This window comes from Gallaecimonas xiamenensis 3-C-1 (assembly GCF_000299915.1).
Lineage (GTDB): Bacteria > Pseudomonadota > Gammaproteobacteria > Enterobacterales > Gallaecimonadaceae > Gallaecimonas > Gallaecimonas xiamenensis.
Window position 1 is genome coordinate 1 of record NZ_AMRI01000026.1, and the last position, 55,037, is coordinate 55,037.

The following is a 55,037-nucleotide window of genomic DNA, read 5'->3' on the forward strand; positions in this document are numbered from 1 at the left end:
CCCAGGATTTTCCTGGGCTTATGCATGACTTTTATGGCTACGGCAGCGCTCCCCAGGCCCCCAAGGGCCCCTTTTCTTTGGCCGTTGAAGCCCAGCGCATAGAAATGAATGAACGAATGACGCTTGTGGGACATTCTTATGGTGCTGCCAATGCTTTGCACCTGGCAGTAACCCGCCCGGACAAGGTCAAGGCCCTCTGTCTTTATGAGCCAGTGGCCTTTTGGTTGCTGCCCAAGGACAGCCCGGAGCGCCGGGAAGCCGAATCCCTGGCCGCCAGTATGGCAACCCTGACCCCGGAGCAGGGTGCCCAGGCCTTCGTGGATTACTGGAGCGGCGAGGGCAGCTTTGCCGCCTTGCCGGAACGTTCCCAGCAAAAGCTGGCCAGCCAAGCCCCCAAGGTGATGAAGGATTTTGAAGCCTTGATAGGCTCTGACATTGACCCTACCGGGCTGACCATGCCGCTGCTGTTGATGGTGGGGCGCCACAGCCCGGCATCCAGCAAGGCTGTGGCCTGGGAACTGGCCCGGCGCCTGCCCCATTGCCTGAAGGTGGAAGTGGACGCCGGCCATATGGGCCCCATCCAGGCCCCGGACAAGGTGTTCCCGGTGATGGCCGAGTTTTTAAAAAGCTACGGCTGATAGCCGTCGGTCAAGGTGCCAAGGAAGGCTTCGATATCGCTGATGTCCTGCTCGCTTAAGGCCGGCAGGTCCCCGGGCTTGCCGCCAAAGGGCGGGTCCATATTGATGTTCTTCCAGTACTTTTTCGGAAGGTCATTGAATTTTTGTACCTGGCCGTCAGCGCCAACCGGGTACCAGCGCTCCGGGTGGGTGTCGCGGGTGGCGTAGAATGCGATGGCGTCATGGAGGCTGGTAATGGCGCCGTTGTGGAAAAAGTGTTTGCGTAGCGCCACGTTGCGAAGGCTCGGCGTTCTAAAGAGGCCGCAGTACTGGGGCTTGTCGGTCAGGTCTTTGCGGTAGGGGCCGCACAGGCCCAGATCATAAAAGGCCGGGTCCCGGTTTTCGGCTATGGCGTCGTTACGGGGCAGGCCCAGGCCTATCATGCCGTAGTCACTGAACTTGGGCGGCGAGCCGGAGGCGTCGCGGCTGGAAAAATGGCAGCTGACGCAGTTGCCCTTGGCCGGGTCGTTAAAGAGGGCAAAGCCCCGCTGTTCCTGGTCGGTGAACTGGGCCTGGCCCTTTTCTATGGCGTCAAACTTGCTGGTGTAGGGGTAGAACAGCGGGCTGTGCAGGTAAGCGGCCAGGCTGTCGGTAACGCGGCGCACTATGTCCTGGTCACTGGCCAGTTGGGCTGGGCTGAACAGGGTTTGCATACGCGGCCAGTAAGGGGCGGCCTGGATGGCGGCGGCCAGGCTTTGGTTGCTGCCAGCGGCCATTTCATTGGCGGCAAAAAGGGGGATCAGTGCTTGATCCTTGGCCCTGTCCACCCGGCCGTCCCAGGTGAGGCCGCCGGTGGCGCCGTTGTCGATACTGTCGTTGCCGTCGTTCTCGAAAAAGTGCTCGGTAAAGGCAGGGATATTCTGGCTGTAGCCGAGGCTCGGCACCGCCCTGTTGCCCAGCTGCTGCAGGCGCGGCCCCCCTGGCATCAGCGCCACAGGTGAGCTAAAAGCCAGGGCCGGCTGGTGGCAGCTGCTGCAACTGATGGCCTTGGACCCAGACAGGCCGGGGTCGAAAAAGAGCTTTTCCCCCAACTGTTGCATGGCCAGCACCTGGGCTTTGCGGGCGGCAATGGCCTGGCGCTGCTGCTCTTGCAGGCTGGGCTCAGCCGCTGCTACACCACAAACCCAAACCAGCAATAACCCCAATCTCATGGCCAGAACCCTTTATACATCAGGCCGCTATTGTTGGCGCCTTGTCGCATTCGGGCAACCTTAGCTATCGCAGGGCAGGGCCTTTTCGTCCTTTTTGCGGCACAATAGGACTTTGGCATGGATAGGAAGACAAGCATGAAACCCCTGATGCATGGGCTGGTGCTGGGTACCCTGGTACTGGCCGGCTGCTCCGGCGGCGAGCCCAAACGCGAAGCCACCGCCGAAGAGCTGAGCAAAATCGACAACGTGGTGGTGATCTTCGGTGAGAACCGCAGCTTCGACAACCTCTACGGGCTGTTCCCCGGCGCCAACGGCATCCCGGACGCCATCAAGCAGGAAGGCTATAAGCAGCTGGACCGCACCGGCAAAAGGTCCATGAAGACCCTGCCTCCGGCTTGGGGTGGCATGAGCGGCCCTGGGGTCACTCCTGTGGTCACCGAAGAGATGACCGAAGGCCTGCCCAATGGCCCCTTCCAGATCAACGACCCCTATGGTTTCGACCTGGGCCTGGACGTGCGCACCCGCGATCTGGTGCACCGCTTCTACCAGAACCAGGCGCAAATCGACCATGGCCGTAACCAGCGCTTTGTGGCCTGGTCTGACGCCGGCGCCCTGGTGATGGGTTATTACGACGGCCGCTCCCTGCCCCTTTGGCAGGTGGCTAAGGACTACACCTTGGCCGACAACTTCTTTATGGGTGGCTTTGGCGGGTCCTTCTTCAACCATATTCGCCTGATCTGTGCCTGCTCCCCCTACTATCCCAATGCCGACCAAAGCCCGGCCAAGGACAAGATAGCGGTGGTGGAAGAGGACGGGGTCACCCTGAAGCTGGCCGCCAACAGCCCCGAAAGTGCCCTGCAAGGTCCGCCCAAGTTCGCCAACGACGGCGCCCTGACCCCGGATTTCTTCGCGGTCAACACCATGCAGCCTCCCTATCAGCCGAGCGGCGTGGCCCCGGCCGAAGGGGGCGACCCGCACTTTGCCGACCCCAGCGATCCCCACACCCTGCCGCCCCAGACCCAAAAGCACATCGGCGACATGCTGGACGCCAAGCAGGTGAGCTGGGCCTGGTATTCCGGCGCCTGGGACCAGGCCAATAGTGACCGCAGCGCCATCTACCATTTCCCCGAGCCCAATTTCCAGGCCCACCACCAGCCCTTTAACTATTTCAGGAACATGGCGCCGGGCACCGAGGCCCGTAAAAAGCACCTTAAAGACGAGAAGGACTTCCTGGCCGCTATCGAGGCGGGCAAGTTGCCGGCGGTAAGCTTCTACAAGCCCCAGGGCAACCTCAACCAGCATTCTGGCTATGCCAGCGTCATGGAAGGGGACCAGCACATCGCCGACATCATCGACAAGCTCAAGCAAAGCCCCCAGTGGGAGCACATGCTGATCGTGGTGACCTACGACGAGAATGGCGGTTACTGGGACCACGTGGGGCCGCCTAAGGCCGACCGCTGGGGCCCCGGTAGCCGTATTCCGGCCATTATCGTCTCCCCCTATGCCAAGCGCGGTTTTGTCGACCACAGCTTCTACGACACCACCTCCATCCTGCGCTTTATCACCAAGCGCTGGGAGCTGCCGGTACTGGAAGGCCTGCTGGTTCGTGACCAGGCCCTTAAGGCCAACAACGGCCCCAAGCTGGGTGACCTGACCCACGCCCTTAACCTGGCCGACGCCAAGTAAGCAAAAACCCCGCCTCGGCGGGGTTTTTTGTCAGTGCCGGCTTTCCAGCACTGTTATCACGTCTTTAAGGCCAAGGCCCCGCACCCGCAAGGTCAGCAGCAGGTGGTAAAGCAGGTCGGCGCTTTCGTTTAAAAGCGCTTCGTCGCTCTCCGCCACCGCCGCCAGGGCCACCTCCACCCCTTCTTCCCCTACCTTCTGGGCCACCTTGTTGATGCCCCTGGCCGCCAGTTTGGCGGTGTAGGAAGACTCAGGCGCGTCTTGAAGGCGCTGGCCCTGGATGGCTTCCAGCTCTGCCAAGAAGGCAAGGCTGGGTTTGGCGTCCCCAAAGCAGCTGTCGGTGCCCAGATGGCAGGTGGGGCCCACCGGCTGGGCCAACACCAGTATGCTGTCGTTGTCGCAATCGGTATGGACCGAGGCCACCTTCAGCACGTTGTTGGAGCTTTCGCCCTTGACCCAAAGCCGGTCCTTGGAGCGGCTGTAGAAGGTCACCAGGCCCCCTTCCAGGGTTTGCTTGAGGGCCGCAAGGTTCATGTAGCCCTGCATGCGAATTTGCCCTGTGGCCAGGTCCTGCACCAGGGCCGGCAAGAGGCCGTCGCCCTTGGCAAAATCCAAGGCGTTGGCGTTATCCAAGGTCACTTTCACGGTCTTACCTCCTGGCCCTGGGCAATCAGCCAGGCTTTTAGATCGGGAATGGCAATAATGCCCTTGTGGAACACCGAGGCGGCTAAGGCCCCGTCGGCGCCCGCCTCGAAAGCGTCTTTAAAGTGCTGCATCTTGCCGGCGCCGCCAGAGGCGATAAGGGGCAGGCGGGTGGCGGCGCGCACGGCGGCCAGTTGCACCAGGTCATAGCCTTGGCGCATGCCGTCTTGGTTCATCATGTTCAGCACAATTTCCCCGGCGCCGCGCTCTTCCACTTCCCGCACCCAGTCCAGGGTGGCGCGGCCCGAGGTGCGGGCCTTGTCTTCCCGGCCGGTGTACTGCCAAACCTGCAACTCGCCGCCCTCTGTGACATAGGAGTCGATACCCACTACCACGCACTGGCGGCCGAACTCCCTGCTGAGCTGGTTGATAAAATCGGGGTTTTCCAGGGCCGGGCTATTGACCGAAATTTTGTCGGCGCCAAAGGCCAGCAGGGTGCGGGCGTCTTCGACACTGCGAATACCGCCGGCCACGCAAAAGGGGATGTCCAGCACCTCGGCTACCGCCGCCACCCAGGACTTGTCTACCACTCTGCTATCAGAGCTGGCGGTGATGTCGTAGAACACCAGCTCGTCGGCGCCGGTGTCGCTGTAGCGCTGGGCCAGTTCGACTATGTCTCCCACCACTTCGTGGTTCTTGAACTGCACCCCTTTGACGACCACGCCGTCCCGTACGTCCAGGCAGGGAATTATGCGTTTTGCCAGCATGCGCTTGCCTCCTCCAGGGTGAATTTGCCGTCCAACAGGCTCTTGCCGAGGATAACCCCCTGCACGCCGGCGGCCTTGAGGCGGGGCAGCTCTGCAAGGCTGGCCACCCCCCCTGAGGCTTGCAGGGCAATGCCTGGGTAGCGGCCGGCCAGCGCAGCGTAAAGGTCGGCATTGGCGCCGGTCAGGGTACCGTCCCGGTCGATATCGGTAATTAGAAAATGCTTGGCGCCGTTTTCCATGAAAAAGGCCAACAGGCTGTCGAGGTTCTGTTCGGCCTTTTCCAGCCAGCCGTGGCTGGCGGGGTACCAGTCGTTGCCGTCAAAGCGTACGTCCAGGGCCAGCACCAGTTTTTCAGGACCCAGGGCGTCCAGCCAACCGGCCACCAGGCTGGGGTTTTTGATGGCAAGGCTGCCCACCACCACCCGGTCGGCGCCAAGGGCGAGGAGCTGCTGCACATCTTCAAAGCAGCGCACCCCGCCCCCTACTTGCAGCGGCAAGGGGGACTGGCGAATCACGTCCCTAAGCGCGCTCCATTGGCGCTCGGCGGCGTTCCGGGCACCGGATAAGTCCACCAGGTGAAAATACTGGGCGCCAGCGTGGGCGTAGGCGGCAAAGCGCTCGGCCGGATCGGCGCCGTAGCGGGTTACCTGGCCGTAGTCGCCTTTGAAGAGGCGCACCACCTGGCCGTCGAGAATATCCAGGGCCGGGATCAGCATGGCTCTTTCTCCAAAAAGTTTTTCAGCATCAAAGCGCCGCTCTTGCCGGAGCGCTCCGGGTGGAACTGGGCACCGATAACATTGTCTTGGGCGATGACCGCCGAGAAGGCCTCGCCGTGTTGGCTCTGGGCCAGGGTGTAGGGCCCCAACGGAGCGATGAAGCTGTGCACAAAGTAGAACCAGTCGTTCTCGTCTATGCCGTCAAAGATGGGGTTGGCCTTGATGTGGGTAAGCTGGTTCCAGCCCATGTGGGGCAGGCGCGGCGCTGCAAGTTCCCGCACCTGGGCGTCAATCAGCCCCAGGCAATTGACATCGGACTCGCTGCTAAAGCGGGTCAAAAGCTGCATGCCAAGGCAGATGCCCATCACCGGCTGGGTGAGCTCTTGCAAGGTAGCGGTGAGATCGCGGGCCTGGATTTGACTCATGGCGGCGCCGGCGGTGCCGACCCCCGGCAAAAACACCCGGCGGGCGCTCTTGATGGTGGCCAAGTCTTTGGTGACCACCGGCTCCTTGCCCAGGCGTTTGACGGCGTTAAACAAGGAGCGCAGGTTGGCGCAGCCGGTGTCGAGGATGACGATCACAAGGCCCCCTTGGAGCTGGGCAGCTCGCTACCGGCGGTTTTGCTGACCGCCTGGCGCAGGGCCCGGGCGAAGGCTTTAAAGAGCCCTTCCACCTGGTGGTGGGCGTTGCCGTCGGTTGAACTCAAGTGCAGGGTGATGCCGGCGGCGTCGGTAAGGCTTCTGAAAAAGTGCGGCACCATCTCGGTGGCCAGCTCGCCGACGTTGTCGCGGCTAAAGTCGACGTCCACCTTGCAATAGGGGCGGCCGGACAAGTCCAGCACCGCTTCGCAGCGGCATTCGTCCATGGGCAGCACAAAGCCGTAGCGGCCAATGCCCTGCTTGTTGCCCAGGGCTTTTTTCAGCGCTTCGCCAAGGGCCAGGGCGCAGTCTTCGACACTGTGGTGGTCGTCGATGTGCAAATCACCTTCGCAATTGAGGGCCAGGGTAAAGCCTCCGTGCACGGCGATTTGCTCGAGCATGTGGTCAAAAAAGCCGATGCCGGTGTGGATATCGGCCTTGGGGCCAGCGTCCAAATCGACGGTGACATGGATATTGGTCTCGCGGGTGGTGCGGGTCACTTGTGCCTTTCGCGGCTGTTCGGTCAGTGCTTTGGCAATTTGTGCCCAGCCCAGGGTCTTGGGGTTGTACTGAAAGGCTTTGACGCCCATGGCTTCGGCCAAGGTCACGTCAGTGGCGCGGTCACCGATGACGGCGCTTTTAGTAAAGTCCACCCGGCCTTCGGTGAGATAGTGGCGCACCAACCCCAGCTTGGGCTTGCGGCAGCCGCAGTTGTCGGTGTCAAAGTGCGGGCAAATCAGTACTTCGCTGAATTTCACTCCCTGGCTTTCCAGGATTTGCATCATCAGGTCGTGGGGCCCCTGGAAGCTATCTGCCGGGTAGCTGCTGGTGCCGAGGCCATCCTGGTTGGACACCATCACCAGCTCAAAACCGGCACTTTGCAGTTTGAGGAGCGCCGGAATGACGCCGGGCTCGAAGGCCAGCTTTTCAAAGCTGTCGATTTGAAAGTCTTCTGGCTCGGTGATGATGGTGCCGTCGCGGTCGATAAAAAGAATGGGCTTAGCCATGAATGGCCTCCTGAACCTTGGCCATTTCGTCGGCCGAACCGATGGAGATACGGGTTTTGCCGCTGAGCCTGCGGGCCAGCACGCCCCCGGCCAGCAGCTTGTCGAACAGGGACTCGTCGTCCACCAGGATAAAGTTGGCCGAAGAGGGCAGCACCTGGTAGCCCTTGGCCTCAAGATCTTTGACCAGGGCCAAGCGCAGGGCGTTCACCTCCCGCACCCGGTCGCGCATCACCGCTAAGCCTTCTTCGGTCATGGCCTGGCGGGCGATGGCGGCCACCGGGGTGGGGATGGGGTAGGGAGCCAGTACCTTGGCCAGCAGGGCTATCACCTCGTCGTTGGCCAGCACCATCCCCAGGCGCAGGCCAGCCATGCCGAAAGCCTTGGAGAAGGTGCGCAGCACCACCAGGTGCGGGAAATCCTCAATCCAACTGGCGACGCTGTCGGCCTCGCTGAACTCGATATAGGCCTCGTCCACCACCACCAGGGCCTTGCCGCTGGCGCGGATCAGCAGGTTTTCCAGATCCTCGGCTGACATCATTTCGCCGGTGGGGTTGTTGGGGCGGCAGACGAACACCAGCTTGGTTTCGCTCAGGTCCGCCTCTTGCAACGACACCGTGGTCTTGACGGCAATGCCGCAGGTTTCGGCGGTGATGGCGTACATGCCGTAGGTGGGGGGCTGGATAAGGATGGCGTCAAGACCCGGCTCGCAGAAGGTGCGGATCAGCACTTCAATGCCTTCGTCGGCGCCACGGGTGGCCAGCAGCTGCCCCGGGCCCAGGCCGCAATAGCTGGCGTAATCGGCCACCAATTCGGTGGGCTGGGCGCCGGGGTAGCGGTTGATGGCGCCGTCGAAGCCGACGTTGACCAGGCCGCCGGCCTCGTTGGCGTTGACGAAGGTCTGGGCCTGGCCGCCGATGCGCCGGGCCGACTGATAGGGCACCAGGGCCCGGATATTGGGGCGGGCCAATTCGAATACGCTCATGCCTTGTCCTCCAGGCGGACTGTCACCGCCAGTCTGTGGGCGTCCAGGCCCTCGGCGTCAGCCAGGGCAATCAGGGTAGGGGCCAGGTCAGCCAGGCCCTGGCGGCTCAGGGTCTGCACCGTAAAGCGGCGCATAAAGTCCAAAAGTCCCAGGCTCGAATAGCTTTTGGCCAGGCCATAGGTGGGCAGCACATGGTTGGTGCCCGAGGCGTAGTCGCCGGCGGACTCGGGGCTGTAGGCGCCGACGAAGATGGACCCGGCGTTTTTCAGCCGTCCCAGCAGCGGCTGGGCGTTATCGAGCTGCAAAATCAAGTGCTCGGGGGCGTAGCCGTTGGCGATGGCCACCAGCTCGGCCTCGGTTTTCACCACCAGGGTGCGGCTGTTGGCTAGGGCCTTGAGGGTAATGGCCTGGCGCGACAGGGTAGCGCTGAGTTCGGCCAGGGCCTGGTTGACGGCCTCGGCCAGGGTCTGGCTGGTGGTGACCAGCAGTACTTGCGAGTCGGGGCCGTGCTCGGCCTGGCTCAACAAGTCGGCCGCCACAAAGCGTGGGTTGGCATTGGCGTCGGCCAGTACCATCACCTCCGAGGGGCCGGCGGGCATGTCGATGGCGATGCCGTCCAGGGCCACCTGGCGCTTGGCTTCGGTGACATAGGCGTTGCCTGGGCCGAAGATCTTCACCACCGGCTTGTCGCCATAGGCCATGGCGCCAATGGCCTGGGCGCCGCCCAGGGCCAGTACCTGGGGAATGCCGGCCAGGGCGGCGGCGGCCAGGATCACGTCCGGCACCGGGCCCGGGGTGGCCAGGATGATGTCTTCTACCCCGGCGATACGGGCCGGTATGGCCTGCATCAATACCGAAGAGGGCAAGGGGGCTGAGCCGCCGGGCACATAGATGCCGATGCGCTCCAAGGCCTGCCAGCGCTGCTCGCAAAGGATGCCGGGCTGGGTTTCAACTGTCACCGCCGGGGGGCGCTGGGCCTCGTGAAAGCGGCTGATATTGGCCGCCGCTTGCTCCATGGCGGCGCGTAGCTGGGGCTGGATGCGGGTCAGGGCGTCCTTGGTGGCCACCCAGCGGGACCCCTCATAGCTGTCCAGCTCCCGGGCATAGCGGCCGAGGGCCTGATCCCCTTCGCTGCGCACCGCCGCCAGAATTTTGCTGACGGTGTCGCGAATACCGGCCCCTTCTTTCTGGGCCGGGCGGGTCAGTAACTGCTGTTGTTCCTGGGGGCCCAAGGCCGCCCAATCGGTAATGGCGAGCATGGCTTACTCCAGCATCTTTTCGATGGGCAGCACCAGGATGCTGGAGGCGCCCAGGGCCTTGAGGGCTTCCATGGTTTCCCAGAACAGGGTTTCGCTGGCCACGGCGTGCAGGGCCACCTTGCCTTCCTGGCCGGCCAGGGGCAGCAGGGTGGGGTTTTCGGCGCCGGGCAGCAGGGTGACTATCTCTTCGAGCTTGTCCTTGGGGGCGTGCAGCATGATGTATTTGCTTTCGCGGGCGCTCAGCACTCCTTTGAGGCGGGTCATCAGGGTGTCGATCAGTTGCTGCTTGGCCGGCTCGAAGGGGCGCTCGCGGGCGATCAGGGTGGCCTGGGAGCGGTAAATGACTTCCACTTCCTTAAGGCCGTTGGCCTCCAGGGTGGCGCCGGTGGACACCAGGTCGCAGATGGCGTCGGCCAGCCCGGCCCTGGGGGCCACTTCCACCGAGCCGTTCAACTGGCAGTTGCGAAAGCTGGTGTTAAAGCCGGCCAGGTAGCGGCCCAGCAGGCGCGGGTAAGAGGTGGCGATGATCTTGCCGTTCAGTTCGGTGGCGCTTGCAAAGCTTTCGTCTTCTGGCACCGCCAGGGACAGGCGGCATTTGCCGAAACCCAGGGCCTGGAGTTCACGGTAGCTGGCGGGCAGGCTGTCGGCCTGGCGTTCCAGTTCGCACTCTTCCAATACGTTCTGGCCAACGATGCCCAGGTCGACAATGCCGTCCATCACCAGGGCCGGGATGTCGTCGTCCCGGACCCGCAGTATGTCGATGGGCAGGTTTTCAGCGTGGGCGATAAGGCGGTTGTCCCGCAGCACGAAGCGGATGCCCAGTTGGCTGAGCAGCTTTTCGCTGTCGCGGCTCAAGCGCCCGGATTTTTGGATGGCGATGCGTAAGCGGTTGCTGTCGTTGGTCATGATCGTTAATCCCAGTAAGTAAAAACCCCGGCTAGGTGTCCTGCCGGGGTTTTTATGTCGGGAAACGGTTGGACCGTTTTGGACATCCGCCGGAAGGACCATAGCCTTCCAGTCGAATATCCTCCTGAAGGCTACTCGGTGGCGTGATGATGATGGTGCAGCACGTTGTTCAGGAGGAAAGTGTTCATTTGCGTAAATATGCGCTCGTGTAGTTAGTACATTCACCCTAACCGAGGGGGGCGCCATTGACAAGCCCTAAAGGCCATGAAATTTTGGTCGATAACTGAGCAGAGGTGATAAATGCATGATCAACCTGGATCCTTTTTTACCCTTTCTGCCCAAACCGAATCCGGAGCCCACGCCGCCGGAGCGTAAGGTCCAGGAAGTACAGAAGACGCAGCCCACGGCCAAAACCGGCGCCCACCCCGACGCCATTGCCGAAACCGAAGACCGGCAACAAAAGCGCCGGGAAAGGCCGGACCGGCGCAAGAAAAAGCGCAAGGGCCAGACCATGCATTATTACGACCGGCGTGGCCATAACCTGGACCAGGAAGACCAGGGTTCCCCGGACGTCGATCTTTTTGCCTAAGCCCCCCCGTGCTAAGCTCGGCAGCCTGTTTTGCTGGCGGCCGCCCCATGACCCTCGACGAACTTTTTGCCCCCCAAGGCCCCCTGGCCAAGGCCATTGACGGCTTCAAGCCCCGTGCCCCGCAATTGGCCATGGCCCACCTGGTGGAAGAGGCCATCGCCGGCCACAGCACTGCGGTGGTGGAAGCGGGCACAGGGACCGGCAAGACCTTTGCCTATCTGGTGCCGGCCCTCAAAGCGGGTAAGAAGGTTGTCATCTCCACCGGTACCAAGGCCTTGCAGGAGCAGCTTTTTCTTAAGGACTTGCCCCGGGTGCGGGATGCCCTGGGTACGGCCCCGGCATTGTCGCTGCTAAAAGGCCGGGCCAACTACCTGTGCCTGGCCAGGCTCAAGGCCCGGGAAGCGGACACCAACCTGCTGGACCCGGCCCTGCTGTCGGAATTTACCCAGGTTAGCCGCTGGGCGCCCCGCACCGACAGCGGCGATATCGCCGAGCTGCCGCTGCCCGAAGATGCGGCCATTTTCCCTCATGTCACCTCCACTGCCGACAACTGCCTTGGCCGCGAGTGCCCCTATTTCGAGGACTGCTACCTGGTCAAGGCCCGTAAAAAGGCCATGGATGCGGACCTGGTGGTGATCAACCACCACCTCTTTTTTGCCGACATGGCCATCCGCGACACCGGCTTTGGCGAACTGATCCCCAAGGCCGATGCGGTGATCTTCGACGAGGCCCACCAGTTGCCGGACATCGCCTGCCAGTACTTTGGGGAATCGGTGTCCACCCGGCAAATCCAGGATCTGTGCAAGGACGTGGAAGTGTGCGTACGCACCGAGCTCAAAGATCAGCGCCAGTTGGCCCTGGCCGCCGAGCGCCTGGCCACCACCACCATGGACATGCGCCTGGGCCTGGGGGACGAGCCGCAAAAGGGCAACCTGCGCCAGATTGAGCGGGGCCTGGCACCGGCCCTTGGCAAGGTCAACGCCGATCTGGATTTCGTGGTTGAGGTGCTCAAGGCCAACCTGGGGCGCAGCGAGAGTGCCGACAGCCTCTACGAGCGACTGGCGGTGATCAAGAGCCGCCTGGCCCGGGTGCTGGACACCGGCAAGCTGGGCTTTAGCTACTGGTATGAAACCACCCGCCGCCATCTGTCTTTGAACCTGACCCCGCTGTCGGTGGCGGACAAGTTTGCCGCCCTGGTGGAAGCCCAGCCGGCGGCCTGGGTCTTTACCTCCGCCACGTTGGCGGTGGATGAAGGCTTTGACCATTTTTGCAGCCTGCTGGGGCTGACTCCGGCCAAGACCCTGATCCTCGACAGCCCCTTCGATTATCCCCAGCAAGGGCTGTGGGTGGTGCCGCGCAACATGCCCGAGCCCAATATGCAGCGCTCCGCCGAGCAGCTGCTGGCGCCGCTGCTGCCCCTTATCCAGAAGGTGGGGGGCCGCACCTTTGTGCTCTTTACCTCCCACCGCATGCTCAACCAGGCGGCCCGCTGGCTGGAAGACAAGCTGGACTTCCCCCTGTTCGTGCAGGGCACGGCCCCCAAGCGCACCCTCTTGGAGCAGTTTGTGGAAGCGGGCAATGGCGTGCTGCTGGGCACCGGCAGTTTCTGGGAAGGGGTGGACGTGCGAGGGGAGGCCCTGTCCTGTGTTATCATCGACAAATTGCCTTTTGGGCACCCGGACGACCCTTTGCTGCAAGCCCGCAGCGAGGATTGCCGCCTCAAAGGCGAAGACCCTTTTGCCACCCTGCAACTGCCCCAGGCCGTTATCGCCCTTAAACAGGGTGCCGGCCGGCTGATCCGTGACGGCAGCGATCGCGGGGTGCTGGTAATTTGTGACAACCGCCTGGTCAACCGGCCTTACGGCCAGACCTTCGTCAAGAGTCTGCCGCCTTTTAAGCGCACCCGCGACCTTGACCAGGCCTTGGCGTTTTTCTCGGAGTCCTCATGACCGTCTTGCTTGCCCTGGATACGGCAACCGAAGCCTGCAGCGCCGCCCTGATAAAGGGCGAACAGGTGCTGGGGCGTTTTGAAATCTGCCCCCAGCAGCACACCCAAAAGATCCTGCCCATGGTCGACAGCCTGCTGGCCGAAGCCGGCATCAAGCTCGATGCCGTGGACGCCCTGGTGTTTGGCCGCGGCCCCGGCAGCTTTACCGGGGTACGCATCGGCATCGGCATCACCCAGGGCCTGGCCTTTTCCGCCGACAAGCCGGTGATAGGCGTCTCCAATCTGGCAGCCATGGCCCAGCAGGCCTTTGAGCAGGAAGGGGCAGAGCGGGTCCTTGCCGCCATCGACGCCCGCATGGGAGAAGTCTATGTGGGGGCGTTCGAAGCCCAAGACGGTCTGATGCAGTTGGTGGGGGAAGAAGCGGTATTGTCCCCCGAGGCGGTGACCAGCCCCTGGCCGGCCCTGGCGGTGGGTACCGGCTTTGGTGCCTACCCCGACCTGGCACCGCGCCTGGGGCTGACCCTGGGCCAGGTAAGCCTGCCCGATGCCCGCTTTATGCTGCCCCTGGCGGCCAAGGCCTACGCCCAAGGGCAATTGGGGGATGCACTTAAGGTTGAGCCGGTCTACCTTCGTGATAAAGTGACTTGGAAGAAACTGCCCGGCCGGGAATAAGCCATGCGTATTGCCTCAACGCCCTACCAGCCCAGCTCGTCACCGCCCGCTACCTTACCGGCGGCCAAGGCCCCTGCGGCCTCTGCCCAGGCTCAAGGGGGTGATGGTCTTATCCGCTTTAGCAGCCAGGGGCTGGCGGTGGCGGACGAGCTAAGGGTGCATTATGACGCGCCCAGCAAGCGCCATCGCCGGGCCATAGACGAATACCAGTCCCTGGACCGTATGGCCCTCAAGGCCCAGGCCTCCGAACTCCTGGGTGTGGATCTCTACGTGTGATCCGGCTGCTGCTGGCCCTGACGGCAGCAGCGTTGCTGCAATTTATCCCCTTCCTCAATTTACCTCTGTTGTGGTTCAGCGCCTTTTTCCATGAGCTGGGCCATGCCCTGGCCACCCTGGCCAGCGGCGGCCAGGTGCAGGCCTTATTCCTCTATGCCGACGGCGCCGGCCAATGCCTGAGCCGAGGTGGCTGGCCGGTCCTGATTGGCCTTAGCGGCTATCCGGCGGCCAGCCTGGCCGGCTTGTTGCTGTGGCAAGGGGTACAGCGCCGCCAACGGCTGCCCTGGTTGTGGCGGGGCCTGGCTTTGTTGGTGCTGGGGGTGGCGCTGCTGTGGGTGCGGGACCTGTTGACCCTTGCCTTGCTGGCGGCCCTGGTACTGGGCCTTTGGGGCCTCAGTCGCCTTGGCAACCGGGGCCAATGGCTCTGGGCGCTGTTTTCGGCGAGCCTGCTGGTCAATGCCTTGCTATCGCCCCTGAACCTATTTTTAACCGCCGGTGGAGATGCGGCCCTTCTCTACCAATTAACCGCAATACCTGCCACTATCTTTGTGATTTTTTGGGTTTTCGTCGGTCTATCTACTGTAGGGTGGATAGTGCATCAAGGAGGTAAACCATGTGGCGAAAAGTCAGTTTAGCCCTGGTCATTGTGCTGGGCGGTTGTGCCAGCATGCCTGATGAACTGGCTGTGCCTGAGGGCACCCAGTTGGCGGCATACAACCTGGCCAGAGAAGGGCAGGAAGTGGGCAAAACAGCCCGCTGGGGAGGCCTGGTCACAGAGGTGACCAACCTTAAGGACAAAACCCGGGTCGAGGTGGTGTTCACGGCCCTGACAAACAGCGGTAAACCCAGCCTCGAAAACCCCAGTCCAGGCCGTTTTTACGCCTACCTGGACGGTTTTGTTGATCCCGTCTCCATACCCCAGGGCTACCGCATTGCCCTGGTGGGCAAGGTACAGCCCAGCGAGAAAGGGCAGGTGGGGGAATACCAATACAACTACCCGGTGATGGCGGTGCAGAACTTCAAGCTCTGGGCACCCCAGCAGGACACCGACCGTTACTACGCCGACCCCTGGTGGCCCTACTGGCGCTACCCCTACGGCTATTGGGGCGACCCCTTCTTCTACAACAGCTACTACTACCCCCGCTACCGGGTTCGTAGTACCGGCCCCAAGGTGCCCAAACCTGATTACCAGGGGCCAGTGCGAGCTCCAGAGACCCAAAAGAGGAAACAGAACTGATGAGTCCAAAAGCATGGATGCTCGGTGCCATACTGGCCCTGAGCGGGCCAGTCTTGGCCGATCCCCTGACTGATGCCGTCAACAGTGACAGCCGCCCGGCGGAGCAGAAGGCCAGGGACAGCTATCGCCATCCCCAGCAGACCCTGCACTTTTTTGGCATCAGCCCGAGCATGACGGTGGTGGAACTCTGGCCCGGTGCCAGTGGCTGGTACAGCGCCATACTGGCACCCTACCTCAAGGATAAGGGCCACTTTATTGCCGCCAACTTCTCCACCCAGCCGGGCCCTGGGGGCGAGGAGAGCTACTATGTCCGCGCCGGTAAGGCCTTCCAGGCCCTGGCAGCGCAGAACCAGACCAGTTGGGGCCAGGTATCGATGGCGGTGCTGTCTCCCCCTGAGCAGCTGCAACTGGCACCGGCCGGCTCAGTTGATGCGGTACTGACGTTCAGGAACCTGCACAACTGGCACAAGGCCGGCCAGCTGGACCAGGTGTTTGGGGCCGCCTTCAGCGCCCTTAAACCGGGTGGCATTTTTGGGGTGGTGGAACACAGGGCCAAGGCTGGCACCAGCGAAGCGGACATGGCCAGCTCCGGTTACATGGACCAGGCCTACGTGGTGGCCAAAGCCGAGGCGGCCGGCTTTAAACTGGCGGCCAGCAGCGAAGTGAACGCCAACATTAGAGACACCAAGGACCATCCCCGTGGGGTCTGGACCTTGCCCCCAACCCTGGCCCTTAAAGAACAGGACAAGGCCAAATACCAGGCCATAGGGGAAAGCGACCGCATGACCCTCAAGTTCGTCAAACCCTGATGCGCGAACGCCGTTTTGTGCTGCCGGGCCTGTCCCTGGCAGCCCTTTGCCAGGGACAGGGCCAGCCGGTGTTAGCCCTTCATGGCTGGATGGACAACGCTGGCAGTTTCGAACCCCTGGCCCGCCATTGGCAACGCGGCGAGCTGATTGCCTTGGAACTCCCTGGCCATGGCCACTCGGATCACCGCCAGGGGGCCTACTACTTCGTCGACTACCTCTATGAGATCTACCAGGTGGTGGAGCAGCTGGGGGGCCAGGTACACCTGCTTGGCCATTCCATGGGCGCCATGCTCAGTACCGCTTTTGCCGGGCTCTTTCCCGACAAGGTATTGAGCTTGCAGTTGATAGACGGCCTGGTGCCCCTGAGTGACGACCCGGCCAAGGCCGCCCAGACCCTGCGCGGCGCCATTCTTTCCCGCCTCAAGCAAAGTGACAGACCAAGCCGGGTTTACGACAGCCTCGAAGCCATGGCCAGGGTGCGGGCTGACAACGGCGATTTCAGTTGGCAGCAGGGGCTGCCGCTTGTGAGCAGGGCAGCCATAGCGCGCCCAGATGGCTTTCATTGGCGCACCGACCCCAAACTGCGTACCACCTCGCCCCTGCGCCTGACCGCCCCTCAGGTGGACAGTATCCTGGCGGGACTCAGCTGTCCGGTGCGGGCTTACCTGGGGCGCAGCGGCATGTACGCAGCCGACGCCCAGCGGCGCCAGCGGGAACTGGCCATGCTGGGGATAGCCGAACCCCACTGGCTGGACGGGGGGCACCACTGCCATTTGCAATCGAGCGAGGCGCTGGCCTCCCTGGTTGAAGAAATGTTAACGTTGACGTGAACTGAGCAAGATCGCGTTATCTAACTTGAGGAAAACCCCCGCTCTGTGGGATGATCCGAAAAATTCGAGTAAAAACTCAGTCGGCCTGGAACCAGGGTCGAAAAGATAACAACAAATAGCGAATTACCGGGATGGCAACCGGAAGGAGATTCTTCGTGGAAAAAATTTGGCTTAAAAGCTACCCGGCCGACGTGCCCGCCACTATCGATCCTGATCACTATCCCTCTTTGCTTGAAGTCCTCGAACAGTCCTGCGAAAAATTCGGTAGCCAGAGCGCCTTTGTCAATATGGGCCAGGAACTGAGCTATCAGGAGCTGGAGCAGAAGTCTCGCGATTTCGCCGCTTACCTGCAGAACGAACTGAAGCTGGAGCAAGGCGCCCGGGTGGCATTGATGATGCCCAACCTGCTGCAATACCCCGTAGCGCTGTTCGGCGTGCTTAGGGCCGGCATGGTGGTGGTCAACGTCAACCCCCTCTACACCCCCCGCGAGTTGGAGCACCAACTCAACGACGCCGGTGCCGAGGCCATTGTTATCGTTTCCAACTTCGCCAGCACTTTGGAAAAAGTGGTGGCTCATACCCCGGTCAAGCACGTCATCCTTACCAAACTGGGTGACATGCTCAGCCAGCCCAAGCGGACCCTGGTCAACCTGGTGGTCAAGTACATCAAGAAGATGGTACCCAAGTACGACTTGCCTCATGCCATCAGCTTCAACAAGGCTTTGGCGCGCGGTGCCCAGCTGAGCTATAGCCGTCCCGAAGTGGAAGGTAACGACCTGGCCTTCTTGCAGTACACCGGCGGCACCACTGGCGTGTCCAAAGGCGCCATGCTCAGCCACCGCAACATGATTGCCAACCTGGAGCAGGCCACCGCCATCGTCGGCCCCCTGCTGACCCCGGGTAAAGAGCTGATCATCACGGCCCTGCCGCTCTACCATATCTTCGCCCTGACCGCGAACTGCCTGCTGTTCATGAAGTACGGCGGCCGCAACCTGCTGATCACCAACCCCCGCGACATTCCCGGCTTCATCAAGGAAATGGGTAAATATCCCTTCACGGCCATTACCGCCGTGAACACCCTGTTCAACGCCCTGATGAACAACGACGGTTTCGCCAAGCTGGACTTCAGCAAGCTCAAGTTGGCCCTGGGGGGCGGTATGGCCCTGCAGCGTCCCGTTGCCGAGCGCTGGCAGAAGATCACCGGCCACGCCATGCTCGAAGGCTATGGCCTGACCGAGTGTGCGCCCCTGGTCACCGTCTGCCCTTACAACACCCCAGGCTATAGCGGTTCTATCGGCCTGCCGGCCCCCAGCACCGACATCAAGCTGGTGGACCCGGAAACCGGCGTCGAGATCACCGAAGTGGGTCAGCCAGGCGAAATGTGCGTTCAGGGTCCCCAGGTGATGTCCGGTTACTGGAACCGCCCGGAAGCCACAGCCGACAGCCTCAAGGATGGCTGGTTCGCCACCGGCGATATTGCTACCATGGACGAGCAGGGTTTCTTCCGCATCGTCGACCGCAAGAAGGACATGATCCTGGTGTCCGGCTTCAACGTCTTCCCCAATGAAATCGAGGAAGTGGTGGCCATGCACCCGAAAGTGGTGGAAGTGGCCGCCGTTGGGGTACCGGACGAGCACTCAGGTGAAGTGGTCAAGATCTTCGTGGTGCCCAAGGACAACAGCGTCACCAAAGACGAACTGGTCCAGCATTGCCGCAAACACCTGACCGGGTACAAGATCCCCAAACAGGTGGAATTCCGCGACGAGCTGCCCAAGACCAACGTCGGCAAGATCCTGCGCCGGGCCTTGCGGGACGAAGCGCCCAAGAAGGCCAGCTAAACCGTTTGAAGAGAAAACGCCGGCAGCAATGCCGGCGTTTTGTTAAGGAGTGTCCATTGCAATACCAGATGATCACCACAGCCGAGGAGCTGTCGGCCTGCCTGGCCGACCTGGATCCCCAGGCGCCGCTCTGCCTTGATACCGAGTTTATGCGTACCCGTACCTTCTACCCCCAGTTGGCGTTGGTACAGGTCACCACAGGGCAGGGGATCTACCTGGTTGACCCTTTGAAAGTGCCGGACTTGGCGCCCCTTTGGCAACGCCTGAGCGGCCCTCAGCTCAAGGTGCTCCATGCCTGTGGTGAAGATCTGGACGTGCTGCCCAAGCCCCTGCTGCCGCTTTTTGACACCCAGGTTGCCGCTGCCCTTTGCAATATGGGCATGTCCCTGGGTTATGCGGCTCTGGTGGAGAAGGAGTTCGGGGTCACCCTGGACAAGGGACAGTCCCGCACCGATTGGCTGAAAAGGCCCCTGACCGACGCCCAGTGCGCCTATTGCGTCAACGACGTGCTCTACCTGCCCGAGCTGCATCAGCGCCTGGACGCCGAGCTTGAGCGCCTGGGGCGCCGCAGCTGGCTGGACGAAGAATGCGAGCGTCAGGTGTTGGCCCGCAGTAAGGGGGCCGATCCGGCCAAGGCCTACTTTGACATCAAGAATGCCTGGCAGCTGGGCCCCCGTTCCCTGGCGGTGCTCAAAGAATTGGCCGCCTGGCGCCTGGGGGAAGCGCGGCGCCGGGACCTGGCCCTGAACTTCGTGGTGAGGGAAGAGCACTTGTGGGCCATTGCCAAGCACCTGCCGGAGCGTGCCGGTGACATCAAACCCCTGGTGGCTCCCCAGGAATGGCGCCATCATGGCCAGACCCTGCAGCGCCTGGTGGAAGTGGCCATGAGCCTGACCAAAGAGCACTGGCCTGAGCCCATAGTGCGGCTTATCGACATGCCCGGCTACAAGGAGACCTTTGCCAAGGTCAAAGACAAGGTGGCGGCTGCCGCCGAAGGCTCAGGCCTGCCCGAGGCCCTGATCGGATCCAAAAAACTGATCAACGATTGGTACAGTGCCAAGCACCGCCTGGAAGCCAGGGACGAAGCCCCTGTGCTGCAAAGTGGCTGGCGCCTGTCCTTGCTGGGTGAGCTTTGAATTGACGTTGACGTCATCTGTAAAAAAGGCCCCAGAAGGGGCCTTTTTTAGCGCTTGGTCGGTTCGTCCGGCAGGGTGATGTTCAGCTCCAGCACCGACAGCTCGTCGTCCCTGTGCTCCAGGGCCACCGACACCTGCTCTGGATCTATGCTGACGTACTTCATGATCACCGCCAGTATGTCCCGCTCCAGGGCGGGCAGGTAATCGGGGCCGCTACGGCGATTACGCTCGTGGGCAACGATGATCTGCAGGCGTTCCTTGGCCAGGTTCGCCGACTTCTTTTTGTTGTCGCGAAAGTAATCCAGAAAGGACATCCCTTAACCCCCAAAAATCCGTTTCAGCAGGCCCTTCTTGTCTTCATTGAGGAAGCGCATGGGGCGTTCTTCACCTAAAAGTCGCGCCACCGTATCAAGATATGCCTGACCCGCGTCGCTTTCTTTATCCAGGATGACCGGCTCCCCGGCGTTGGATGCGCGCAGCACCGCCTGGGACTCGGGGATGACACCCAGAAGGGGAATGGCCAGGATCTCCTTGACGTCTTCCACGCTCAGCATATCGCCCCTGTTGACCCGGGCCGGGTTATAGCGGGTCAACAACAGGTGTTCCTTGATAGGCTCCTGGTTCTGCTCCGCTCGGCGGGACTTGGACGCGAGGATACCGAGGATACGGTCAGAGTCGCGCACCGAAGACACTTCGGGGTTGGTGGTCACTATGGCTTCGTCGGCGAAATACAGGGCCATCATGGCACCGGTTTCGATACCGGCAGGGGAGTCGCAGAGGATGTAGTCGAAGTCCTTGGCCAGGTCGTTCAGCACCTTCTCCACCCCCTCCTTGGTCAAGGACTCCTTGTCCCGGGTCTGGGAGGCAGGCAGGATGGACAGCTTGTCGACCCGCTTGTCTTTGATCAGGGCCTGGTTGAGGTTGGCCTCGCCGTTGATGACGTTGACAAAGTCATACACCACGCGGCGCTCGCAGCCCATGATGAGGTCCAGGTTGCGAAGGCCGACATCGAAGTCCACCACCACGGTTTTTTTGCCCGCCAGGGCCAGGCCGGTTCCAATTGCGGCACTGGAGGTGGTCTTGCCTACGCCCCCTTTGCCCGACGTCACCACGATAATGCGCGCCATAGTATCCTCTTGAATTCCTTTACATGGGGCCAATGGCCAATTGTTCGTTCTCTAACCAGACCTGGGTCGGCGCCTGCCACTGCTCGCCTTGCAGATCGTCACTTAACCAATAGGTGCCAGCGATGGAAACCAATTCGGCCTCCAGCTTGCGGCAGAAGATCCTGGCCTGGACATCCCCACCGGCGCCGGCAATGGCTCGGCCTCGCAGGTTGCCGTAAATGTGGATACAGCCGTCGGCGATGACTTCGGCGCCGGCACCGACAGTGCCCAGTATCACCAGATCCCTGTCCTTGGCATAAAGCTGCTGTCCGGAGCGCACCTGGCCGCGAAAGTACTGGGCCGGGGGCCTGGGCGCCGGGGCACTGGCCTTGGGATGCTTGGCTTGGGCTGGCTGGGTGCGACCCTGTTGCATCAGGGCCCAACCGGCTTCCCTTGCCTGGTCCTTGTGGGCTGTCGGGCAGTTCACCAAGCCCACGGGGACCATGCCCTGGCCCAGGATGGCGTCACGGATTGCTTGTAGATCAGGAGCTTGTGTCAAGGCAGCCAGGTCCACCACCAAAGGTGCTCCCTGAAAAAAGCCAGGGGCCTGTTGGATTTTCTGGGACAACTTGTCGGCCAGGGCCGGTAAATCGGCATCGCTCAGTGCCAATACCGATAGGGTGAAAGAGGTGCCTTTGAACAACAATGCCATGAAGCGTCCGGGCTCGCGGGTGCTTGGTCCATAAAGGCCATGGTATAGTGAGGGCCTACGCCAGGCAAGACGATGACCTCCTATGTTGTGCGCCGTATACAAAAGTGTCAGAAAGAGCGAAACCTATCTCTATATCCCCAAGCGGGATGACTTCTCCCAGGTGCCAGAGGATCTACTGGCGGTTTTTGGCACACCTGTGTTCGTGACCCAACTGCTGCTCAAGGATCGCCAACTGGCGCGGATGAGCAGTTCCGAAATGCAGGCCATCCTCGATGAAAAGGGCTATTACCTGCAATTGCCGCCGCCCCCCGAGGATCTGCTCAAGGCCCATAAGACGGCCCAGGGAGCTTCTTCATGAAAAAACTGCTGCTCGCCTCCCTGCTGGTGCTGCCGCTGTTCAGCCAAGGTGCCGAGGAAAGGGACTTTGGCGTTTATGTGGGTAAACTCAAGGCCGAGGCCCTGACCCAGGGCATCACCCAAGGCACCCTCGACAAGGCGTTCGAAGGGGTCACCCTGCTGCAACGGGTGATCGAAGCGGATCGCAGTCAGCCCGAAAGCAAGCTGACCATGGAAGGCTACCTGTCTCGCACGGTGCCAGCCTGGAAGGTCAAGCAGGCCCGGGCCCAGTACCGGGAAAACCGCGCCCTGCTGGAGAAAATCGGCCAAGCCTATGGTGTCCAGCCCCAATACATAGTGGCGCTTTGGGCCAAGGAGTCCAGTTTTGGCAAGGTGCAGGGCAACTTCTCGGTGATTTCAGCCCTGACTTCCATGGCTTTTGAGGGGCGCCGCGAGTCCTTCTTCAAAGACGAGCTGTTTGCGGCCCTGAAGATACTGCAACAGGGCCATGTGGACATGGACCATTTCAAAGGGTCCTGGGCCGGTGCCATGGGCCAGACCCAGTTCATGCCCAGTTCCTTCCTGGCCCTGGCCGTGGACGGTGACGGCGACGGCAAGAAGGACATCTGGAGTAACAAGGCCGATGTCTTTGCCTCCATCGCCAACTACCTGGCCAAAGCAGGCTGGAAGGGCGATCAGGCCTGGGGCCGCCAGGTCAAGGTCCCTGCCGACTTCGACTGGGCCCAGAAAGACGAGATCAAATCCCTGGACGAGTGGGCCAAACTTGGCCTGAGCCGCTTTGACGGCGGCCCCCTGCCCAAGGTGGCCGACATGAAGGCCCAGCTCAAGGCCGTTGATGGCCCCAAAGGCCGTATCTACCTGGTGTACAACAACTATCAGGTGCTCAAGCGCTGGAACCGCTCCGACTATTTCGCCACCGGTGTCGGCCTGCTGGCCAACGGCATCATCTGGCCGCCCCTGGAGGCCAAATGAACGCCCCCTTCTGGGAAAGCAAATCCCTCGGGGAAATGACTCAGAGCGAGTGGGAATCCCTGTGCGACGGCTGCGGCAAGTGCTGCCTGCACAAGTTGCAGGACGAGGATACCGACGAGATTTACCACACGGCGGTGGCCTGCCAGTTGCTGGACTTGCGCACCGGTGACTGCAGCGACTACGGCGGCCGTTTCAGCAAGGTGCCCGATTGTCTGCAGTTGCGGCCGGATAACCTGCAAAGCTTTGTCTGGCTGCCCCCCAGCTGCGCTTATCGGCGCTTGTCTGAAGGCCGGCCCTTACCCGAGTGGCACCCGCTCCTTAACGGCGGCAAGAAGCACAAGATGCATGCTGCCGGCATGTCGATACGCCACAAGGCGGTCAGCGAAGGCCCCGACCTGGACCCGGCCGACTTTATCGTCATCTGGCCCCTGGACGACCAGGACGGCCTTGTGGCCTGATACGAAAAAGCCCGCAGTGATGCGGGCTTTTTTTGTCTGTTGGCGCCTCAGGCTTTCTTGGGCAGCAACTGGCCTATGATGACCGCCAGCGCCACCAGCAGGTAGAGGCTGAAAATCACCATCATCCACTGGGGCATGGACAGGCCCAGGAATTGCCAGACGGTCTGGGTGCAGTCGCCACGGGCCTCAAACACCGCCGGCAGCCACTGGTCCACCTTGAACCAGGCCGGGAAGTCCGGAATAAAGGCGCACTGCTTGAAAGGGGAGGGGTCCAGCTGCAGGTCCACGTGCTCGTAGGCGATCTTCAGGCCCCAGATGGCACTGACCAGCCAGCCACCAATACCGGCCCAACGTACCAACGGCTTCTCCGGGGCAAAAGCCCCCACCACGCCAGCGACGAAAAGCCCCAATACCGCCACCCGCTGATAGACGCACATGACGCAGGGTTCCAGGCGCATGCCGTACTGGAAAAACAGGGCAACCATTTCCAGGATCAGGGCGCTGGAGGCCAGCAATAACCAGGGGGTTCGGAAGGAGGCAAGCTGTTTGAGCATAAGGCACTCAATTTCATGGTGATAATGGAATGCTATTAAACAGAAAAAGCCGTGCTTTGGCACGGCTTTTTCACATTCCCTTTTAGTGCCCGCTGGGCAGGGGGGAGGTACCGGGCTGGTGGTGGTTGATCAGCCCCTGGTCGTAAAGCCAGGTGGTCATGTCCGGCAGCACGAAGTAGACGGTCAGCATGCCCACTATGGTCAGCACTATGGTGTAGGGCAGGGCCATCCACACCATGCGGCCATAGGACAGGCGCAGCAGCGGCGCCAGCGCCGAAGTCAGCAGGAACAGGAAGGCGGCCTGGCCGTTGGGGGTGGCCACGGACGGCAGGTTGGTGCCGGTGTTGATGGCCACCGCCAGCAGGTCGAACTGGTCACGGGTGATATGGCCCTGGTTAAGGGCGGCGTGCACTTCGTTGATGTAGACGGTACCCACGAAGACGTTGTCCGACACCATGGAAAGCAGGCCGTTGGCCATGTAGAACACCAACAGCTGGCTCTTGCCTTCGAAGGTCAACACCCATTCGATGACCGGCTTGAACAGTTGCTGGTCGATGATCACCGCCACCACGGTAAAGAACACCGCCAGCAGTGCCGTGAAGGGCAGTGACTCTTCAAAGGCCTTGCCCAACTGGTGTTCTTCGGTGATGCCGCAGGCGGCGGTGGTGAAGATGATGACGCTAAGGCCAATCAGGCCCACGGCGGCCAGGTGCAGGGCCAGGCCCACAATCAGCCAGATGGCCACCACGGCTTGCGCATAAAGGCGGGCGTTGTCTTTGGGGGTGCGTTTGGCGTCCTGGGCCTGGGCGTAGTCCAGCAGCACGTGGCGCACGGCGTCAGGCAGGTGGGCGCCGTAACCGAACAGCTTGAGCTTTTCCACCACCAGGCAAGTGATAAGGCCAAACACCAGCACAGGGGCCGTTACCGGCAGCATGCGCATCAAGAACTCGATGAACTGCCAACCGGCGTTCTCGGCGATGATGAGGTTCTGGGGCTCGCCAACCATGGTGCAGACGCCGCCAAGGGCGGTGCCCACCGAGGCGTGCATCATCAGGTTGCGAAGGAAGGCCCTGAACAGGTCCAGGTCCTTGCGGGTCAGTTCGTGGACGTGGTCGTCCGTGGTGTGGTCGTGCCCTTCGTGATGCACTTCCTTGCCCGACGCCACCTTGTGGTAGATGGCATAGAAGCCGGTAGCCACGGCGATGATCACCGCCACTACCGTCAGGGCGTCCAGGAAAGCGGACAGGAAGGCGGCCGCCAGGCAGAAGGCCAGGGACAGCAGGCTCTTAGAGCGGACCTTCAGTAGCATCTTGGTGAAGATGCTCAGCAGCAGCTCCTTCATGAAGTAGATACCGGCCACCATGAAGATCAGCAGCAACAGCACTTCCAGGTTGGCCAGCAACTCGGCCTTGACGTGGGCCGGGTTGGTCATGCCGATGATCACTGCCTCAATGGCCAGCAGGCCGCCCGGTTGCAGGGGGTAGCACTTGAGGGCCATGGCCAGGGTAAAGATGAATTCGATGATCAGAACCCAACCGGCAAGGAAGGGGCTCAGGTGGAACAAAATAGGGTTGATGATGAGAAAGCTGACGATGGTCAGCTTGTACCAATCCGGGGCGTGCCCCAAGAAGTTGGCCACCAGCGCCCTAGGCAGCGAAATGGTTGACGACATGCAAGTTCCCTGTGAGCGGAGTGTGTTGTTTTTTGCCTATCTTAATGGAGTGATCCGCGACTTTGCACTCCTACCTGTTGGTAATCGACCACTCTTGGTCGCAAATACTGGCAAAAGTTTCTTTTTGTGAAAGCCACCGCTAGAATCGGGCTTCGATACCGAATAATAAGACAGGCAGCAACATTCGCATGATTATCAAAGCGCAAAGCCCAGCAGGATTTGCTGAGGAATATATCATTGAGTCCATCTGGAACAACCGCTTTCCCCAGGGCTCAATTCTGCCGGCTGAGCGTGAGCTGTCAGAGCTGATCGGGGTCACCCGCACCACCCTGCGTGAAGTGCTGCAACGCCTGGCCCGGGACGGCTGGCTGACCATCCAACACGGCAAACCGACCCGGGTGAACAACTTCTGGGAAACCAGCGGCCTCAACATCCTGGAAACCCTCGCCCGCCTGGACCAGGACAGGTTCCCCGAGCTGGTCGATCACCTGCTGTCTGCCCGTACCAACATCAGCGCCATCTTTATCCGCAGCGCCCTCAAGCATGCGCCGGAAAAGGCGGTCAAACTGCTGGCCGAAGCCGAGGCCCTCACCGAAGATCCGGTGGAATTTGCCCTGTACGACTATCGCCTGCACCATTCCATGGCCGGTATCAGTGGCAACCCCATCTATGTGCTGATCCTCAACGGCTTCAAAAACCTCTACAGCCGGGTGGGCAAGTTCTACTTCTCCAACCCCAAGGCACGCGAGCTGGCCACCAAGTACTACGCCACCCTCAAGGAGTTGGCAGGGGAGCACAAGTTCGAAGAAGCCCTGCCTGTGGTGCGTAAATACGGCCTGGATTCCGGGCGCATCTGGGTGAGCATGCGCTCCGATATCCCCTCCGACATCGTCGACTAAGAAAAAGGCGCCTCAGGCGCCTTTTTTTATGCTCAAGGGGCAGGTCAGGCGCCGCTCCACCTCGCCGTTGGCGTGCTCCACGTCCAGGTGCACGTCAAACTTCCAAAGATAGTGCAGGTGCTTGAGCACTTCCTGGGCGTTGTTTTCGTGCAGGGGAATGCGGTTGTGGGGCACATAGCGCAGGGTCAATGACCTGTCCCCCCGCACATTGACCTGGTAGACCTGGATATTGGGCTCGTTGTTGGCCAGGTTGTACTGGGCCGACAGGGTCTGGCGCAGGGCCCGGTAACCGTCGTCGTTGTGGATGGCGGTCACGTCCAGGTAGTTCTTGTTGTCGTCATCCCGCACCGCAAACAGCCGCAGATCCCGCATCACCTTGGGAGACAGGTACTGGCCGATAAAGGACTCGTCCTTGAAGTTCTGCATGGCAAAGTGCACCGCTTCCAGCCAGTTGGCTCCGGCCAGATCCGGGAAGAACTGCTTGTCCTCCTCGGTGGGTTCTTCGCAGATGCGGCGAATGTCGCGGAACATGGCAAAGCCCAGGGCATAGGGGTTGATGCCGCTGTAGTAGGGGCTGTTGTAGTCGGGCTGGAAGATGACGCTGGTGTGGGAATGCAGCACCTCCAGGATAAAGCGGTCAGACACCCGACCTTCGTCGTAGAGGTGATTGAGCAGGGTGTAGTGCCAGAAGCTGGCCCAGCCTTCGTTCATCACCTGGGTTTGGCGCTGGGGATAGAAGTACTGGGCTATCTTGCGCACGATGCGCACGATTTCCCGCTGCCAGGGTTCCAGCAGCGGCGCGTTCTTCTCGATGAAATAAAGCAGGTTTTCCTGGGGATCTTCCGGGAAGCGCGGCTCTTCTACGGCCGTTTCCTTGGGCTGGGGCAGGGTACGCCACAGCTCGTTGACCTGGCTTTGCAGGTAGGCCTCCCGCTCTTCCTGGCGGCGCTTTTCTTCGGCCAGGGAGATCTCCGACGGCCGCTTGTAGCGGTCCACCCCGAAGTTCATCAGGGCGTGGCAGGCATCCAGTAAGGTCTCCACCTCCCGCTCCCCGTGGCGCTCTTCGCACTCGCGGATGTAGTTCTTGGCGAACACCAGGTAGTCGATGATGCTCTCGGCGTCGGTCCAGGTCTTGAACAGGTAGTTGTTCTTGAAAAAGGAATTGTGGCCGTAGCAGGCGTGGGCTATCACCAGGGCCTGCATGGGCAGGCTGTTCTCCTCCATCAGGTAGGCGATGCAGGGGTCAGAATTGATGACGATCTCATAGGCCAGGCCCATGAAACCGCGCCGGTAGGACTGTTCGGACTGGATAAACTTCTTGCCGAAGGACCAATGGCTGTAGCCGATGGGCATACCCACCGAACTGTAGGCGTCCAGCATCTGTTCGGCGGTGATCACTTCCATCTGGTTGGGGTAGGTATCCAGGCCGTAATGTTCCGCGACCCGGGCTATGGCCTTGTCGTAGGCCACCAGATCGTCGAAGGTCCAATCCGGTCCGTCGGGCAGGGGCTTGCGCACTTTCGCCATAATGCCTCCTAGGCGGCCTGTTTCCTGAACAATTCCCGGAACACGGGGTAGATGTCCCCCACTTCCTGAATGTGCTGCATGGCAAAGTTGGGGAATTGTGCGGCCAGGCTCTCGTATTCCCGCCACAGGGTCTGGTGGGATCTGTGGGTGATTTCGATGTAGCTGTAATAGCGCACGAAGGGCAGTATCTGCTCGGCCAGCAACTTGGCGCAGTTGGGACTGTCGTCAGCCCAGTTGTCCCCGTCCGAGGCCTGGGCGGCGTAGACGTTCCACTGGTCCGGCGGATAGCGCTTTTTCATGATCTCCGCCATCAGGGTCAGGGCGGAGCTGACGATGGTGCCGCCGGTCTCCTGGCTGTAGAAGAACTCGTGTTCGTCTACCTCCTTGGCCTGGGTGTGGTGGCGGATATAAACCACGTCGATATGCTTGTAGGTGCGGGTTAAAAACAGGTAGAGCAAGATGTAAAAGCGCTTGGCCATGTCCTTGGTGACCTGGTCCATGGAGCCTGACACGTCCATCAGGCAGAACATCACCGCCCGGCTCGACGGTATGGCCACCCGCTCGAAGTTGTTGTAGCGAAGGTCGAAGGTGTCGATAAAGGGCACCTTGTCGATGGCGGCCTTGAGGGCCGCTATCTCGTCACGCAGGACCTTGAGCTGATCCTGGGTGGCGGTAGGATCGTTTTCCAACTCGGCCAGTTGGGCTTGCAGCTCCCTGAGCTGGCGTTTGCGCCCGGCGGTGATGGCCATACGCCTGGCCAGGCTCTGCTTCAAGGAACGCACCACGTTGATACGGCTGGGCACCCCCTGGTTTACAAAGCCGGCGCGCCGGGTCTCCCATTCCACCAGTTGGGCCAGCTGGCTCTTTTCCAGGTTGGGCAGTTCCAAGTCTTCAAACAGCAGGTCCAAGTATTCGTCTTTGGAGATCTCGAATACGAAGTCGTCCTGGCCCTCGCCGCTGTCGGAGGCGTCTCCCTGGCCAGCGCCGCCACCGCCCCCCTCAGGGGGCCTGGCTATTTTGTCGCCGGGCACGAACTGGTCGTTACCCGGATGCACCCGTTCCCTAAGGCCCCCCCTGCCCTGGTGGAAGATGGGCTCGGAGATGTCCCTGGCCGGTATGGACACGGATTCCCCCGAGTTGACGTCTTCCACCGAGCGTTTGGTGATGGCGTCCGACACCGCCTTTTTGATCTGCGACTTGTAGCGGCGCAGAAAGCGGTTACGGTTGACGGTGCTCTTACCCTTGGCGTTCTGGCGCCTGTCGATAAAGTGCGACATAGGCCCTCCTCACGAGGATTTACGCACGCGCAGGTACCAGTCCGACAACAGCCGGACCTGCTTGCGGGTGTAGCCCTTGTCCATCATCCGCTCGACGAAGTCGTCATGTTTCTTACGCTCTTCGGCCGAGGTCTTGGCGTTGAAGGAGATGACCGGCAGCAGCTCTTCGGTATTGGAGAACATTTTCTTCTCGATAACCGATTTGAGCTTCTCGTAGCTGGTCCAGGTGGGATTCTTGCCGTTGTGGTTGGCCCGGGCCCGCAGTACGAAGTTGACGATCTCGTTGCGAAAATCCTTGGGATTGGAGATCCCCGCCGGTTTCTCGATTTTCTCCAGCTCGGCGTTCAGGGCCCCCCGGTCAAACAGCTGGCCGGTTTCCGGATCGCGGTATTCCTGGTCCTGGATCCAGAAATCGGCGTAGGTGACGTAGCGGTCGAAGATGTTCTGGCCGTATTCGCTGTAAGACTCGAGGTAGGCGGTCTGAATCTCCTTGCCGATAAAGTCGACGTATTTGGGGATAAGGAAGCCTTTGAGGAATTCCTTGTAGCGCTCGCCGGTATCCTGGGGGAACTGCTCCCGGTCGATTTGCTGCTCCAGCACATAAAAGAGGTGGACCGGGTTGGCCGCCACTTCCGAATGGTCGAAGTTGAACACCCGGGACAGAATTTTAAAGGCAAAGCGGGTGGATAGCCCGGTCATGCCCTCGTCCACCCCGGCGTAGTCCCGGTACTCCTGGTAGCTCTTGGCCTTAGGATCGGTGTCTTTGAGGCTCTCGCCGTCATAGACCCGCATCTTGGAGTAGAGGCTGGAGTTTTCCGACTCTTTAAGGCGCGACAGCACCGAGAACTGGGCCATGGTTTCCAGGGTGCCCGGGGCACAGGGAGCCGTGGCCAGCTCGGAGTTCTCGATAAGCTTGTCGTAGATTTTGATCTCTTCGGTCACCCGCAGGCAGTAGGGCACCTTGACGATATAAACCCGGTCAAGGAAGGCCTCGTTGTTGCGGTTATTCCGAAAAGCCTGCCATTCGGACTCGTTGGAGTGGGCCAGGATAATGCCTTGGAAGGGCAGGGCCGACAGGCTCTCGGTGCCGTTGTAGTTGCCTTCCTGGGTGGCGGTCAGCAGGGGGTGCAGCACCTTGATGGGGGCCTTGAACATCTCCACGAATTCCATGATGCCCTGGTTGGCGCGGCACAGGGCGCCGGAGTAGGAGTAGGCGTCGGCGTCGTTCTGGCTGAATTCTTCGAGTTTGCGGATATCCACCTTGCCCACCAGGCTGGAAATGTCCTGGTTGTTCTCGTCCCCCGGTTCGGTCTTGGCGATGGCCCTTTGGTTGAGGATGGACGGCAGCACTTTGACCACCCGGAACTTGGAGATATCACCGCCGAATTCCTTGAGGCGTTTGGCCGCCCAGGGGGACATGATGATCTCCAGGGCGCGGCGGGGAATGCCGTATTCAGACTCGAACAGGGCGGCGTCTTCGTTGGGGTCGAACAGGCACAGGGGGTGGTCCTGCACCGGTGAGCCCTTGAGCATGTAGATGGGCTCTTTTTGCATCAGGTGTTTGAGCTTTTCGGCTAGGGAGGACTTACCGCCCCCCACCGGGCCCAGCAGGTAGAGGATCTGCTTGCGCTCTTCCAGGCCCTGGCCGGCATGTTTGAGGTAGGCCACTATCTGCTCGATAGCTTCTTCCATGCCGTAAAAGTCGGAGAAGGCCGGGTAACGGGCCACCACCCTGTTGGAGAAAATGCGCGACAGGCGGGGGTGCTGGGCCGTGTCTATCATTTCGGGGTCGCCGATGGCGGCCAGTAGCCGCTCCGAGGCGGTGGCGTAGGCCATGCGGTCTTTCTTGCAGATGTCGAGGAATTCTTCCAGTGAGTACTCTTCTTCCCGCGCTTCCTCGTAACGCTGGCGATAGTGCTCGATGATGCTCATAGCGCCCCCTGTCTCAGCTATAGGATATGACCGGTCAATGGTCTTCTTTAGTTATAAGCGTAGACGGGGTGTTGGGTTTTGCCGGACTTTAAGGCTCGGAATTTAAAGTTAAATTTTCAAATTTCCTTAAATTTAAGTCCGGTCATCTTCAGCCCAGAGCGGCCTTAACCAGGACAGCAGATAACCGATTTTCAGGTCGGACAGCTGGCGGTAGTCAAAATAGGGGCAGAGGATCAGGCGCTTGTCGGCGCTGTGGGCAAAACCCGGCGCGTCCCAGGCAAGGGGGCCTCCTTGTTCTGCCAACAACCCAAGCTCATTGGCGTAGCCTTTGCCCAGTACCAGCTTGAGGCTGTTGTCGGCCAAATCCGGGGGGCTGAACAGTAGGGCAAAGGAACTGGCGTCCTGCAATAGCTGCTGGTCCCTAAAATCCTGCCAACGGTCAAAGGGGCCCGGTGCCAGGGCGAAAGCCAGCTTGGCGTAGACATTGAATACCTTGCGCCAATGGTTGCCGGTATCCCGGGCTATGGCGCCGATTTCCCCCGGTACCATGGCTCGGTAGCCTGGGCCCTGGTAGGCCGGCAGGGGCGGGCGGTTTTGGATAAAGACCTTAAGGCGCGGCGCCCGGCCGCCAAGGCCTGACAGTGTTTTCATGGCAGGGGTCCAATAAAAAAGCCCCCGCAGGGGCTTTTGCACAAGAAGGGCTATCAGGCCAGGTTCTTGTTCACGAAGTCCCAGTTAACCAGGGCCCAGAAGGCTTCCATGTACTTGGGACGGGCGTTGCGGTAGTCGATGTAGTAGGCATGTTCCCACACGTCCACGGTCAGCAGCGGGGTCACACCTTCGGTGATGGGGCAGCCGGCGTTGGAGGTGTTGTGGATACCTACGGAACCGTCGGCTTTCTTCACCAGCCAGGTCCAGCCGGAACCGAAGTTGCCGATGGCGTTCTTGGTGAATTCTTCTTTGAAAGCGTCAAAGGAGCCGAAAGCGGCGTTGATGGCGTCAGCCACGGCGCCAGTGGCAGCGCCGCCGCCGTTGGGGCTCAGGCAGTGCCAGTAGAAGGTGTGGTTCCACACCTGGGCGGCGTTGTTGAACAGGCCACCGGTGGAGGACTTGATGATGTCTTCCAGGGATTTGCCTTCGTTCTCGGTGCCGGCGGTCAGGTTGTTGAGGTTCACCACATAGGTGTTGTGGTGCTTACCGTAGTGATATTCCAGGGTCTCGGCAGAGATATGGGGCTCAAGGGCGTTCTTCTCGTAGGGAAGTGCTGGCAATTCGAAAGCCATTGTTTCCTCTCCTTTGGTTGCGTTCGACATTGACTCGCCAAACATTGTACTCCCAGTGGCGGCCCTGTGAATATATAAAGCAATAAATTTATTTATTCAGGGCTCAGGGGCATTGCCCTTGGGTGCAAACCCCAGTCGCAGTACAATGTGGTCACGCAATCATTCTAGAGGTTGTCATGGACACCATTGAACGTATCAAAGAGCAAATCGCCGAGCACCACATTCTGCTGTATATGAAGGGCTCCCCCAAGCTGCCCAGCTGCGGTTTTTCCGCCCAGGCGGCCCAGGCCCTGATGGCCTGCGGCGAGCCTTTTGCCTACGTGGATATCCTGCAAAACCCGGATATCCGGGCCGAGCTGCCCAAATTCGCCAACTGGCCGACCTTCCCGCAGCTGTGGGTAGAAGGCGAGCTGATCGGTGGCTGTGACATCATCCTGGAGATGTACCAGAAGGGTGAGCTGCAACCTTTGATCAAAGAAACCGCAGCCAAGCACCCCAAAGCAGACGACGCCACAGCCTAACTGGCTTAGGCGCTGCATAAAAAACCGGCCATCTGGCCGGTTTTTTTATGGGGTATGCCTTAGAGCACCATGGCGGCTACCCAACCGGCCACCAGCAGCGGCAGGTTGTAGTGCAGGAAGGTGGGCAGCACCGAATCGCGGATATGGTCGTGCTGGCCGTCGGCGTTAAGGCCGGCGGTGGGGCCCACCGTGCTGTCGGAGGCGGGCGAGCCGGCATCCCCCAGGGCCGCCGCCGTGCCGATAATGGCGGCGGTGGCCAGTGGCGAGAAACCCAGGCTGATGCAAAGGGGCACATAGAGGGTGGCGATGATCGGCACGGTGGAAAAGCTGGAGCCGATGCCCATGGTCACAAAAAGGCCAATCAGCAGCATTAGCGCCGCCGCCAGGGGCTTGGAACCCATGTTCTGCGACAGGCCTTTTACCAGGATCTCGACACTGCCGGTGGCCTTGACCACTTCGGCAAAGCCTGAGGCGGTGATCATGATAAAGCCGATAAGGGACATCATCCGCACCCCTTCGGTGAAGGCGTCCTGGCTTTGCTTCCAGGGCACCACGCCGCCGACGATGAAGACGCAAAAGCCCACCAGGGCGCCGAAAATAACCGAGTCGGTGCTGCGCTGCAGCCAAAAGGCGACACCCAGGGCCAGGGCCGACACCAGCAACACCCTCCAGTTGGGTTTGCTGTGGACCGGGGTGTCCCCTTCGATATGGCTGGGCTGGTAGTCGCGCGGCTTGCGGTAGCTGATAAAGACGGCGATCAGCAGCCCGGCCACCATGCCAAGGGCCGGGATCAACATGGCCTTGGGCAGGGTGGCGGCATCCATCACCAGGCCGTTGTTGGTGAGGTTGGTCAGCACCAGTTTGTTAAGAAAAATGCCCCCAAAGCCCACCGGCAGCACCATATAGGGGGTGACCAGGCCAAAGGTCATGATGCAGGCCACCAGGCGCCTGTCCACCTTCAGGTCGGTCAGCACCCCCAGCAGCGGCGGGATCAGTATGGGAATAAAGGCGATATGGATGGGAATCAAGTTCTGGGACATCACCGCCATGGACAGTATTGCCAGCAGTAGCACGCTTTTGACCAGGGCCTGGCGGCGCGGGCTGGGGGTGGCCCCCAGCTTGCCGATGATATGGGCGGCGCCCCATTCGGTGATGCCGGACCGGGCTATGGCCACCGCAAAGGCCCCCAGCATGGCGTAGCCCAGGGCGATTTCGGCGCCGTTACCCAGGCCGCCGGTAAAGGCCTTGAGGGTTTGGTCCAGGCTCAGGTGGCCACTACTGAGGCCGGCCATCAAGGCCGACAGGGTCAGGGCCACCACCACGTTGATGCGGCACAGGCTCAGCACCAGCAGCAGGGTCACGGAAATAATGACAGGGTTTAGCAGCATGGCAGGGGGCGTCTTTGGCAAAAGCGCGAGACTAGCAGGCCATGGCCTGGCTTGTCGACGCAAAGGCCGCCGCTTTTTGCAGTAGCCGGCAAAGCCAGGGGCCGGCACTGGCTCGACTTGTTTGTGCCCGCCCAGTCTTTATAATCGCCCCTTATATCTCGCATGCCCCGGCATGCCCAAACCACCCTATGGAGAAGTACAATGAGCGTACTGGTTGGCCGCCCCGCCCCCGACTTTACCGCTGCTGCCGTTCTGGGCAACGGTGAGATCACCGAAACCTTCAACCTCAAACAACAGATCGAAGGCCGGTATGCGGTCCTGTTCTTCTACCCCCTGGACTTCACCTTCGTGTGCCCCTCCGAACTGATCGCCTTCGACCACCGCCTGGCAGAGTTCAAGAGCCGTGGCGTGGAAGTGATCGGTGTGTCCATCGACTCCCAGTTCAGCCACTTCGCCTGGCGCAACACCCCGGTCAACCAAGGCGGCATCGGCCAGGTTGGTTACCCCCTGGTAGCCGACGTCAAGCACGAGATCTGCAAAGCCTACGACGTTGAGCACCCCGAAGCCGGTGTGGCCTTCCGTGGCTCCTTCCTGATCGACAAGGCTGGCATGGTGCGCCACCAGGTGGTCAACGATCTGCCCCTGGGCCGTAACATCGACGAGATGCTGCGCATGATCGACGCCCTGCAGTTCACCGAACAGCACGGCGAAGTTTGCCCCGCCGGCTGGAACAAAGGCGACCAAGGCATGAAAGCCGACACCCAGGGTGTGGCCGCTTACCTGGCCGAGAACGCCGACAAGCTGTAAGGCAGTCACGCGCTCAAAAAAGCCCGGCTTGGCCGGGCTTTTTTTATGGGAAACGCTTGATGGGGTCCAGGTAGAACATCTTCTTCCAGCCCTGCTCACTGCCATCAATCAGCCAGGGGTAGGGCAGCAGGCTCACCAGACTGTAATGAAGGTGAGGGGGCTTACCCTTGGCATTGCCGCTGTCGCCGACAGTGCCCAGTTTTTCACCTTTGGCCAACCATCGGCCGCCGCCAGTGCTTGCCTGGTCCAGGTGCGCATAGTAGTGCAGCCGCCATTTGGCCCCCAGCACCAGCACCACCTGGCCACCCTTGCTCAGGTTCCCTTGCCAGAGCACCAGTCCCGGAGCCGCCGCCACCACAGCCGTACCCTTGGGGGCGAAGATGTCCACCCCCTTGTGGGTGCCTGAACTGCCCCAGGGGCTGTACCAGAAGGTCTTAGGGTGCCAACTGCTGGCATTGGCGCCGGCCACCGGCACCGCTATCCCTGCCGGCAACAGCAGGCCAAGCAGCAGAAGCCCGGCCAGGGCCCACATCGCTTTTTTGAACATGGTTATCCTTCACCCAAATTTCACAGAATAGGCCTTATGCCAGAGGGCGGCCTGTCGGGGCAAGGCCTGGAGGCTGATTAAGGAAAAGGGCATGAAAAGACCGGCCCTAAAGCCACTTTTGCCTTTGCACTCAACGCGCTAAGCTGGGTTTTGTGCCAGGGACTTGGTGCTTGTCTGGCCACTTCCCTCCGGCCTTGGATTTAGTTGGCCCTGTTTTGATATCGAACAACACATCAGGCCCGGCCAATCATTAGGATCGCGAAAAAACCAAGAAGGATTTTCCCCATGCGCAAGGGCGTGATTGTGGTGTTGGTACTGGCGGTGGTGGCTGCCATCTGGGCTGGGCAGAAGTGGCTGGTGCAGGGCACCCCCGACGGCTTTGCCTTTGGCAACGGCCGTATCGAGGCGGTGGCCTTGGACATCGCCACCAAGACCGGCGGCCGCCTGGACCAGCTGCTGGTGGAGGAGGGGGACTTTGTCACCCAGGGCCAGATCCTGGCCCGTATGGACACCGCCACCCTGGAGGCCCAGCTGCGCCAGGCCCAGGCCAAGGCCCGCCAGGCCCAGGACAACCTGCTGGCTGCCAAGGCTCAGGTGGAACAGGCCCAGAGCCAGCTGAACCTGGCCAAGGTGCAGTTTTCCCGGGCCAAGGAACTGCTGGGCAAAAAGCTCATTGCCCGGGCCCAGTATGACGAAGCCGAGTCCAGCTTCCAGGTGGCGTCCGCCGCCCTGGTGGCGGCCAATGCCCAGGCGGTGGCCGCCCAGGGCGCCATCGACGAGGCCGAGGCCGGGGTCGATACCCTCAAGACCCAACTGGACGACGCCGTGCTCAAGGCCCCCCGTGACGGCCGTATCCAGTACCGGCTGGCCAATGTCGGGGAAGTGCTGGGCGCCGGTGGCAAGGTGCTGAACATGCTGGATCTGACCGACGTCACCATGTCCATCTTCCTGCCCCAGGCCCAGGCCGGCAAGGTGGCCCTGGGCAGCGAGGCCCGCATCATCATGGACGCCTTGCCCGACAAACCCATTCCCGCTTCGGTGACCTTCGTGTCTGCCAATGCCCAGTTCACTCCCAAGCAGGTGGAAACCCGCGAAGAGCGTGAAAAGCTCACCTTCAAGGTCAAGGTGCGTATCCCCGCCAGCCTGCTCAAAGAACACATTACCCAGGTCAAAACCGGGCTGCCCGGCACCGCCTGGATCAAGCTCGATGCCAGCCAAAGCTGGCCGGCCAACCTCGAAAGCCCCTTTAAAGCATGAGCGCCATCAAGCTGGCGGGGGTGGGTCACCGTTACGGTGATACCCAGGCCCTCAAGGATGCTGCCCTGACCCTGGAGGCGGGGCAGAGCCTTGGCATCATAGGGCCGGACGGGGTGGGCAAATCCACCCTGCTGGACTTGATTGCCGGTACCAAGGCCCTGCAACAGGGGCAACTCGAGGTGCTGGGGGCCGATATGACCTCGGCCAGGGCCAGACGCAATGTCTGCGCCGACATCGCCTACATGCCCCAAGGCCTGGGCAAGAACCTCTATCCGACCCTGTCGGTCTGGGAAAACCTGGACTTTTTCGGCCGGCTGTTCGGCCATGGCCAGGCCGAGCGGCGCCGCCGCGCCGAACAGCTGCTCAAAGCCACCCACCTGTGGCCCTTCAAGGACAGGCCGGCCGGCAAATTGTCGGGGGGCATGAAGCAAAAACTGGGGCTGTGCTGCGCCCTTATCCACGACCCCAAACTGTTACTGCTGGACGAACCCACCACAGGGGTGGACCCCTTGAGCCGCCGCCAATTTTGGCAACTGGTGGCCAGCATCCGCCAGGCCCGCCCGCAGATGAGCCTGGTGGTGGCCACCGCCTACATGGAAGAGGCCATGGTGCTCGACAGCGTCATGGCCCTGGACGGCGGGCGCATCCTCGCCAAAGAGAGCCCCCAGGGGCTCTTGGCCCGTACCGGCACCCAGGACCTGGACGCCGCCTTTATTGCCCTGCAAGCGGGCGGTGCCGGCCAGCCCTTCCAGCCCCTGCCTTTGGCCACAGGGGGCGACCGGCCGGTGGCCATCCAGGCCAAGGGGCTCACCTGCCGCTTCGGCGATTTTACCGCCGTCAGCCAGGTCAGCCTCACCATAGGCCAGGGGGAGATCTTCGGCTTTCTCGGCTCCAACGGCTGCGGCAAGACCACCACCATGAAGATGCTCACCGGCTTGCTGCCCCCCAGCGAGGGCCAGGCGACCATCTTCGGCGAACCCGTTACCCAGCACAGCCTGGCCATGCGCGCCCAGGTAGGCTACATGACCCAGGCCTTCTCCCTTTACGGGGAGCTGACGGTCAGGGCCAACCTGGAGCTGCACGCCAAGCTCTACGACATCGGTGAACCGGCCAAGCGCATCGGCGAGCTGCTGGCCCGCTTTACCCTGGAAAAGGTGGCGGACAAGAACGCCGACGCCTTGCCCTTAGGCATCAAGCAGCGCCTGCAACTGGCGGTGGCGGTGCTGCACAGGCCAAGGCTGCTGATCCTCGATGAACCCACCTCGGGGGTGGATCCCCAGGCCAGGGACCAGTTCTGGACCCTGCTGCACGAGCTGTCCCGCCACGACGGGGTCACCATCTTTATCTCCACCCACTTTATGAACGAGGCGGGGCGCTGCGATCGTATCTCCCTGATGCACGCCGGCCATATCCTGGCCCAGGGCACCCCGGCCCAGTTGGTCAAGGACAGCCAGGCCCAAGACCTGGAAGGGGCCTTTATCCATTACCTGGAGCAGGCCCAGCCCTCCGAGGCCAGCGGCGAGCTGCCGGTGGGGGAGGAAAAGGCCTCGGCACCACCGGCCGCGTTTTCCTTCGGCCGGCTCTGGGCCTATGCCCGGCGCGAGGGCATGGAGATCAAGCGCGACCCCATCCGGCTGGCCTTTGCCATGCTCGGCACAGTGCTGCTGATGGTGGTGTTCGGCTTCGGCATTTCCTTTGACGTGGAAAATCTGGCTTACGGGGTTTTCGACCAGGACCAGAGCCCCCAGAGCCGCGCCTATGTAGAGAGCTTTCGCGGCTCGCGCTACTTCGAGGAAAAAGCCCCCATCCACAGCGAACAGGAGGCCCAGCGGCGCCTTAAAAGCGGCGAGCTGCGGTTGGTGCTGGCCATAGGGCCGGGCTTTGGCCGGGATCTGGCCGCCGGCCGCCAACCGGAAGTGGCGGCCTGGATAGACGGCGCCATGCCCTTTCGCGGCGAAACCGCCCGGGGTTATGTGCTGGGGGTCCACCAGCAGTATCTCAAGGAGCAGGGACTGGTGGGGACCAGCAACCTGTCCATTCAGAGCCGCTACCGCTATAACCAGGACTTTCGCAGCGTCAACGCCATGGTGCCGGGGGTGCTGATGCTGCTGCTGGCGCTGATCCCCGCCATCCTCACCGCCCTGGCGGTGGTGCGGGAAAAGGAGATGGGCTCCATCCTCAACCTCTACGCCACCCCCACCACCCGCCTGGAATTCCTGCTGGGCAAGCAGCTGCCCTATATCCTGATCGCCTGCATCAACGCCCTCAGCATGCTGCTGCTGGCCATCTGGTTGTTCCAGGTGCCGGTTACCGGCAGCCTGGCCGCCCTGTTGCTGGGCTCCTTGCTGTATGTCACCGCCACCACCGCCTTTGGCCTTTTGGTGTCGGCCTTTGTCAAAACCCAGGTGGCGGCACTCTTTGCCTCGGCCATCCTGTCTATCATGCCGGCGGTGAACTTTTCCGGTCTTATCGTGCCCATGGCTTCCATGACCGGGGCCGCCAAATGGATGGGGCTGGTGTTCCCCTCGGCCTATTTCAATACCCTGTCGGTGGGCACCTTCGCCAAGGGCCTGGGCCTGGTGGATCTGGTGCCCAGCCTGCTGGCCCTGGCCGGCTTCGCCCTGGGCTTTGTGGTGCTCAGCGTGCTGGTGATGAAGGAGCAGGAGAAATGAAGTGGCGTAACGTCTACTCCCTGGGGGTCAAGGAACTGTGGAGCGTGCTCAAAGATCCGGTGCTGATGGTGCTTATCCTCTACACCTTCACCCTGGCCCTCTACGCCATCAGCCGGGGCGCCAGCACCGAGGTCAAGAACGCCTCGGTGGCGGTGGAGGACATGGACCGCTCGGCCCTGTCCGAGCGTATCAGCGAGGCCTTCCTGCCCCCCTATTTCAAACCGGCCATGCGCCTGGACGGCAGCCAGGACATCAACCGCCTGATGGAGCAGGGCAAGGTCACCTTCGTGCTGCAAATTCCCCCCCGCTTTGCCGCCGATCTGCAGGCCGGCCGCCAGGTGGACCTGGCGCTACAGGTGGACGCCAGTGCCATGAGCCAGGCCGGGGTAGGGGCCGGCTACATAGAGCAGATAGTGCAGCAGACGGTAAGCCGTTACTTCGCCCTGGCGCAGCCGGTGCCGGTGAACCTGGTGCCCCGGGTCTATTTCAACCCCAATCTGGACACCAGCTGGTTTGGCGCCGTGATGCAGGTGGTCAACAACGTCACCCTGCTCAGCATCATCCTCACCGGGGCGGCGGTGATCCGCGAACGGGAACACGGCACCCTCGAGCACCTGCTGGTGATGCCCCTGTCGGCCTCTGAGATCATGCTGGCCAAGATCTGGGCCAACGGCCTGGTGATCCTGGTGGCGGTAGTGCTGGCTCTGTATGGCATGGTCAAAGGGGTGCTGGGGGTGCCCATCAGCGACGGCGCCGTGCCGCTCTTTGTGCTGGGAGCCCTTATCTACCTGGGGTCTGTCACTTCCCTTGGCATACTGCTGGCCACCCTGGCCCGCACCATGCCCCAATTCGGGCTGCTGGCCATGCCCACCTTCGTGGTGATGCAGCTGCTGTCCGGCGGTACCACCCCCCTGGACTCCATGCCCCAGACCCTGCAATACCTGATGCAGCTGGTGCCCTCTACCCATTTCGTGTCCCTGGCCCAGGCGGTGCTGTACCGGGGGGCGGGCCTTAGCATCATCTGGCCGCAGCTGTTGGCGGTGGCCGCTACCGGTTCGGTGTTTTTCTGGCTGGCCTTTCGGCGTTTTCGGCGGATGGTCTCCAGCTAGGCGGCCGCTGGCCGCATCGGCTTTGACAGGGACCCGGCCGCAAGGCAAGGTGGGGGCCTTCCAAGGAGGCCCCCTTGTTGTCTGTGCCCCCCAACCCCCGTTCCTGGTGCGCCCTGGTGCTGCTGTCGGCCCTGGTCACCTTGCCTTTGTGGCTGCTGTCCCTGCCGGCGGCCTTGCTGCTAGGCCCCATGTTGGCCGCCATCGTCCTTGGGGTGCAGGGCCAGCGCCTGGCGGTACCCAAGCCCTTCTATAGCCTGGCCCAAAGCCTGATTGGCCTGATGGTGGCGGCCAGCATCAGCCTGCCTCTACTCAGTCACCTGCTGGCCGATCTGGGCCTGTACCTGGCCGTTATCGCCGCCGTGCTGCTGGCCAGCTCCTTGCTGGGCTGGCAACTGGCCAGGGGCCCCTGGCTGCCCGGCACCACCGGCCTCTGGGGTATTTACCCTGGGGCGGCGTCGGCCATGGTGATGATGGCCGAGTCTGCCGCCAACGCCGACGTGCGGCTGGTGGCGCTGATGCAATACCTGCGGGTACTGCTGGTGGCCCTTAGCGCCTCGGCGGTGGCCCACTGGGCCGCCCCTGTGGCCCCAGAGCCAAGCGCGCCGCTGCCCTTGGACCTTGGCGGCTTGGTGGTCACCCTGGCCCTGGCGTTAGCCTTGAGCTGGCTGGGGCGGCGCGCCGCCTTGCCCTCTGGCCCCTTTTTGCTGGCCATGGTGCTGGGGGCCCTGGTGCAGCTGGCGGGAGGCTATCAGCTGACCTTGCCACCCTGGCTACTGGGGCTCGCCTACGCCACCCTCGGCTGGCACGTGGGCCTGGGTTTTACCCGCAGCACCCTCAAAACCGCCCGCCGTGCCCTGCTGCCCATGCTGGCGGCCATAGGGCTGCTGATGGCCCTGTGCGCCGGTATCGGCTACCTGCTGGTGCATTTTTTGGCCATAGATCCCCTCACCGCCTATCTCGCCACCAGCCCAGGGGGTATGGATGCCATCGCCATTATCGCCGCCGGCTCCGGGGTGGATTTACCCTTTGTGATGGCCATGCAGACGCTGCGTTTTTTGTTGGTGTTGCTGCTGGGGCCGCCGTTGGCGAGGTTTTTGGCCAGAAGGTTGGAGGGGAAGACCCCGCTTTCGGGCGGGTAAGGCAGTGGTGGCGGATGGGATTGGAGCAAGTCTCTTACTGCTCCGAGTTGTTGGGTGGGGATCTGGCTGCTAAGACTAGGGCCTTCGAAATGGATATCACCCCTAACTTGAGAAAAGGACTTCACCATGCCATTACCCCAAGATTGCCCCACGCTCCTTGACCAAGCACGGCTGCAACAAGCACAAGTGCTGCAACAGCAACATGGGGTTACCCATGTCACGCTGAGCTTTGGCGCCAGAAACGGCGGCGCCTACTTTGCCCGCTGGCTGCGCTATCAAATCATGCAGCGCAGAGGCTGGCACCAGGTCAACAGCGTCTACCTCGACACCGAGTGCTTAAAAATGGTACCCAATACGGTGAGCACCGTGGTCGATGCCGCCAGGCCCTGGCTGGTTGGCGTGGCATCCATGAACGGGGGATGGAAGGAGTACTATCGCCATGCGGTGGCCACCTCGCAGACGATGATCTTTGTGGCCACGCCGGAGTGGAGCAACTCGCCGTTCTGCAATATGGAGCGCCGTTACTTCATCTATGAAAACGCCCGGCGCCGGCGCCAGAACCTGCCCCCCTTAAGAGGCATCGTATTGGCGATGGATGGCCATCACATCAATATCCCTGGGGCTATCACCATCGATGCCTCCAAGGTTGATGTCGAAACCCACTACCAGGAGCGCCACCAAGTCACCCACCGAGCCAACCCCGCAGCGGCGGCCCGTTTCGGTGTGGTCCTGCGGCAGACCAATTTGCCGCAGAACCATAACTATCTTGGCAACTACACCATCGCCGGCCAGCCCCTTTTAAGGTTGTTTAATAATCTGGCATGACACCTTGAACCCCAAAGCCCCGACCCGCCAAAGAGGTGGGTTGGGGCTTTTTTGATTGCCATTGCTTGTGCCGGTACCGATGTGGGTATGTTCTGCTTGATGGTCGTGCAAGCTCTGCGCTTTTTGCTGGTGCTGATGTTTGTACCTTCACAGGTGCGGCTTCGCGGAGCGGTTTGGGAGAGCATCCCAGCAGGGCAGACTCGGTGGGTTGGCTTCTCATTGCTGGCCTTTTCTCTTCTCGGAGTCCGGCTAATCGCAGGGGGGCGCCCCTGCACGCGCCCTACTTTTGTTTCGGCAAAAGTCAGCGGGGCTGCCCAACCAAAACCATTGCACTGCGTTCCGCTTTATCCTCGGCTCTGGGTGGTCGCTGCACACGGGCATCCAGCCCTTCTTCCGCTTGCTCGGCATCCCTGCCTCGCACCCACTCACGCTCCCGCCACCTCAGCGTTGCACTTAACGGGCACAAGAGCAGATCACCACCAAAGTCCATAGACCAGCGACAGGGAAAGCAACCTAAGATATTGTTTTATAAATGAAAAATGGCGACGCCACTTTGAGGGGAAACCTATTAAGCCAAGTTAGACAAAAAAAAGTCGAAACGGAACTAGTGTGGTATGGTATACATAATGGAACGTTCACCCAGAAGAGAGTTAATGAACTGAAAACTAACAGATAAGTTAAGGATAATTTATATCTTAGGTTGTCAGTTTTTTCTCAAGAACGAGGGCGATATGATTAAGTGGTATAAATTTAAAAATTTCTATTCTTTCAGAGATGAAACCTTTGTTGATTTTGTCACAAAGAAAAATTCGAGTGATTCACATTATGACGTCAGCATCGATGGCGAACGCATATCTCGTGTTATTTCTATTTTCGGTGGCAACGGCGCTGGAAAGTCAAATTTACTTAAACCTCTAGCATTTCTAAGATGGTTTTTTATCCACTCATTTCAATCTATGGAAAAAGATGAAAAACTACCTTTTTATCCTCACAAAGTATGCGAGAATGATGTCACTGAAATAGAGATATGCTTCATTGAGTCGATTACTGAACATAAGCATGAGTATAAATATTTGTTAAAAATGAACAGGGAAAGGGTTTTATTAGAAGAGTTAAAAATAAAAAGCTCTCGCTTGTTCAGTAAAATATTCTCTCGCGAATACAATGAGGACGAGAATAAATATGAGATAAAAACCAATAGAAGTAATGCATTCTCATTAAACAATCAAGAATTGGACTCAATTCCTAAGAATAGTTCTGCAATATCCTATCTTTTAAGAAAAGAGAATACCCTGGGTATATTTATTTCATATCTCTTCCATGCTTTTGAAAGCAACATTGGATTTCATGGGAAAAACGATTTCGGTTTTGAAGATGTTATAGAAGCTACAGAAACTTACCTTGAAGACAACGAACTGTTTAATACTATGAAGTCCTTATTGATAAGGATGGATTTAGGTATCGATGATATTGAGATTGAGGATGAGGAATATATCGACAAAAGAACAGGTGAAGTTGAGGTAATTAAAACTCCCTATGGTATACACAAGTGCGATGATACTTACTTCAAACTTCCAATGTACATGGAGTCTAGCGGTACTAAAGCGTGCTACTACTATCTTCAGACAGTTCTCTTAGCATTGGCTCATGGTGGAGTGGCTATAGTTGACGAGTTTGACTCAGAACTCCACCCAATGATGGTTTCTGAAATCATGCAGTTATTTATGAGTAGCAGCATGAATAAGAAAAACGCTCAGTTGATATTTACTAGTCATACACCAGAGGTACTGAAGGAACTTCGAAAGCACCAAGTATATCTCGTTGAGAAAGTTAATGGCACGAGCGAAAATTGGAGGTTAGACGAAGTACAAGGTTTGAGAAGTCAGGATAATCTTTACTCTAAGTATATTTCTGGTGCTCTTGGTGGCGTTCCTGACTTTAGTCTGTGAGGTTAAAATGGCTTTTCAAAGAAGAAAAAGGTTTATAAAAGAAACATTGTTACTCGTGGGAGAAGGCTTCTCTGAAAAAGCATTCCTATCACTACTGAAGACTTATTTTAGTAATGGAAATTATAAGATTTCAGTTGTAACGGCAAAAGGGAAAGGGCCTAGCAATGTTATAGATCACGCGATTAGTACCAAAAGACATAATGGTCATAATTACTGTTTAGCACTTTTAGACACAGACCTTCCTTGGCCTAAGAGTAAAGTGCAAAATGCAGAAAAAGAAGGGGTGACACTAGTTCCTTCAACTCCTTGCTTGGAGGGGCTTATACTAAAAATTATGAATAGAAGAGTGCCTACTACCAATAACGAGTGCAAAGATGTTGTTCACCCATTATTAAAAGGCGCTCCATGTGATAGGGAAAGCTACGAGAGATTATTATCGAAGGAAATAATTGAGGATAGGATGATAGATATTCCGGAGCTAAAGAGTATTGTTGATAAAATAAGAGGATAATAGAGTTCTGTGCTTTGTGGAATATGCAAGTGTACGTGTATATTCCACAAAGTCATATAGAACAAGCATGTCTAATTTCAAAGGCATCGGCGAGAGCTGGCGCGAGGCCGCGAGGCCGGGACATCGGTGGCCGGTGAGGTAGCGAACGGAATACGCGGTTGGACCCGCGTATGCAGCGGTCAGCGGCAAGCGACCGGAGGTAAGGACATCACGCACCTGAACGCGAGGCCTGGATGGCCGAGCCGGAAACAACCGCCAGTGAGGGTTTCACTCCCCATGGCTTATCGAAGCTGCCTGCTTTTGGGCCCGTTAAGTGAAGCGCTGAGCTGGCGGGAGTGGAGGGGCAGCCGAGACAGGGATGTCGAGGCAGGTTCATACGCGTCTGGACACGCGTATGAACCGGTGCAACGGGAACGACCAGAGGCGAAGGATAAGCGAAACATGGGCTAGGCTTTTGCCTACTTTTGGCCTCAAAAGTAGGGCGCGTGCAGGGGCGCCCCCCTGCATATAAAGGAATTATTCGAAAAAGCGGGACGCAAAAAGGATGTGATTACCCATTGAAATCCATTCCGGCCGCCGGGCCGGGACCCGGCGAATAAAGGCGTTTAAAGGTCAATCAGGACACTAAAAGGAAACAACGCTATTCAGCTGGCGCCAGCCAGACAAACAAAATAAAACCGGGACAACCCCGGCTTCCAGTAACACCCCACAGCGTCCGCCAGGGCAAACGAGCCATCACAGCGGCGCAAAATCACTCTCATCCAACCTTTCCAGATTGTCATAGAAATGGGGCAGGGCGGCTTCCACCTGCTCGGCCTTTTCGGTGTGGGCGACGTTAAAGAGGGCTTCCCCTTCGTGGACCAGGGGCAGGGTGGCCTGGCCTATGACGATGCCGTCCACCGGGCTGTGGATCACCATGGGCTTGCTGCCCAAGGGGTCGGTGATGTGGGCCATCACCTCGTTTTTGGCGACGGCGTCGCCTATGGCCTTGGTGGGCAGCAATATGCCGGAGCCGTTGGCCCTTACCCAGCGGCTTTCCTGGGAAATTTGCGGTGCTATGGCGCGGCTGGGAGCCTTGATTGGCGGCAGCATGCCCAGGTGGCGCATGACGTTGACTATGCCCCTGAGGCCGGCGCGGATGGCGAACTCGTCAAAGCGCAGGGCCTCGCCGGCTTCGTAGAGCAGCACAGGGCAGCCGCTTTCGGCGGCGGTGGCCCGCAAAGAGCCGTCGCGCAGCTCGGCGTTGAGGATAACCGGCACCCGAAAGGCCTTGGCCATGGCCAAGGCCTCGGCGTCGTTCAGGGAGGTGCGGATCTGCGGCAGGTTGGTGCGGTGCTTGGCGCCGGTATGCAGATCGATACCGTGGCTGGCGTTGGCCACGATCTCGGTCATAAAGGTGTGGGCCAGGCGGGCGGTCATGGAGCCTTTGGCGGAGCCGGGGAAGGCGCGGTTGAGATCGCGCCGGTCCGGCAGGTAGCGGCTCTTGGACACATAACCGTAAACGTTGACCACAGGCACCAGGATCAGGGTGCCGGTGATGCGTTTGACAAAGGAGCTGGCCAGCAGGCGGCGCACTATTTCCACGCCGTTGATCTCGTCGCCGTGGATGGCGGCGCTGACAAAAAGGCGAGGGCCGTCCTTCTTGCCCCGGATCACCGTCACCGGCATGTCCATGGCGGCATTGGTATAGAGGGGCGGAACGGGCAGTTTCAATTCCACCCGGCTGCCCGCCGGGACCTCCTTGCCGCCGATCTTCATGCTCAGCCTTTTCCTTTGGTCCTGTTGCTGTGGGGCTTGGCGTTCTTGGCGATGTACTCGATGATGGCGCCGGCCACGTCCACCTTGGTGGCCGCTTCGATGCCTTCCAGGCCGGGGGAGCTGTTCACTTCCATCACCAGGGGACCGTGGTTGGAGCGCAGCAGGTCAACCCCCGCTACCCCCAGGCCCATGATCTTGGCGCTGCGCACGGCGGTGGAGCGCTCTTCCGGGGTGATCTTGATGGGAATGGCGCTGCCGCCACGGTGCAGGTTGGAGCGAAACTCCCCTTCCTTGGCCTGGCGCTGCATGGACGCCACCACCTTGTCACCCACCACGATACAGCGGATGTCGGCGCCGCCGGCTTCACGGATGTATTCTTGCACCAAAAAGCGGCCGCCCAGGCTTCTAAAGGCTTCGATGGTACTCTCGGCGGCCTTGCGGGTTTCCGCCAGCACCACCCCTTTACCCTGGGTGCTTTCCAGCAGTTTGACCACCAGCGGCGCGCCGCCGACCATTTCAATCAAGTCATCGGTGGCCTTGGTGGAGTGGGCAAAACCGGTGATGGGCAGGCCTATGCCTTTACGGGCCAGCAGCTGCAGGCTGCGCAGCTTGTCGCGGGAGCGGGAAATGGCCACAGACTCGTTGACGCAGTACACGCCCATCATTTCAAACTGGCGCACCACGGCGGTGCCGTAAAAGGTCACAGAGGCGCCGATACGGGGGATGATGGCATCGGGGTTTTCCAGTTCCACACCGCCGTAATGAATGCTGGGCCTGTGGGAAGCGATGTTCATATAGCAAAGCAGATGGTTAAGGACCTGCACCTCGTGGCCGCGCTGCTCGGCGGCTTCCACCAGGCGGCGGGTCGAGTAAAGGTCTGCTTTGCGGGACAGGATGCCAATCTTCATAGATGATTCCCTGATAAAGTAAGGGGGCCGGAACGGGGCGGAAGCATCCTTTCCTCCCGGCGCAAAAAGGTGCTGCATCATATAGCAGACCTTAGCTCTAACCTAGTGGATCGCGACGACTTTTTGAACCGGAGTTCCAATGCAAAGCCTGGCTGTTTTTTGCGGCTCCAGAATGGGCCATTCGGGTGAATTTGCCGATGCTGCCAGGGCCCTTGGCCAGCTGCTGGCCGAGCAGGGTAAGACCCTGGTTTACGGCGGTGGCCGGGTGGGGCTGATGGGCACAGTAGCGGACGCCTGCCTAGGAGCTGGGGGCCGGGTGATAGGGGTTATTCCCCAGGCCCTTTTGGACAAGGAAGTGGGCCACAGGGGCCTGACCGAGCTGCACGTGGTGCGGGACATGCACGAGCGCAAGGCGATGATGGCGCAGCTGGCGGACGGCTTTGTGGCCCTACCCGGTGGCGCCGGCACCCTGGAAGAGTTTGCCGAGGTCTGGACCTGGGCCATGCTCGGCTACCACCACAAGCCCATCGGCCTGTTGAACGTCAAGGGCTTCTACCGGCCGCTGCTGGAGTTGGCCACCGGCTATGTGGACGAGGGCTTTTTGGACCAGCGCCACCAGGCCATGCTGGTGGTGGAGTCCGATCCCCAGGCGCTGCTGGCCCGTTTTGACCACTACCAGCCGCCCCGCAACAAGTGGGACTGAGCCAAAAAAAACGCCCCGAGGGCGTTTTTTCGTATCAGGCGGCTACGGCCTGGCGCTGTTCAAAAAGCCGCGCGTGCAGTCGTTGGATGGCCAAGGGGCCGTCCTTGTCTTCGACCAGGAAGCAGAGGTTGTGAGGGCTGGCGCCATGGCAAATCAGGGGCACATTGATACCGCCCAAGGCGTTGAACACCTCGGCGGCGATCTGCGGGGTGGCATTGAGGTTGTCACCCACCAGGGCCACCAGGGCCAGGCCTTCTGACACTTCAATGCTGCCCAGTTCCTTGAGCTCTTCCAATACCTGCAGGGACAGGGCCTGCTCTGAGCCGCGCTCGTCCAGGGTCAGGGCGATGGAGATCTCGGAGGTGGTCACCAGATCCACCGAGATATGGTGCTTGGCCAGCAGGCTGAAGGCCCGGGCCAAAAAGCCGTAGCTGTAGAGCATCTCGGGGCTGGTGATCTTCAGCAGGGTCTGGTTTTTGCGCAGGGCCAGGGCCGCGTAACGGCGCTCGCCGCTCACTTCCCGGCGGATAACGGTGCCGCCGCTGGCGTCCAGGGTGGAGCCGATAAAGACCGGGATATCCCGGCGCATGGCCGGCCACAGGGTCTTGGGGTGCAGCACCTTGGCGCCGAAGGTGGCCAGTTCCGCCGCCTGGGCAAAGGACAATTCCGCCAGGGGCTGGGCATTGGGCACCAGGCGCGGATCTGTGGTGTAGAGGCCTTTGACGTCGGTCCAGATCTCCACCCAGTCGGCGTCGGCCGCTTCGGCCAGCAGGGCGGCGGAGTAATCCGAGCCGCCCCGGCCCAGGGTGGTGATGTTGCCGTCGCTGTCGGCACCCACAAAGCCTTCGGTTACCAGGATCTCCCCCTGGTGGTCGTTAAGGGCGATTTGTACCTGCTGGCGGGTGCGGGCCACGTCCGGTTCGCCCTGGCCAAAGTGGCTGTCGGTGGCGATCAGGAAGCGGGCCGGCAGTTGCAGGGCGGGCAGCCCCAGCTGGCGCAGGCGCTCGGCGAAAAACAGGCTGGAAAAACGTTCCCCCAAAGACAACAGGCGATCGCGCTCCTGGCCAAGGCAAGGGCCGCAGGCGTCCAGCTCTTCGAGCAGGGTCCAGTAGCTGGCCTTGAGGGCGTCGGGCTCGCCAAGGGCCTCAAAGAAATGCTGCTGGCGATCGCGGATCAGGGTGCGAAAGTTCTCGGCGGCTTCGGGATCTATGGCTTGGCTCAGGCCCACCAGGGCATTGGTGACGCCGGCGGCGGCACTGACCACGACGATGCGGGATTCGGTCTGCTGGGCAACCAGCTGGGCGCTACGGCCTTGGGCTTGGTAGTCGGCGACGGAGGTGCCGCCAAATTTCAGGACGCGGGTAGCGGGGATGTTCATAGCTCTCCTTGAATTCAAGCAAAGAGAGCGCCTGGGACCGGCAGTCAAAAAGGAAAGGCTGCTTGTACCAGAAGCGCTCCACCAAATCAGGTGACAGTCAACAGGATTCAACCTGTCTGACCGATGACACCGCGCGCCCCCGCGCCGTGCATCTCGGCGTTTACCCCCTGGCCAGCTGTCTTAGGGAAAGGGCCCCTCTTGCTGGTTACCTGGTCAACGCACCTCTTCTGGTCCTAAAAATTTCAGGACGGCGGCAGTGTTTCAGAATGTTGCCTTGAGATCAAGCCCCATTGATCCCATGCTGGCTGGGCACACTATGCTTGGAAGGTTTTTCAATAAGGAGAATGCAATGCACATTCTGATGGTAACCACCTCGCACGACCAATTGGGGGATACGGGCCACAAGACCGGCTTCTGGCTCGAAGAGTTGGCCGCGCCCTATTACGTGTTTGTGGACGACGGCTATAAGGTGACCCTGGCCTCGCCCAAGGGCGGCCAGCCACCCCTGGACCCCAAGAGTGACGACGCCGACAGCCAAACCGAAGACACCCAGCGCTTTAAGAGCGATTCCAAGGCCCAGGGCGAGCTGGCCAACACCTATCCCCTGGCGGGCATCAATGCCGCCGACTACGATGCCCTTTTTTACCCCGGCGGCCATGGCCCCCTTTGGGATCTGGTGATTGATCCCGACTCCATCCGCCTTATCCAGGACTTTCTCAAGGCCGGCAAGCCGGTGGCGGCGGTCTGCCATGGTCCCTGTGTGCTGCTAAACGCCGTGGATGATAAGGGGCAAAGCGTGGTGGACGGCAAGGAAGTGACCGGCTTTACCAACGCCGAAGAGGCGGCGGTGGGGCTGACCGAGGTGGTGCCCTTCCTGCTGGAAGACGCCCTCAAGGCCAAGGGCGGCGACTTCCTCTGCGGCGGCGACTGGGACGACTTCGTGGTCACCGACGGCCTGCTGATCACCGGCCAGAACCCCCAGTCTTCCGCCAGTACCGCCCGGGCCGTGCTGGCCAAGCTCAGCAAGCTCACCAACTGGCCGGGGCAGGGGGCCGGTTGAGCCGCGCCCTCCTGACTGAAAAGGGCCACCTGGCCCTTTTTGCTTGCCAATAGACCCTGACACCCGGGAGACGCCGCAGGGGCAACTGGTGCCCCAGGAACAGACAAAAGGATTGCCCTTATGAAAGCCTGGATAGCCCTGGCGCTGCTGCTGGCCGCGCCCCTTGCCGTTGGCGCACCCGCCGCCAGCGCCCCTTACCCCATCGCCGACTTTGTGGCGAAGATTGAGGCCTTGCGCCAAAGCGCCCATATACCGGGCCTGTCCATGGCGGTGGTCAAGGACGGTACGGTGCTGCTGGCCACCGGCCTTGGCTATGCCGACCTGGAACAGGCCGTGCCTGCCGCCGCCGATACCCCCTATGACATCGCCTCCGTGGCCAAACCCCTGTCGGCGGTGGTGGCGCTGAAACTGGTGGAGGAGGGCAAGCTGGATTTGGACAGGCCCCTGGACCAATACAGCCAGTGGCAGGGCTTTTGCGACGACTTTAGCCGCCAGCCCAGCGTTCTGGCCAAGGGCCTTGATTGCCAAGCCAAGGGCCATAGCCTGCGCCACCTCTTGTCCCACACCGCCACCGGCCAGCCCGGCCGCCGCTTTTCCTATAACCCGGTGCTCTATTCCTGGGCCTCCAGACCGATGATGGCGGTCACCAATAAGCGCTTTTCCGAGCTGGTGGCCCGCTACGTCTTTGCCCCAGCCGGCATGACCCTGTCGGCCCGCAAATACCGGGATCTGCCTTTGCGGGCCGACCTGGCCACAGCCCAGGCCCAGCCCTATCGCATCGACGACAAGGGGCTGGCCCACAGAGCCGATGCCAGGGGCGCCCAGGGGGATGGGGCGGCAGGGGGCGTGGTGTCCACGGCGCTGGATCTGGCCAGGTTCGATATTGCCCTGGATGAGGGCCGGCTGATCAGCAAGGCGTCGCTGGCTTTGATGATGACGCCAACGGCCCTAACCGGGGGGACAACTGCCCCCTACGGCCTTGGCTGGTTTATCGAGCCCTACCAGGGCCACGGGCTTGTCTGGCATTCGGGGTGGTGGGAGCAGGCCTATTCGGCCCTGTACCTGAAAGTGCCGGACCAGAAGCTGAGCTTTATCGTCCTTGCCAACAGCGAAGGGGTTTGGTGGCACAACAGGCCGGACCGGGCCGAAGTGGCCCAGTCGGCCTTTGCCCAAGCCTTTTTAGCGACCTTTATGGCCCCTTAGGGGGCCAGGCTTTGGTCCTGGGGGGCAGATTCGGCATCTTCGGCCGGGGCGGGCAGGGGCCAGCCACCCAGGTCCTGCCAGCGGTTAACGATGTGGCAAAACAGCTGGGCGGTGCGCTCGGCGTCGTAGTCGGCGGCGTGGGCTTCGGCGTTGTCAAAGTCCAGGCCCGCCGCCGGGCAGGCCTTGGCCAGCACCGTTTGCCCCAGGGCCAGGGCCGCCAGGGTGGTGGTGTCAAAGCTGACAAAGGGGTGGAAAGGGGAGCGTTTTTGCGCCGTTCTTTCGATAACGGCGTTCAAAAAGCCCAGATCGAAGGCGGCGTTGTGGCCCACCAGTATGGCCCGCTGGCAGCCGGCGGCCTTCATGCCTTTGCGCACCGCCTTGAAGATGTCCTTCAAGGCCTCGTTTTCGTCGATGGCGTAACGCAGCGGGTGCCAGGGGTCGGTGATGCCGGTAAACTTGAGGGCGGCCTCTTCCAGGTTGGCCCCTTCGAAGGGCAGTACGTTGTGGAAGACGGTTTCCTTGACCACCAGGCGGCCGGTGCTGTCCATGTCCACCAAGGTGGCGGCGATCTGCAGCAGCGCGTCGGTCTGGGCATTGAAACCGGCGGTTTCAACGTCGATTATCACAGGGTAGAAACCGCGAAAGCGCTGGCTGAATAGTTCTGACATCGAAGGTATTGGCTGTGAGCTGGGGGCCCATTATGGCAAAAGCTGACAAATCCCTAAAGTTTGAAAAGCCCTCGCCGACACAGTTGCTGAGGAAGGGGGATGCCATGTCCAAGTCGTTTCATATCTCAGTTTTTGCTGCCTTACTGGCTTTGTCGGCGACGCCGGCCGATGCCGGGGCCCGCTATTATGCGGCCAGCCTGGGCCAGTCCCAGTGGCAGATGACGGCGGCCAACCCCCTGCAATGCCGCCTCGAGCACAAGATCCCCAACTACGGTGTGGCGGTGTTCAGCGCCCAGGCCAGCCGCAAGGAAAACCTGCGTTTTGCCCTGGATCTCAAAGACGGCCCCCGCCAGCAGACCAAGGCCGACCTGGCCAGCGTGCCGCCCTCCTGGCAGCCCGGCCTCAAGGCCCAGCCTCTGGGGCAGTTGTCGGTCTACCCCCATTACCCGGCGGAGCTGAACGACGACAGGGCCTGGGATATCCTGGCCGAACTGGAATCGGGCCGCCTGCCGACCCTGACCTACCCGGACCGCCTAGGCCGTAACAGGGTGTCGGTGGCCCTGTCTACCGGCAACTTCAAGCAAGGCTATGAAGCCTTCGTGTCCTGCCTGGGTGGGCTGCTGCCGGTCAATTTTGAAGACATTGCCTTCTCGGTGCTCACCTACAAGAAAAACAGCTCCGAGCTGACCCTCGAATCCCAGCGCCGCCTGGATCTGGTGGGCCTGTACCTGGCCAACGATCCCAGCTTCACCAAGGTGGAAGTGGCGGCCTTCTCCGACTCCTACGGCGGCCGTTGGCTCAACGAAGAGCTGTCCAAGAAGCGGGCCAGGGCCATCAAGGACTACCTGGTGGGCAAGGGCCTGTCAGAAGACCGCATCAGCACCGACGGCTACGGCGAGAAACGCCATATCGCCTCCAACAACACCGAGCAGGGGCGCAGCCTCAACCGCCGGGTGGTGATACAGGTTCAAAAATAAAAAAGGCGCCCAAGGGCGCCTTTTTTGCATCTGTGTTTTGGGCTTACTCGCCCAGGCCCTTGCCGGCGTCTTTCTTGGCGATGAACTCAATCTTGTAGCCGTCGGGATCTTCAACGAAGGCGATCACTGTGCTGCCGCCTTTGACCGGGCCCGCTTCACGGGTCACCTTGCCGCCCTTGGCCCGTACCTCTTCGCAAAGGCCGTAGATGTCATCCGCTTCGATGGCGATATGGCCATAGGCATTGCCCAGGTCGTAGCTGTCCACGCCCCAGTTGTAGGTGAGTTCGATAACGGTGTGGTCAATCTCGTCACCGTAGCCCACGAAGGCCAGGGTGTATTTGTACTCGGTGTTCTCGGACCGGCGAAGCAGCTTCATGCCGAGGACGTCGGTGTAGAAGGCGATGGACTTGTCCAGATCGCCGACGCGGAGCATGGTGTGAAGAAGGCGCATGGCTTACCTCGTTAGATGTCGGTTTTGTCTTTGAATTCACACAGATCCTCGATGATGCAGGATCCGCAGCGGGGTTTACGGGCGATACAGGTATAGCGGCCGTGCAAAATCAGCCAGTGGTGCACGTCCACCTTGAATTCCTTGGGCACCACCTTCTCCAGGCGGTCTTCCACCGCCCGCACGTCCTTGCCCGGGGCAAACTTGGTGCGGTTGGAGACCCTAAAGATATGGGTGTCCACGGCGATGGTGGGCCAGCCAAAGGCGGTATTGAGCACCACGTTGGCGGTTTTGCGGCCCACTCCGGGCAGGGCTTCGAGGGCCTCGCGGCTCTCTGGTACCTCGCCGCCGTGCTGGTCCAGGAGGATGCGGCACATCTTGTGGACGTTCTCGGCCTTGGCGTTAAAGAGGCCAATGGTCTTGATGTAGTCCTTGAGGCCGTCCACCCCCAGATCCCAGATGGCCTGGGGGGTATTGGCCACCGGAAACAGCTTGGCGGTGGCTTTGTTGACCCCCACGTCGGTGGCCTGGGCCGACAGGGTCACCGCCACCAGCAGTTCAAAGGGGCTGGTAAAGTGCAGCTCCGTGGTGGGGTGGGGGTTCTCGTCCCTGAGCCGGGTCAGTATCTCGATACGTTTTTGCTGGTTCATCAGTCCGTCGTGGTTACCCGGACCCGCTGCGCCTTGGCAACGGGGCT

General features: G+C 60.7%; 57 protein-coding genes and 1 riboswitch (1 of these 58 running past the window's edge). Of the genes, 29 read left to right on the forward strand and 28 right to left on the reverse strand.

The window, feature by feature from the left end; all coding sequences use genetic code 11:
* Positions 1-638, forward strand: a 638-nt coding sequence (locus tag B3C1_RS15670) for an alpha/beta fold hydrolase (protein WP_008486025.1), incomplete at its 5' end; no start/stop codon positions are given.
* Here the strand turns inward: B3C1_RS15670 and B3C1_RS15675 are convergent.
* Complete coding sequence (locus B3C1_RS15675) at positions 629-1,828, reverse strand: cytochrome-c peroxidase (RefSeq protein ID WP_156804588.1); 1,200 nt, start codon at positions 1,826-1,828, stop codon at positions 629-631. The genes B3C1_RS15670 and B3C1_RS15675 overlap by 10 nt on opposite strands.
* A 135-nt stretch (positions 1,829-1,963) precedes the next feature.
* Here B3C1_RS15675 and acpA point away from each other — a divergent pair, with 135 nt between their 5' ends.
* On the forward strand, positions 1,964-3,514 hold the full coding sequence (acpA, locus tag B3C1_RS15680; RefSeq protein WP_008486028.1) for an acid phosphatase: 1,551 nt from the start codon (positions 1,964-1,966) through the stop codon (positions 3,512-3,514).
* Between the two features lie 30 nt (positions 3,515-3,544).
* Here acpA and hisIE read toward each other — a convergent pair whose 3' ends face one another.
* The 8 genes from hisIE to hisG are packed head-to-tail and all read right to left on the reverse strand — an operon-like array spanning position 3,545 to position 10,428.
* Positions 3,545-4,156, reverse strand: a complete 612-nt coding sequence (gene hisIE, locus B3C1_RS15685; protein ID WP_008486029.1) for a bifunctional phosphoribosyl-AMP cyclohydrolase/phosphoribosyl-ATP diphosphatase HisIE — start codon at positions 4,154-4,156, stop codon at positions 3,545-3,547.
* On the reverse strand, positions 4,153-4,920 hold the full coding sequence (gene hisF / locus B3C1_RS15690) for an imidazole glycerol phosphate synthase subunit HisF (protein WP_008486030.1): 768 nt from the start codon (positions 4,918-4,920) through the stop codon (positions 4,153-4,155). Before hisF ends, hisIE begins: the two co-directional genes overlap by 4 nt.
* Positions 4,902-5,636, reverse strand: a complete 735-nt coding sequence (locus B3C1_RS15695) for a 1-(5-phosphoribosyl)-5-[(5-phosphoribosylamino)methylideneamino]imidazole-4-carboxamide isomerase (RefSeq protein WP_008486031.1) — start codon at positions 5,634-5,636, stop codon at positions 4,902-4,904. Before B3C1_RS15695 ends, hisF begins: the two co-directional genes overlap by 19 nt.
* A complete protein-coding gene (gene hisH, locus B3C1_RS15700; protein WP_008486033.1) occupies positions 5,630-6,217 on the reverse strand; it encodes an imidazole glycerol phosphate synthase subunit HisH in 588 nt (195 codons plus the stop codon). Before hisH ends, B3C1_RS15695 begins: the two co-directional genes overlap by 7 nt.
* Positions 6,214-7,281 carry a bifunctional histidinol-phosphatase/imidazoleglycerol-phosphate dehydratase HisB gene (gene hisB / locus B3C1_RS15705; RefSeq protein WP_008486034.1) on the reverse strand — a complete coding sequence of 356 codons (1,068 nt, stop codon included), beginning with the start codon at positions 7,279-7,281 and terminating at the stop codon, positions 6,214-6,216. Before hisB ends, hisH begins: the two co-directional genes overlap by 4 nt.
* A complete protein-coding gene (gene hisC, locus B3C1_RS15710; RefSeq protein WP_008486035.1) occupies positions 7,274-8,263 on the reverse strand; it encodes a histidinol-phosphate transaminase in 990 nt (329 codons plus the stop codon). The genes hisB and hisC overlap by 8 nt, the downstream gene beginning before the upstream one ends.
* On the reverse strand, positions 8,260-9,522 hold the full coding sequence (hisD, locus tag B3C1_RS15715; protein WP_008486036.1) for a histidinol dehydrogenase: 1,263 nt from the start codon (positions 9,520-9,522) through the stop codon (positions 8,260-8,262). The genes hisC and hisD overlap by 4 nt, the downstream gene beginning before the upstream one ends.
* Positions 9,523-9,525: 3 nt before the next feature.
* Positions 9,526-10,428 (reverse strand): ATP phosphoribosyltransferase, encoded by a 903-nt coding sequence (gene hisG, locus B3C1_RS15720; protein ID WP_008486037.1) that lies wholly within the window; start codon positions 10,426-10,428, stop codon positions 9,526-9,528.
* Positions 10,429-10,732: 304 nt separating this feature from the next.
* On the opposite strand from hisG, the gene B3C1_RS15725 reads away from it, so the two are divergent.
* The 10 genes from B3C1_RS15725 to rnd all read left to right on the forward strand — a co-directional run bounded on the left by B3C1_RS15725 (position 10,733) and on the right by rnd (position 19,763).
* Positions 10,733-11,017: a hypothetical protein gene (locus B3C1_RS15725; RefSeq protein WP_008486038.1), complete on the forward strand. Its 285-nt coding sequence runs from the start codon at positions 10,733-10,735 to the stop codon at positions 11,015-11,017.
* Positions 11,018-11,064: 47 nt separating this feature from the next.
* The gene (locus B3C1_RS15730) at positions 11,065-12,966 is read left to right on the forward strand and encodes a DNA repair helicase YoaA (protein WP_008486039.1); all 1,902 of its coding nucleotides are present in this window, start codon (positions 11,065-11,067) and stop codon (positions 12,964-12,966) included.
* Positions 12,963-13,637 (forward strand): tRNA (adenosine(37)-N6)-threonylcarbamoyltransferase complex dimerization subunit type 1 TsaB, encoded by a 675-nt coding sequence (gene tsaB, locus B3C1_RS15735; RefSeq protein WP_008486041.1) that lies wholly within the window; start codon positions 12,963-12,965, stop codon positions 13,635-13,637. The genes B3C1_RS15730 and tsaB overlap by 4 nt, the downstream gene beginning before the upstream one ends.
* A 3-nt stretch (positions 13,638-13,640) precedes the next feature.
* On the forward strand, positions 13,641-13,913 hold the full coding sequence (locus B3C1_RS15740) for a hypothetical protein (protein ID WP_008486043.1): 273 nt from the start codon (positions 13,641-13,643) through the stop codon (positions 13,911-13,913).
* Positions 13,910-14,548 carry a M50 family metallopeptidase gene (locus tag B3C1_RS15745; RefSeq protein WP_008486044.1) on the forward strand — a complete coding sequence of 213 codons (639 nt, stop codon included), beginning with the start codon at positions 13,910-13,912 and terminating at the stop codon, positions 14,546-14,548. Before B3C1_RS15740 ends, B3C1_RS15745 begins: the two co-directional genes overlap by 4 nt.
* Complete coding sequence (locus B3C1_RS15750) at positions 14,527-15,150, forward strand: Slp family lipoprotein (RefSeq protein WP_008486046.1); 624 nt, start codon at positions 14,527-14,529, stop codon at positions 15,148-15,150. The genes B3C1_RS15745 and B3C1_RS15750 overlap by 22 nt, the downstream gene beginning before the upstream one ends.
* Positions 15,150-15,959 carry a class I SAM-dependent methyltransferase gene (locus tag B3C1_RS15755; RefSeq protein ID WP_237751008.1) on the forward strand — a complete coding sequence of 270 codons (810 nt, stop codon included), beginning with the start codon at positions 15,150-15,152 and terminating at the stop codon, positions 15,957-15,959. Before B3C1_RS15750 ends, B3C1_RS15755 begins: the two co-directional genes overlap by 1 nt.
* A complete protein-coding gene (locus tag B3C1_RS15760; RefSeq protein ID WP_008486048.1) occupies positions 15,959-16,789 on the forward strand; it encodes an alpha/beta fold hydrolase in 831 nt (276 codons plus the stop codon). Before B3C1_RS15755 ends, B3C1_RS15760 begins: the two co-directional genes overlap by 1 nt.
* 155 nt (positions 16,790-16,944) lie before the next feature.
* Positions 16,945-18,627 (forward strand): long-chain-fatty-acid--CoA ligase FadD, encoded by a 1,683-nt coding sequence (gene fadD, locus B3C1_RS15765; protein WP_008486049.1) that lies wholly within the window; start codon positions 16,945-16,947, stop codon positions 18,625-18,627.
* Positions 18,628-18,683: 56 nt separating this feature from the next.
* A complete protein-coding gene (rnd, locus tag B3C1_RS15770) occupies positions 18,684-19,763 on the forward strand; it encodes a ribonuclease D (protein ID WP_008486050.1) in 1,080 nt (359 codons plus the stop codon).
* 47 nt (positions 19,764-19,810) lie between these two features.
* Here the strand turns inward: rnd and minE are convergent, their stop codons facing one another.
* From minE to minC, 3 genes are read right to left on the reverse strand one after another with little or no spacing between them, the layout of a single operon-like run.
* Complete coding sequence (gene minE / locus B3C1_RS15775; RefSeq protein WP_008486051.1) at positions 19,811-20,077, reverse strand: cell division topological specificity factor MinE; 267 nt, start codon at positions 20,075-20,077, stop codon at positions 19,811-19,813.
* Between the two features lie 3 nt (positions 20,078-20,080).
* Positions 20,081-20,890 (reverse strand): septum site-determining protein MinD, encoded by an 810-nt coding sequence (minD, locus tag B3C1_RS15780; RefSeq protein ID WP_008486052.1) that lies wholly within the window; start codon positions 20,888-20,890, stop codon positions 20,081-20,083.
* A gap of 19 nt (positions 20,891-20,909) precedes the next feature.
* Positions 20,910-21,581: a septum site-determining protein MinC gene (gene minC, locus B3C1_RS15785; protein ID WP_008486054.1), complete on the reverse strand. Its 672-nt coding sequence runs from the start codon at positions 21,579-21,581 to the stop codon at positions 20,910-20,912.
* 82 nt (positions 21,582-21,663) lie between these two features.
* On the opposite strand from minC, the gene B3C1_RS15790 reads away from it, so the two are divergent.
* The 3 genes from B3C1_RS15790 to B3C1_RS15800 are packed head-to-tail and all read left to right on the forward strand — an operon-like array spanning position 21,664 to position 23,368.
* Positions 21,664-21,939 carry a YcgL domain-containing protein gene (locus tag B3C1_RS15790; protein WP_008486055.1) on the forward strand — a complete coding sequence of 92 codons (276 nt, stop codon included), beginning with the start codon at positions 21,664-21,666 and terminating at the stop codon, positions 21,937-21,939.
* Positions 21,936-22,910: a lytic murein transglycosylase gene (locus tag B3C1_RS15795; RefSeq protein WP_008486056.1), complete on the forward strand. Its 975-nt coding sequence runs from the start codon at positions 21,936-21,938 to the stop codon at positions 22,908-22,910. The genes B3C1_RS15790 and B3C1_RS15795 overlap by 4 nt, the downstream gene beginning before the upstream one ends.
* Positions 22,907-23,368 (forward strand): YcgN family cysteine cluster protein, encoded by a 462-nt coding sequence (locus B3C1_RS15800; protein ID WP_008486057.1) that lies wholly within the window; start codon positions 22,907-22,909, stop codon positions 23,366-23,368. The genes B3C1_RS15795 and B3C1_RS15800 overlap by 4 nt, the downstream gene beginning before the upstream one ends.
* 47 nt (positions 23,369-23,415) lie before the next feature.
* Here B3C1_RS15800 and dsbB read toward each other — a convergent pair whose 3' ends face one another.
* Positions 23,416-23,922, reverse strand: coding sequence for a disulfide bond formation protein DsbB (dsbB, locus tag B3C1_RS15805; protein WP_008486058.1), 507 nt, complete (start codon positions 23,920-23,922; stop codon positions 23,416-23,418).
* 82 nt (positions 23,923-24,004) lie between these two features.
* Positions 24,005-25,594 carry a sodium/proton antiporter NhaB gene (gene nhaB / locus B3C1_RS15810; RefSeq protein WP_008486059.1) on the reverse strand — a complete coding sequence of 530 codons (1,590 nt, stop codon included), beginning with the start codon at positions 25,592-25,594 and terminating at the stop codon, positions 24,005-24,007.
* A 188-nt stretch (positions 25,595-25,782) separates the two neighbouring features.
* Here nhaB and fadR point away from each other — a divergent pair, with 188 nt between their 5' ends.
* Positions 25,783-26,493: a fatty acid metabolism transcriptional regulator FadR gene (fadR, locus tag B3C1_RS15815; RefSeq protein ID WP_008486060.1), complete on the forward strand. Its 711-nt coding sequence runs from the start codon at positions 25,783-25,785 to the stop codon at positions 26,491-26,493.
* Positions 26,494-26,505: 12 nt separating this feature from the next.
* Here the strand turns inward: fadR and B3C1_RS15820 are convergent, their stop codons facing one another.
* The 5 genes from B3C1_RS15820 to sodB all read right to left on the reverse strand — a co-directional run bounded on the left by B3C1_RS15820 (position 26,506) and on the right by sodB (position 32,512).
* Positions 26,506-28,020, reverse strand: coding sequence for a SpoVR family protein (locus tag B3C1_RS15820; protein WP_008486062.1), 1,515 nt, complete (start codon positions 28,018-28,020; stop codon positions 26,506-26,508).
* An 8-nt stretch (positions 28,021-28,028) separates the two neighbouring features.
* Positions 28,029-29,297 (reverse strand): YeaH/YhbH family protein, encoded by a 1,269-nt coding sequence (locus B3C1_RS15825; RefSeq protein WP_008486064.1) that lies wholly within the window; start codon positions 29,295-29,297, stop codon positions 28,029-28,031.
* Between the two features lie 9 nt (positions 29,298-29,306).
* Positions 29,307-31,229 (reverse strand): PrkA family serine protein kinase, encoded by a 1,923-nt coding sequence (locus tag B3C1_RS15830; protein WP_008486065.1) that lies wholly within the window; start codon positions 31,227-31,229, stop codon positions 29,307-29,309.
* Positions 31,230-31,361: 132 nt separating this feature from the next.
* Entirely contained in the window at positions 31,362-31,880 is a 519-nt protein-coding gene (locus tag B3C1_RS15835) for a DUF6942 family protein (RefSeq protein ID WP_008486066.1), read from the reverse strand.
* A 53-nt stretch (positions 31,881-31,933) separates the two neighbouring features.
* Positions 31,934-32,512: a superoxide dismutase [Fe] gene (sodB, locus tag B3C1_RS15840; protein WP_008486067.1), complete on the reverse strand. Its 579-nt coding sequence runs from the start codon at positions 32,510-32,512 to the stop codon at positions 31,934-31,936.
* 176 nt (positions 32,513-32,688) lie between these two features.
* On the opposite strand from sodB, the gene B3C1_RS15845 reads away from it, so the two are divergent.
* Positions 32,689-33,033, forward strand: a complete 345-nt coding sequence (locus B3C1_RS15845) for a Grx4 family monothiol glutaredoxin (RefSeq protein ID WP_008486068.1) — start codon at positions 32,689-32,691, stop codon at positions 33,031-33,033.
* A 59-nt stretch (positions 33,034-33,092) separates the two neighbouring features.
* Here the strand turns inward: B3C1_RS15845 and B3C1_RS15850 are convergent, their stop codons facing one another.
* Positions 33,093-34,421: a Na+/H+ antiporter family protein gene (locus B3C1_RS15850; protein ID WP_008486069.1), complete on the reverse strand. Its 1,329-nt coding sequence runs from the start codon at positions 34,419-34,421 to the stop codon at positions 33,093-33,095.
* A gap of 201 nt (positions 34,422-34,622) precedes the next feature.
* Between B3C1_RS15850 and B3C1_RS15855 the strand changes: the two genes are divergently transcribed.
* Entirely contained in the window at positions 34,623-35,228 is a 606-nt protein-coding gene (locus tag B3C1_RS15855) for a peroxiredoxin (protein ID WP_008486070.1), read from the forward strand.
* 43 nt (positions 35,229-35,271) lie between these two features.
* On the opposite strand, the gene B3C1_RS15860 is transcribed toward B3C1_RS15855, so the two are convergent.
* Positions 35,272-35,775 carry a M23 family metallopeptidase gene (locus B3C1_RS15860; RefSeq protein WP_008486072.1) on the reverse strand — a complete coding sequence of 168 codons (504 nt, stop codon included), beginning with the start codon at positions 35,773-35,775 and terminating at the stop codon, positions 35,272-35,274.
* A 285-nt stretch (positions 35,776-36,060) separates the two neighbouring features.
* Between B3C1_RS15860 and B3C1_RS15865 the strand changes: the two genes are divergently transcribed.
* The 7 genes from B3C1_RS15865 to B3C1_RS19925 all read left to right on the forward strand — a co-directional run bounded on the left by B3C1_RS15865 (position 36,061) and on the right by B3C1_RS19925 (position 45,237).
* Complete coding sequence (locus tag B3C1_RS15865; RefSeq protein WP_008486073.1) at positions 36,061-37,032, forward strand: HlyD family secretion protein; 972 nt, start codon at positions 36,061-36,063, stop codon at positions 37,030-37,032.
* A complete protein-coding gene (gene rbbA / locus B3C1_RS15870; protein ID WP_008486075.1) occupies positions 37,029-39,704 on the forward strand; it encodes a ribosome-associated ATPase/putative transporter RbbA in 2,676 nt (891 codons plus the stop codon). The genes B3C1_RS15865 and rbbA overlap by 4 nt, the downstream gene beginning before the upstream one ends.
* Entirely contained in the window at positions 39,701-40,813 is a 1,113-nt protein-coding gene (locus B3C1_RS15875; protein ID WP_008486076.1) for an ABC transporter permease, read from the forward strand. Before rbbA ends, B3C1_RS15875 begins: the two co-directional genes overlap by 4 nt.
* Positions 40,814-40,896: 83 nt before the next feature.
* Positions 40,897-41,952 (forward strand): AbrB family transcriptional regulator, encoded by a 1,056-nt coding sequence (locus tag B3C1_RS15880; RefSeq protein WP_035482490.1) that lies wholly within the window; start codon positions 40,897-40,899, stop codon positions 41,950-41,952.
* A 126-nt stretch (positions 41,953-42,078) separates the two neighbouring features.
* Positions 42,079-42,777, forward strand: a complete 699-nt coding sequence (locus B3C1_RS15885) for a TIR domain-containing protein (RefSeq protein WP_008486078.1) — start codon at positions 42,079-42,081, stop codon at positions 42,775-42,777.
* Positions 42,778-43,508: 731 nt separating this feature from the next.
* Positions 43,509-44,726, forward strand: coding sequence for an AAA family ATPase (locus tag B3C1_RS15890; protein ID WP_008486079.1), 1,218 nt, complete (start codon positions 43,509-43,511; stop codon positions 44,724-44,726).
* On the forward strand, positions 44,701-45,237 hold the full coding sequence (locus B3C1_RS19925; RefSeq protein ID WP_237751009.1) for an RloB domain-containing protein: 537 nt from the start codon (positions 44,701-44,703) through the stop codon (positions 45,235-45,237). The genes B3C1_RS15890 and B3C1_RS19925 overlap by 26 nt, the downstream gene beginning before the upstream one ends.
* 735 nt (positions 45,238-45,972) lie before the next feature.
* On the opposite strand, the gene B3C1_RS15895 is transcribed toward B3C1_RS19925, so the two are convergent.
* Together B3C1_RS15895 and rimK are read right to left on the reverse strand one after the other, a co-directional pair.
* A complete protein-coding gene (locus B3C1_RS15895) occupies positions 45,973-46,995 on the reverse strand; it encodes a succinylglutamate desuccinylase/aspartoacylase family protein (protein ID WP_008486081.1) in 1,023 nt (340 codons plus the stop codon).
* 2 nt (positions 46,996-46,997) lie between these two features.
* Positions 46,998-47,903, reverse strand: a complete 906-nt coding sequence (gene rimK / locus B3C1_RS15900) for a 30S ribosomal protein S6--L-glutamate ligase (protein ID WP_008486083.1) — start codon at positions 47,901-47,903, stop codon at positions 46,998-47,000.
* Positions 47,904-48,042: 139 nt separating this feature from the next.
* On the opposite strand from rimK, the gene B3C1_RS15905 reads away from it, so the two are divergent.
* Positions 48,043-48,606, forward strand: a complete 564-nt coding sequence (locus B3C1_RS15905) for an LOG family protein (protein WP_008486084.1) — start codon at positions 48,043-48,045, stop codon at positions 48,604-48,606.
* A gap of 34 nt (positions 48,607-48,640) precedes the next feature.
* Here B3C1_RS15905 and lysC read toward each other — a convergent pair whose 3' ends face one another.
* Positions 48,641-49,984, reverse strand: a complete 1,344-nt coding sequence (lysC, locus tag B3C1_RS15910) for a lysine-sensitive aspartokinase 3 (RefSeq protein ID WP_008486085.1) — start codon at positions 49,982-49,984, stop codon at positions 48,641-48,643.
* A 63-nt stretch (positions 49,985-50,047) separates the two neighbouring features.
* Positions 50,048-50,219: riboswitch (Lysine riboswitch) on the reverse strand.
* A 114-nt stretch (positions 50,220-50,333) separates the two neighbouring features.
* Here lysC and B3C1_RS15915 point away from each other — a divergent pair.
* Together B3C1_RS15915 and B3C1_RS15920 are read left to right on the forward strand one after the other, a co-directional pair.
* Positions 50,334-51,044 carry a type 1 glutamine amidotransferase domain-containing protein gene (locus B3C1_RS15915; RefSeq protein WP_008486086.1) on the forward strand — a complete coding sequence of 237 codons (711 nt, stop codon included), beginning with the start codon at positions 50,334-50,336 and terminating at the stop codon, positions 51,042-51,044.
* Between the two features lie 120 nt (positions 51,045-51,164).
* Positions 51,165-52,247 carry a serine hydrolase domain-containing protein gene (locus tag B3C1_RS15920; protein ID WP_008486087.1) on the forward strand — a complete coding sequence of 361 codons (1,083 nt, stop codon included), beginning with the start codon at positions 51,165-51,167 and terminating at the stop codon, positions 52,245-52,247.
* Here the strand turns inward: B3C1_RS15920 and rnt are convergent.
* Complete coding sequence (gene rnt / locus B3C1_RS15925; RefSeq protein WP_008486088.1) at positions 52,244-52,915, reverse strand: ribonuclease T; 672 nt, start codon at positions 52,913-52,915, stop codon at positions 52,244-52,246. The two genes, B3C1_RS15920 and rnt, sit on opposite strands and share 4 nt — an antisense overlap.
* A gap of 104 nt (positions 52,916-53,019) precedes the next feature.
* Between rnt and B3C1_RS15930 the strand changes: the two genes are divergently transcribed.
* A complete protein-coding gene (locus tag B3C1_RS15930; protein ID WP_008486090.1) occupies positions 53,020-53,892 on the forward strand; it encodes a flagellar protein MotY in 873 nt (290 codons plus the stop codon).
* 43 nt (positions 53,893-53,935) lie between these two features.
* On the opposite strand, the gene gloA is transcribed toward B3C1_RS15930, so the two are convergent.
* The 3 genes in view from gloA to B3C1_RS15945 are tightly spaced (at most 11 nt apart) and all read right to left on the reverse strand, a layout consistent with a single transcriptional unit that may run on beyond the window.
* A complete protein-coding gene (gene gloA / locus B3C1_RS15935) occupies positions 53,936-54,343 on the reverse strand; it encodes a lactoylglutathione lyase (RefSeq protein ID WP_008486091.1) in 408 nt (135 codons plus the stop codon).
* A gap of 11 nt (positions 54,344-54,354) precedes the next feature.
* Complete coding sequence (gene nth / locus B3C1_RS15940) at positions 54,355-54,990, reverse strand: endonuclease III (protein WP_008486092.1); 636 nt, start codon at positions 54,988-54,990, stop codon at positions 54,355-54,357.
* A protein-coding gene (locus B3C1_RS15945; RefSeq protein ID WP_008486093.1) for an electron transport complex subunit E crosses the window boundary here: on the reverse strand, positions 54,990-55,037 show its final stretch. Its footprint extends 648 nt past the window's final position; the window shows 48 of its 696 coding nt (coding positions 649-696); its start codon lies beyond the right edge, outside the window; it ends in the stop codon at positions 54,990-54,992. The genes nth and B3C1_RS15945 overlap by 1 nt, the downstream gene beginning before the upstream one ends.

Bases quoted from the DNA above. Each gene is read 5' to 3' on its own strand.
- B3C1_RS15905 (WP_008486084.1), top strand. From the start codon at position 48,043: ATGCAAAGCCTGGCTGTTTTTTGCGGCTCCAGAATGGGCCATTCGGGT.
- B3C1_RS15850 (WP_008486069.1), bottom strand. From the start codon at position 34,421: ATGCTGCTAAACCCTGTCATTATTTCCGTGACCCTGCTGCTGGTGCTG.
- lysC (WP_008486085.1), bottom strand. From the start codon at position 49,984: ATGAACATCCCCGCTACCCGCGTCCTGAAATTTGGCGGCACCTCCGTC.
- hisB (WP_008486034.1), bottom strand. From the start codon at position 7,281: ATGGCTAAGCCCATTCTTTTTATCGACCGCGACGGCACCATCATCACC.
- B3C1_RS15790 (WP_008486055.1), top strand. From the start codon at position 21,664: ATGTTGTGCGCCGTATACAAAAGTGTCAGAAAGAGCGAAACCTATCTC.
- B3C1_RS15800 (WP_008486057.1), top strand. From the start codon at position 22,907: ATGAACGCCCCCTTCTGGGAAAGCAAATCCCTCGGGGAAATGACTCAG.
- B3C1_RS15855 (WP_008486070.1), top strand. From the start codon at position 34,623: ATGAGCGTACTGGTTGGCCGCCCCGCCCCCGACTTTACCGCTGCTGCC.
- B3C1_RS15820 (WP_008486062.1), bottom strand. From the start codon at position 28,020: ATGGCGAAAGTGCGCAAGCCCCTGCCCGACGGACCGGATTGGACCTTC.
- B3C1_RS15885 (WP_008486078.1), top strand. From the start codon at position 42,079: ATGCCATTACCCCAAGATTGCCCCACGCTCCTTGACCAAGCACGGCTG.
- B3C1_RS15825 (WP_008486064.1), bottom strand. From the start codon at position 29,297: ATGTCGCACTTTATCGACAGGCGCCAGAACGCCAAGGGTAAGAGCACC.
- nhaB (WP_008486059.1), bottom strand. From the start codon at position 25,594: ATGTCGTCAACCATTTCGCTGCCTAGGGCGCTGGTGGCCAACTTCTTG.
- B3C1_RS15860 (WP_008486072.1), bottom strand. From the start codon at position 35,775: ATGTTCAAAAAAGCGATGTGGGCCCTGGCCGGGCTTCTGCTGCTTGGC.
- B3C1_RS15930 (WP_008486090.1), top strand. From the start codon at position 53,020: ATGTCCAAGTCGTTTCATATCTCAGTTTTTGCTGCCTTACTGGCTTTG.
- B3C1_RS15915 (WP_008486086.1), top strand. From the start codon at position 50,334: ATGCACATTCTGATGGTAACCACCTCGCACGACCAATTGGGGGATACG.
- B3C1_RS15740 (WP_008486043.1), top strand. From the start codon at position 13,641: ATGCGTATTGCCTCAACGCCCTACCAGCCCAGCTCGTCACCGCCCGCT.
- B3C1_RS15835 (WP_008486066.1), bottom strand. From the start codon at position 31,880: ATGAAAACACTGTCAGGCCTTGGCGGCCGGGCGCCGCGCCTTAAGGTC.
- B3C1_RS15865 (WP_008486073.1), top strand. From the start codon at position 36,061: ATGCGCAAGGGCGTGATTGTGGTGTTGGTACTGGCGGTGGTGGCTGCC.
- B3C1_RS15920 (WP_008486087.1), top strand. From the start codon at position 51,165: ATGAAAGCCTGGATAGCCCTGGCGCTGCTGCTGGCCGCGCCCCTTGCC.
- nth (WP_008486092.1), bottom strand. From the start codon at position 54,990: ATGAACCAGCAAAAACGTATCGAGATACTGACCCGGCTCAGGGACGAG.
- B3C1_RS15675 (WP_156804588.1), bottom strand. From the start codon at position 1,828: ATGAGATTGGGGTTATTGCTGGTTTGGGTTTGTGGTGTAGCAGCGGCT.
- B3C1_RS15725 (WP_008486038.1), top strand. From the start codon at position 10,733: ATGATCAACCTGGATCCTTTTTTACCCTTTCTGCCCAAACCGAATCCG.
- B3C1_RS15755 (WP_237751008.1), top strand. From the start codon at position 15,150: ATGAGTCCAAAAGCATGGATGCTCGGTGCCATACTGGCCCTGAGCGGG.
- B3C1_RS15875 (WP_008486076.1), top strand. From the start codon at position 39,701: ATGAAGTGGCGTAACGTCTACTCCCTGGGGGTCAAGGAACTGTGGAGC.
- rimK (WP_008486083.1), bottom strand. From the start codon at position 47,903: ATGAAGATTGGCATCCTGTCCCGCAAAGCAGACCTTTACTCGACCCGC.
- hisD (WP_008486036.1), bottom strand. From the start codon at position 9,522: ATGCTCGCCATTACCGATTGGGCGGCCTTGGGCCCCCAGGAACAACAG.
- minE (WP_008486051.1), bottom strand. From the start codon at position 20,077: ATGTCCTTTCTGGATTACTTTCGCGACAACAAAAAGAAGTCGGCGAAC.
- hisG (WP_008486037.1), bottom strand. From the start codon at position 10,428: ATGACCAACGACAGCAACCGCTTACGCATCGCCATCCAAAAATCCGGG.
- B3C1_RS15760 (WP_008486048.1), top strand. From the start codon at position 15,959: ATGCGCGAACGCCGTTTTGTGCTGCCGGGCCTGTCCCTGGCAGCCCTT.
- B3C1_RS15730 (WP_008486039.1), top strand. From the start codon at position 11,065: ATGACCCTCGACGAACTTTTTGCCCCCCAAGGCCCCCTGGCCAAGGCC.
- dsbB (WP_008486058.1), bottom strand. From the start codon at position 23,922: ATGCTCAAACAGCTTGCCTCCTTCCGAACCCCCTGGTTATTGCTGGCC.
- B3C1_RS15795 (WP_008486056.1), top strand. From the start codon at position 21,936: ATGAAAAAACTGCTGCTCGCCTCCCTGCTGGTGCTGCCGCTGTTCAGC.
- B3C1_RS15830 (WP_008486065.1), bottom strand. From the start codon at position 31,229: ATGAGCATCATCGAGCACTATCGCCAGCGTTACGAGGAAGCGCGGGAA.
- fadR (WP_008486060.1), top strand. From the start codon at position 25,783: ATGATTATCAAAGCGCAAAGCCCAGCAGGATTTGCTGAGGAATATATC.
- tsaB (WP_008486041.1), top strand. From the start codon at position 12,963: ATGACCGTCTTGCTTGCCCTGGATACGGCAACCGAAGCCTGCAGCGCC.
- gloA (WP_008486091.1), bottom strand. From the start codon at position 54,343: ATGCGCCTTCTTCACACCATGCTCCGCGTCGGCGATCTGGACAAGTCC.
- sodB (WP_008486067.1), bottom strand. From the start codon at position 32,512: ATGGCTTTCGAATTGCCAGCACTTCCCTACGAGAAGAACGCCCTTGAG.
- B3C1_RS15895 (WP_008486081.1), bottom strand. From the start codon at position 46,995: ATGAAGATCGGCGGCAAGGAGGTCCCGGCGGGCAGCCGGGTGGAATTG.
- B3C1_RS15845 (WP_008486068.1), top strand. From the start codon at position 32,689: ATGGACACCATTGAACGTATCAAAGAGCAAATCGCCGAGCACCACATT.
- hisC (WP_008486035.1), bottom strand. From the start codon at position 8,263: ATGAGCGTATTCGAATTGGCCCGCCCCAATATCCGGGCCCTGGTGCCC.
- hisF (WP_008486030.1), bottom strand. From the start codon at position 4,920: ATGCTGGCAAAACGCATAATTCCCTGCCTGGACGTACGGGACGGCGTG.
- minC (WP_008486054.1), bottom strand. From the start codon at position 21,581: ATGGCATTGTTGTTCAAAGGCACCTCTTTCACCCTATCGGTATTGGCA.
- minD (WP_008486052.1), bottom strand. From the start codon at position 20,890: ATGGCGCGCATTATCGTGGTGACGTCGGGCAAAGGGGGCGTAGGCAAG.
- B3C1_RS15750 (WP_008486046.1), top strand. From the start codon at position 14,527: ATGTGGCGAAAAGTCAGTTTAGCCCTGGTCATTGTGCTGGGCGGTTGT.
- rbbA (WP_008486075.1), top strand. From the start codon at position 37,029: ATGAGCGCCATCAAGCTGGCGGGGGTGGGTCACCGTTACGGTGATACC.
- B3C1_RS15890 (WP_008486079.1), top strand. From the start codon at position 43,509: ATGATTAAGTGGTATAAATTTAAAAATTTCTATTCTTTCAGAGATGAA.
- rnt (WP_008486088.1), bottom strand. From the start codon at position 52,915: ATGTCAGAACTATTCAGCCAGCGCTTTCGCGGTTTCTACCCTGTGATA.
- B3C1_RS15695 (WP_008486031.1), bottom strand. From the start codon at position 5,636: ATGCTGATCCCGGCCCTGGATATTCTCGACGGCCAGGTGGTGCGCCTC.
- acpA (WP_008486028.1), top strand. From the start codon at position 1,964: ATGAAACCCCTGATGCATGGGCTGGTGCTGGGTACCCTGGTACTGGCC.